Origin of the sequence: Dictyobacter arantiisoli, assembly GCF_008326305.1 — a bacterium.
Taxonomy (GTDB): domain Bacteria; phylum Chloroflexota; class Ktedonobacteria; order Ktedonobacterales; family Ktedonobacteraceae; genus Dictyobacter; species Dictyobacter arantiisoli.
The window spans coordinates 1-47698 of record NZ_BIXY01000055.1 but is presented as its reverse complement, the minus strand read 5'-3'; the positions used below and the strand labels follow the sequence as shown (position 1 = coordinate 47698).

The following is a 47698-nucleotide window of genomic DNA, read 5'->3' as shown; positions in this document are numbered from 1 at the left end:
CACCAAACGTCGAGCGCTTCGCCGTCTTGAGCAATTAGGGTACCAGGTCCAATTACAGCAGGCAGCAGAGACGGCATGATCTCTGCTGCCTGCTTTTGTGGAGCGGCTATTTTCAGGAGAATAAAAGGAATGATAAACAAAAAGGGAGGGGAATTCGTACCACAGGGGAGAGGACAGAGCGTCGGCACGCACCTACGTTTTTCATCATCATTCCAGGTAGTGAACCGTATTGGGGAGCACCCCTGTAACCCGCTTGTAGAGCGGATTGAAGTAGATCGAACCTCTGTTCGAAAAGTTCGGTGACTCATGAAGAAGGGTGTGGGTGCGTTCATGGCTGTAGTAGTGTTTCGAAAGCGGATCGCGCTCAGTCAGTCGCGAAGGTAATGAAGTATGACTGATAGCCGCCCAGGTTGGGATTGGGATTCCAACGCGGAACAGTTCCCGCTTTTTGTAGCGGTTTTGCTTGCAAGGTCGATAGCAACAATTCTAAGGTGATTTGAATCTCTACACGAGCAAGAGTCGCACCAGGACATTGATGCTCACCGTAACCAAAGGCAACCTGCTTATTAGGACGACGCAAAGCTTGAAACTGATCAGGTTCAGCGAAATACGCGGGATCATAATTGGCGGCATCCAAAAAAAGCAAGACACGCTCGTCTTTACGAATTACATGATCACCAGGAAACAGATCCGCGAGATCAACGTCCTCCTCAGCCTGCCTGATTAAACAACGTGTGGGAGTCACCATACGCAAGAGTTCTTCACCCAGAGATTTCACAACGGCTCTTGGATTTTCTTTATACTGCGCTTGCAGTTCATCCCAGTGCTCGATTAAAAAAGGAAACCCATTGGCTAACAATTTTTTTGTCGTCGTACGCCCTGCAGCAAACACCATCATACAATTCGCCACCAGATCTTCTTCCGTCGAGAAAATATCCCCGGCCTGCAAAAAGGCACAGAGCAGATCATCAGCAGGAGCTAATCGCTTCTCAGCAATGAGATGACGAAAATAGGCTTCAAGACGTTGAACGTCCTGCTTTTCGCCACTGAAATAGCCGCTGGTAATATCGCCAAAGGTATCTGACCAGCGCTCCAACTGCCAGAGCAGGTCTTGATCGTCAGTAGGTATCCCAAGTATATGAACAATAGCGAATAGTGAGATTGGTGCCGCAAAGTCCCTGACCACATCCATCTCTCCCTTTGCCAGCACCGTTGTCAGTATATCTTCAACGATAGCGCGAATAGTGTCTGACATTTGCTTGACCATACGAGACAGTTGCCTTAGCAGTACTTCCTGCGCCTTCCGATGAGTCTCTCCATTCATGAAGAGCATTTGCCGATGAACATAAGACATACCAGGCATCGTGTTAGCATCTAGCTTTGAGCAGAAACGTGGATCGTTTAATATACTCGTTACAGCTTTGTATCCTGTGGCTAACCAGCAGCGAATCGAAGGATCAAAATACAGACTATCATGCGCCCGCAGTTGTGCATAATACTCGTGCGGATGAGTATAATTACGCCGTAACGTAGAAAAGTTTACACGTCTATTCTGAACCATCTCTATCACACTCCTTATATCTTCTTCTTCTTCAAGCGACCAAGTTGTGATGCTCGTTTTGTTTTCTCTGCTTCCTCGCTATACATTTTTAAGGTATCCAGATGAGCAGTTGGTTGCGCACTGATATTTTGCAGAAGGGTCTTGAAATGCGTGATCATATCGTTAATTGTTTTGTGCTCAAATAGATCCGTACTGTAATTTATGGTGCCTTTTAATCCTTCCGGAGTCTCCCACATAAAGAATGCCAGCTCAAATCTCGTAATATCCTGCTCCACTGGTGCGGGAGTGATAGTTATTTCATCGAGACTCGGCATCGTCCAGGGAATGTTCTGGAAAACAAACAGTACACGCACCAGAGGAGTCTGACCACCCTCTCGCTCCAGATGAAGCACATTAATGAGTTTCTCAAAGGGAAGATCCTGATGAGCATAGGCATCCAGTACCATCTGGCGTATTTGCTGTAGCAGGTCGGAGAAACGGGGATTCCGACTGAGGTCGCCGCGCAACACCAGGAGATTGACGAAAAAGCCAATCAGTTGTTCGGTCTCAGTCCAGGTTCGGTTCGCAATATCGGTTCCGACAACAATATCAGTCTGGCCAGTATAGCGAAGGAGCAAGGTCATAAAGCCAGCCAGCAAGGTCATAAAGAGCGTTACCCCTTCCTGACGACTCAGGTTATTCAACACATTTGAAAGTTCCCCATCCAGAGTGAACTCTTTCATGGCTCCCTGATAACCTTGCCTCGCCTGCCGCGCTTTATCTGTCGGCAATGCCAGCACGCTGGCATTCTGCAATTGTCTTTGCCAGTAGGCAATCTGATCATTGAGCACATCTCCCTGTAACCATTGCCGCTGCCAGACAGCAAAATCAGCATACTGAATTGGAAGAGCGGTTAGAGGCGAGGATTGGCCGGCGGTAAAAGCCTGATATAAGGCCGCCAATTCATGAAGAAAGACGCCCTCCGACCATACATCAAAGACAATATGGTGAATGGTCACAACCAGAATGTGCTCTTCACGGTCAAGCTTCAAGAGCAGAGTACGTAGCAACGGCCCATTCGCCAGGTCCAGCGGCTTCCGAACTTCATCCTGTATCAGGGTTGAAACCCATACTTCACGTTTCTCTTCGGCACAAAAGGCAAGATCAATCTCAGACCATGCCAGATCCACACGAGGATGGATAATCTGGATGGCCTGTCCATCTCGCGCAGGAAATGTGGTACGTAATATTTCGTGACGCTGCATTATCTCTTCAATACTACGCATCAGAGCCGAAATATTGAGCGGCCCCCGTATATGCAAAGATCGGGTAATGTTATACACACTGCGCTCAGGAATCAATTGATCGAGGAACCAGAGCCGCTGCTGAGCCAGTGAGAGGGGCAATGGCTGATTACGTGGTACAGGAACAATTGGTGCCACAGCCGATGATGCCTGCGCGGTGAACTGCGTAAGCTGTTCTGCCAGTAGAGCAATCGTGGGATATTCAAAAAGTTGCCGTAAAGGAAAATCTAACTGAAATGTCGTCCGTATACGTGAGATCAATTGCGTTGCCAGCAGGGAATGTCCACCTAATTCTAAGAAATTAGCATGGATGCCAACCTGTTGCATACCCAATACCTGTTGCCAGATACCAACCAGCAGTCGCTCCACCGGCGTCCGTGGTGGATCATTCTCCATGGCTAGCGTTCTTGCCACTGGATACACAACTGGAATTTGCTCGTCGGTAATCAGATTCCGTAAAGTATCCAGAGATTGATCAATACCGCTGGCTAATTGCTCCAACAGCAAACAGAAGTGGCCCAGTATCCGTTCTACCATCGGCTGGCTGATACGTTGCTGATCGTAGATACATCCAACGCCAAGCTCCTCTTTTTCAACGGTCACCAGGAGAGTGAGTGCGTGCTGAGTCTGGGCCCCTTTCAATTCAGGCTTCGATATCGTCACGTTCCCAATTGTGGTATGAAGATTAAAAAAGCTTTCGGGGAAATTCTCTACTACCAGCAGACTTTCATATAATGGCTGCCCGCCGGGAACACTGCTCCAGGTATGAATGAGACCCGCAGGTGTGTATTCATATTGTCGCAAATCCAGATTATGATACTGAATCGTTTGCAACCAATCCCATAGTGCACCATCTGGCTTAAGTTGAATACGTAAGGGCAGGGTGTTGATACACAAACCAATCATGGTTTCAATACCCGGCAATTCAGGAGGACGGCCCGCAACGGTAATACCAAAAAGCACATCATCCGTACGACCATAACGACTCAGGAGCAAGGCCCAGGTCCCCTGGAACAGCGTATTGAGCGTAACACGATGCTGACGCGCTACCCGTTGCAAAGCGGCAGTCGTTGAAGCTGAAAGCATCAGCAGTTCGGAAGCATGATTTTTCTCAATTTCAGGGGCGCTCAATTCGGTGATGCGCCCTAAAACTGTTGGGGATGCAAAACCATGCAAACTGCTACGCCAGAAACGTTCCGCCTCCGCTACGTCCTGCTTCTTGAGCCAGGCAATATATTCTGTATATGGAAGACTCGGTTCAAGCTGTAAGCTTTGCTTGTTACAATATGCTTGATAGCAAGCAAATACTTCTTCAATTACAAGATGATGGCACCAGAGATCCATCAACATGTGATGATACGTCAGGATAAAACGATAGGTATCGTGCCCAAGCTGGAAAAGTGTGAGACGCATGAGTGGCGCATGAGAAAGCTTGAATCCCTGATTACGGTCCTGCTTCGCATACTGATCAAGGTATGTCACCTGCTCCTCTGATGAAAAGGCACGAAGGTCATGTTGGATGATCGGGAATGGAACATGACGGAGCGTAACCTGCATCAGTTCAACACCTGCATCCTCTATGAAGGAGGTACGGAAAATCGTATGGCGATCAATGACCCATTGCCAGGCTCGTCTGAATGCTTCTACATCCAGATTCCCGCTTAAAGTGGAGTTCCACTGCTCAACATGAATGCCTGTTCCTGGAGCACTCAGCGTTTCATAAAACATTCCCTGCTGGGCAGGGGAAAGCGTATCAATGGTCTCAATATCAGCAGCATCAACTTCTAACTCGGCCAACAGCTGCTCAAACTTCTCCTGCGTGAGCGGTACACGTGAGATATTTGAAACAAGAGGAGGAACATCCATTGTCCGATAGTGCTGCATAAGTGTACGCACAGCTTGCATAAAATCGCTGGCAAGCCGTTCGATAGTCGATTCGTGATGGGTGTCCGCGCTATATTTCCAGTCTATGTATAGCTTTCCGTCTCTGATGCCACTGATAATCTCAAAGAGGTAGGGCCTCTTATCGGAAGAGCTACGATCAAATTCACTGGATGGATAGATATCTTTGAATAAGGTAGCCGAGGAGATCATCTGATCAATCTGTCCAACATAGTTCAACAGGATATCGGCCTGTGGAAGCATGCGAAAACGCTGGCGCAGCTCAGGGTCCTCATTAAGATAGCGCAGGGCTCCATAACCAAACCCCTTATGCGGGAGATGGCTCAACCTGGCCTGCAAACGTTGCAAGGCCTCGCTTTCACTACTTGAAGCCGATAACTGCAAATAGATAGGATAGATTGAGGTAAACCAACCAACAGTACGCGAGACATCTATCTCATCGGATATTTCTTCTCGCCCATGCCCCTCTGTATCAATATGTATGCAGTCAGTCCCTATCCAACGCGCACATATCAGCGCGAGCATCGCCAGAACAATGTCATTCATCGGAACCTGATGAGCCCGCGAGACGTTTGCCAGAAGGTCACTTGTCTCTTCCTGACTCAAGCTCAAAGAATAGGTGCGACCAGAGGCCACAGTATTACTGATAGCCTCGACAGGAAAATCTAGCGGAGCATGCGGAACGACGCCATAATTCTCTTCTAGCCAGAAAGCCTGTTCCTGAATGACTTCTTCCGACTGCGCATAACGCAGAAGCTGTTGCGCCCAACTTTGATAAGAGGTGGTTTTGGGCGGAAATTGGGGTTGCTTATGCTGTATTAACGACTGATAGGCAATCTGGAGATCCGCCAGCAGTATTTGCCAGGATACATTATCAACAATCAGATGATGAATACAGATCAATAGCAGGCTAGCTTGTTGGGGACCCAGATCAAAGAATACGACGCTCAGGAGTGGACCCTGCGCAAGGTCGAAGTCCATCGAGGCTAGCGCATGTGTAGCCATGATCATTTTCTTCTGGTAATCACTCGATTCGCCTGCAAAATCCACATAAGTAAATTTGTAGGACGCTTCCGCCTGACCTCCATTTGTCTGCTGCCATGTTTCGTCAAGCTGTGTAAAACGCATACGTAAAGCATCATGATGCTCGACAAGCTCTCTCATAGCCTTTTCCAGGATGACGGGATCGCACGGTTCGGCCAGTTGTAACAATGCTGATTGGTTCCAGTGATATGGCTCATTTAACTTCTGTTCAAAGAACCAGTGTTGAATAGGAGTAAGTTGCACTGGTCCTTCAACGAGTCCCTGTTCAGCCTGGAAAGGTGAATAGGTATTGACAACGGCAGCAAGCGCCTCAATCGTCTGTTGCTGAAAAATCTGTCTGGGTGTAAGCCGTAAGTTGGCTTGCGCTGCACGAGCAATAATCTGCATACTCAGCAGCGAATCGCCACCGAGCGCAAAGAAATTGTCAGTAATACTTACCCGATCAATACCAAGAACTTCCGTCCAGATACGGGCCAGTATCTGTTCAGCCGGTGTGCGTGGCTCAACAAATGTAGTTCCTTCTTCATGTTTCATTTCGCCAGGAACAGGTAAAGCGTCGCGATCCAGTTTTCCGTTTGATGAGAGTGGCAGCCGTTCAAGTTGAACAAACAATGCTGGCGTCATATAATCCGGCAAATATTGCTGGATATAGTCCCGTAACCGGGTCTGCGAGAGTGCCATATCCATTTGTCTGGGCACGATATAGGCAACCAGGCGCTTCACTTCAGGCTTATCTTCTTGTACAAGCACAGCACATTCGCGAATGTCTGGATGCTGCGACAATACCGCCTCAATCTCTCCCAGTTCGATCCGAAAGCCACGAACCTTGACCTGATGATCGTTTCGACCCAGAAATTCAAGGTTGCCATCGGGACGATAACGGGCCAAATCGCCTGTTCTATAGAGCCTTGACCCGGCCTGCGCACTGAAAGGATTAGGAATGAAACGCTCTGCCGTCAACTCCGGTCGGTTGAGATATCCACGCGCCAGGCCAAATCCTCCAATATAGATCTCTCCCGGTATCCCTGGCGGGACAGGTTGGAGATACCGATTCAAGAGGTAGATTTGTGTATTCGCAATCGGACGGCCAATTGGTACTGGCCCTGATTCTCGTGGAGCGTTTGGAACCTGATAGATACAACAGCCTACAACTGTCTCAGTTGGGCCATATTCATTGATAAATTTTGTCTCTGGCGCAAGTTCCTGCCACACTGCGAGCTTATCAGCCAGGAGTTGCTCCCCTCCGATGACAAACAGCCTGGTACTGCTCGCATACTGACGCAGATCAGGTTGCTGGCTCAATAATGCCAGATGAGCCGGAGTGATCTTCACCAGACTGAAGTCGTGATATTTGTGGAAAGCGGCATTTAGTGACTCTACGCCACGTTCAAAGGGAAGGAGCACGGTGGTTCGTCCTGAAATTAGTGGCGAGAAAAGGCTCGTCACGGTAAGATCAAAGGTCAGCGATGAATGGACAGGTGCCCCAGATCCTTCTGCGACCGCATAACGTTGTCTGGCCCAATGCAGATAATTGACAAGTCCTTTGTGTGAAATCATCACTCCTTTGGGAATCCCGGTTGAGCCAGAGGTATAGAGAATGTAGGCCAGATTATCAGGACAAACACGACTTACAGGATTATCCACCGGCTGCTGATCAAGTACCGAGTATAGCGTGTCAAGAGGAATGATCCGCGTGCTCTGGTTCTCTGAAACGACAGTATCCGCATGCCGTTGCTGGACCAGTAGAAGCGCGATGCCAGCATCTTTCAGCAAGAATGCAATACGCTCACTCGGATAAGCCCGGTCAAGAGGAATATAGCCACCTCCGGCTTTAAGGACTGCCAGGACCGCAATCAACATCTCTAAGGATGGCTCCATGTAAATACCAACCCGGATTTCGGGCCCTACACCCACTGTTTGCAGATAGTGAGCGAGCTGATTGGCACGCTGATTGAGTTCATGATAGCTCAGCTGCTCTTCTTCAAAAATCGCCGCTGGCTGATGCGGTGTACGTTCCACCTGAGCCTCGACCAGCTGATGCAAGCATAGTTCAGCGGGATAGACGCTCTGCGTGGCATTCCACTCCTCGATGCAAAGCTGATATTCAGCCGCCGTCAACAGAGGGAGGGAGGCAATAGGTGCATTCGGATTGGCAACCACGCTTGCGAGTAGTGTTTGCCAGTGCCCAATCAAACGCTCCATAGTTTGAACATCAAAAAGGTCTGTCGCATACTCCAGACGACCATGCACAGTCTGTCCTACAACCGTAAGGTCAAGTGTGAGATCAAACTTGGACGTCTGGCTTCCAACCGGAAACAGGCTGAGTTGCAGGTCAGCAAGATCTGCGAATGAATCCATATCTGGCGCATGCTGCAACATAAACATGACCTGGAAGATCGGAGAACGGCTCAGATCACGTTCTGGCTGAATGGCATCCACAATCTGTTCAAAGGGAAGATCCTGATGCGTATATGCTTCCAGACATGTCTCACGCACCCTTGCCAGCAGTTCAATAAAGCCAGGATTATGAGAGAGATCTGTACGTAAGACAAGTGTGTTTACAAAAAAGCCAATTAACCCCTCTAGCTCTGTCCGGTTGCGATTAGTAACCGGCGTCCCAACCGTAATATCATCCTGACCCGTATAGGTGGCAAGCAACATCTGAAAAGTAGCCAGGAGCGTCATGAAGAGAGTGACGCCTTCGCTCCGGCTGAGTGCTTGTAAGGATGCGGTAAGAGAGGGAGGGAGTGTGAAGACTATATCCGCTCCATTGAACGTTTGAGTCGCCGGACGTGGATGATCAGTTGGCAATTCGAGCGCGACGCTTTTGGACAATTTTTGCTTCCAATAGGTTAATTGCACGTCGAGCCTCTCGTCGCTTAACCATTGATTCTGCCACGAGACAAAGTCAGCATATTGAAGCGGGAGCTGTACTATGCCGGGCACATCCCCCCGCGCGAAGGAGGCGTAGTAAAGCATAAGCTCATCAATAAATATGTTATATGACGGACCATCAGAAATAATATGGTGCATCGTCACCAGCAGCACATGCTCTTCTTCATGCACAGAAAAAAGGGTTGCTCTCAAGAGAGGAGGGTGCGTTAAATCAAAGAGCTTCAGGATCTCTGCGCTGATCAATGCTTGCAATTCTCGCTCACGCTCCCCTGCATTCTCTGTGCGCAGAGAAAGAACAGGCAGCGAGAAAGCTGTAAATGGATGGATGGATTGCTTGACCTGTCCATCCTGCATGGTAAACGCGGTACGCAGACTTTCATGGCGTCGTATCAGCTCTCCAATACTCTGTTCCAATGCAAGTATATTTAACGGTCCTCTCATCCTTACAGCGAGAGGAATATGGTAAGCCGCTGTATCTGGTACGAGTTGTTCAAGAAACCAGAGACGTTGTTGAGCGAAAGAGGCCGGGAGATAAGGCTCTCGTTTTACAGGAACAAGGGGCGATAGATGCTGATCTTGCCCCTGCCGAAGCAAACCATCCAGCAAAGCAGCAAAGGCCGCCACAGTAGGGGCCTCAAAGACACTCCGTAACGGCACCTCTAGAGAAAACAACTCACGAACCTGTGCCAGTAGTTGTGTTGCCAGCAGAGAATGACCACCGAGATCAAAGAAACTCGCATCCGTCCCTGGCACGGCTCTCTGTAAGACCTTTGCCCACACATCCAGCAGTATCTCTTCAATGATTGTGGTGGGAGTGCTAGAAAAATCTACACGGGCGTCAGAAAAATCCGGCGTAGGCAACGCCTTGCGGTCAATTTTTCCGTTTGGTGTTAACGGCCAGCGCTCCAACGGTACAAAGTAAGCCGGAATCATATACTCCGGTAGAGACTGCTGCATAAAGCTCCGCAGTTCACGTGCATCCACAATGGCATCCGTCTGCGGAATTATATAAGCAACAAGTCGGGCATCTCCTTCGCGTTCTTCCTTGACTACAACAACGCATTCGCTGAGCAAAGGATGCTGCACGAGCCTTGTTTCAATCTCACCCAATTCGATGCGATGTCCACGAACCTTCACCTGGAAGTCAAGCCGGTTCAAATAAATCAAAGCGCCATCGGCAGTACGACGCACCAGATCTCCTGTTCGATACAGGCGTGCACCAGGCTGATCCGTGAAAGGATCAGGAACAAAACGTTCGGCAGTCAAAACCGGGAGTTGCCAGTAGCCATGTGCTACGCCATCCCCTCCGATAAAGAGCTCACCCGCAACCCCAACGGGCACTTCGATGCCCTGAGGATCGAGCACGTATACCTGTGTATTCGCAATAGGATGACCAATGCTAATAGAGGCATTCTCTGCACATATCTGACTGATAGTGGACCAGATCGTCGTCTCAGTCGGGCCATACATATTCCAGACGCTATCACTGCGATGACCTAATTGCTGTGCCAGTTCCAGGGGAAGGGCTTCACCGCCACATAAAATTTTGAGCATTGAACGACTCTGCCAACCAGCATTCAAGAGTAGGCGCCAGGTTGCAGGAGTTGCCTGCATAAAACTTGTTTGAGTAGTCTCGATGAGATGGAGTAATGCGAAAGCATCCATCGCATCCTCTCGACTGGCGATAACGGTCGATGCACCAACCATTAAAGGCAGGAGTAACTCCAGGGCAGCAATGTCAAAAGAGAATGATGTTACAGCCAATACGCTGTCAGCTGCGGTCATGCCAGGTTGTTGAGCCATACTGAGAAAACAGTTGCGCATCGCTCGATGGGAGATCATCACGCCTTTAGGGGTACCAGTAGAACCGGAGGTATAGATCACATAGGCAAGGGCCTCCCCATCCATCTTAACTGACAGCTCTTCTTCCTCTGACTCTTCATCCGCAGGCAAGGGCAACTCGACACACGCAAGCGTATCGTTGAGGGCGAAGCGATCCACAAACTCTTCTCGTATAAGCAAAGCAGTTGCCTGGCTATTGCGTAGCATATATGTCAGTCGTTCCTGAGGATAGGCTGGATCGAGTGGAACATAGGCCCCCCCGGATTTCAAGACACCAAGTAGCGCCACAACCAGTTCTGCCGAACGCTCCAGGCAGATGCCAACCAGTTTACCAGGCCCCACTCCCAGGGCACGCAACCGAGATGCAACCCGGTTCGCGGCACGGTTTAGCGCGGCATAGGTCCATACGTTCCCTTCCCAGACAAGAGCAACGGCATCAGGTGTACGCGTAACCTGTGCAGCGAACATATCTTGTACACAGGCAGGCTCCTCCCACTCCACCCCGGTACTATTCCATGCTTGAAGATGCTGTTGCTCAGCCTGCGTTAGCAGCGGCACATCCTTGACATGTTGCGCACAATCCGTCACCACGCTGGTCAGCAGACCTTGCCAGTGGTCCACCATGCGCCTGATCGTTTCCACCTCAAACAGATCAGCATTATACTCAACAAGACCCGCTATGTGCTCGTCGATCTCGTTAACAATGAATGTCAGATCAAACTGTGTCGCGCCATTATCGATATCAATAAGATGCAGTTGCAAATCAGCAAATTCAGTTGGAGGGAAAGGTACATTCTGGAGCATGAACATGACCTGAAAAATGGGCGATCGACTCAAATCTCTGTCAGGTTGTAATGCCTCCACCACCTGCTCAAACGGGAGATCCTGGTGGGCATACGCTTCCAACGTCTTCTCCCGCACAGAGTGCAAAAGTTCCCTGAAGGACAAATTCCCCGCGAGATCAGTGCGTATGACCAGCGTATTGATAAAGCAACCGATCAGTTTCTCGATCTCAGTTCGCCTGCGATTAGCAATCGGCGTACCAATGAGAATATCCTCTTGTCCACTGTAACGCGAACATATAACCTGAAAGGCAGCCAGTAGCAGCATAAAGACGGTGGCACCTTCCTGCTGGCCCAGGGCTTTAATGTTCTCAGTTAACGTAGTTGGAAATTGAAAGGGGAAGTGTGCGCCACGATAACTCTGTATTGCTGGTCGTGGATGGTCCGTTGGCAGCTCCAAAGCCGGTAACGGACCTCCAAGTTGCTTTCGCCAATAAGCAAGCTGCTGTTCAACTTCATCCCCTTGTAGCCATTGTTGTTGCCAGGCCGCAAAATCAACATATTGGACCGCCAGCGGCTCCAGAGGAGATGGATGTCCATTGGAAAAAGCCGAATAGAGATCGATCAATTCATGGAGAAGGACGCTGAACGACCAGCCATCAGAGATACAATGATGCATCGCAATTAGCAGTACATGTTCCACCGGATCAAGCTTGAATACCGTTACACGGAACAATGGACCATGCTCTAGATCAAATGGCCTGCGAACCATCTGCGTCGCCAGCTGCTGTAGCGCCAGTTCTCGCTCGCTACCAGCCAGCCCTTGTAGATCCTCAACTTCCAGCACTACATCCAGTACAGAAGCAATCAACGGTTCAGGCATCCCATCATGCAGAGCAAACGTCGTTCGCAACGACTCATGGCGATGAGTAATCTCTTGCAGAGATTGTTGTAAGACGTCAAGATTGAGGGGGCCGCGCAACCGTATCCCAAGGGGTATATTAAGGAAACCAGCATCTTGTTCCATCTGCTGCATAAACCACAATCGCCGCTGTGCATACGAAAGTGGAAGCGTCCCTTCACGCTCCAGGGGATGTATGGGTTGAGCGAGTTCCTCCGCGCGCATACTGGTCAGAGGCTGTTCTGTAATGAGATGCCCCAGTTCGGCGACGGTTGTCGCTTCAAAAATAGTGCGCAAAGGCACACTCACCTGCAATTCAGCGCGTAGCCGCGACACCAATTGAGTCGCAAGCAGTGAGTGACCACCCAATTCAAAGAAAGAATCATAAATACCAACCTGCGCAATGCCTAATAGCTCTTGCCACATCTCTGCAAGCGTAGCTTCTAATTGATTGCGTGGTGCAACATACGGTGTGGGTAAGATCGGTCGAGGATAGAGGGTCGTGTCAGCACTATCAGCATGAATCTCCTGCGTATTCTCCTCATCGACAAAAGACAGCTGTGCATCCGGCTCCTGTACATTGTAATGAAGAGGATCAATCCAATAACGTTGACGCTCAAATGGATATGCCGGTAGAGGGACACGATAACAGAGTTCATCAGCATGGAATTCATCCCAGGCAATCGAAACGCCAGCTAACCATAAACGACCCAGGCTTGTCAGCATAAACTCATCATCAGACAACGTCTCCGTAGGCCGTCGCAATGACGGTACGATTGTATAGTCAGATCGCCCAGAAAAAGCCTGACTCTGGTGACGAGCAAAGGTACTTAACGTTCTACCAGGGCCAACTTCAAGCAAGACCGCCAGATCTGCTTGTAATATTTTTTCAATACCAGCGGCAAAAAGGACAGGCTGACGTATATGCAATCCCCAATAATCAGGATCTGTAGCCTCCTCGGCGCTAATCCATGTTCCGGTCACATTCGAGATATAGGGCCGTTGAGGTGAGTGCAACTGGATAGACCTGACCAGGGCAACATACTCATCGACAATCGGCTCAACCAGTATCGAATGGAAAGCATGCGATGTATGTAAAAGCCGGCAGTTGATCTCACGGGATTGCAGCTGCCGCATCAGCCCCTCAATCTCAACGGTTGGTCCAGCTACGACACATTGGGTATGCGTATTGATAGCCGCAATACTCAATCGTCCAGTCAGCAGGGCCTGTAGTTCTTGCGCAGGCAATGTTATAGCGAGCATTGACGCTTCAGGCAACTGCTGCATCAAACGTCCTCTGGCCGTAACCAGTTGTAAAGCATCCTCCAGAGAAAAAACTCCGGCAAGACAGGCGGCAACATACTCACCAATGCTATGCCCGATCATAGCCGCAGGATGCACACCCCAGGATTCCCACTGTTTCGCCAGAGCATATTCTACAGCAAAGAGCGCTGGCTGCGTCAGCCAGGTCTGCGTTAAACGTTGAGAGAACTCTTCCCGTTTGCTCTCATCCGATAGATACAAGGCTTCACGCAGATCTACCCCTAAATAGGATCGCAATAACTCCGCGCAACGGTCCAATTCCGCTCGAAACACAGCCTCCGTTCGATAGAGATCACGGCCCATATCAATATATTGTGTACCCTGACCCGGAAACATAAATACTACAGATGTCTCCGTAGCTGCGATGGAAGCGCGCATCAGGTGGAGAGCATTCTCGGATTCCAGTTCACGAGCAACGTCCTCTACTGTATGGCACACCAGAGCCTGACGGTAGTGGAACAGTGGTCTACCCACCTGCAATGTGTAAGCGATATCAGCAAGTTCGAGCTCTGGCTGTTGATGGATATGCGCGGCCAGATTTATGCTGGCCTGCTTCAAGGCATTCTCTGTTCTAGCGGATAACACAATCAGCTGATGCGGTCTTACAGAACGCGTATCATCCTCTGTCACAGGAGCTTCTTCGAGAAGCACATGCGCGTTGGTACCACCAATACCAAAAGAGCTTACACCCGCACGTCTGGGTACATTTTCTTCTGTCGTCCACGCACGCAGATCTTTATTCACATAGAATGGGCTGCTCTCCAGTTGCAGCGCTGGATTAGGGGAGTGAAAATGCAAGGAAGGTAGTAGGATACCTTGCTGCAACGAGTAGATAGTTTTAATCAGACCAGCAATACCAGATGCGGCATCAAGGTGCCCGATATTTGTTTTTACGGACCCAATGGCGCAAAAATTTTTCTTGCTGGTCTGGCTACGGAAAGCCTCAGTGAGGGCAGCAATTTCAATCGGGTCACCATTGGCGGTCCCAGTTCCATGTGTCTCAATATAGCCAATACTTTCAGCATCGATATCAGCCACAAGTTGCGCATCTTGAATAACGCGAATCTGCCCCTGGATACCAGGAGCTGTATAACCTACCTTGCTCGATCCATCATTATTGATTGCAGAGCCTTTAATCACCGCGTAGATATGATCATGATCTGCCAATGCGTCTTCTAGTCGCTTTAAAACAACAATGCCAACTCCATTACTGCTTACAGTCCCTTGCGCTTGCGCATCAAAAGCCCGACAATACCCATCAGCCGATAGAATACCACCTTCTTGATAATGATAGCCTGCTTTCTGAGGGACACGAATTGTAACGCCTCCGGCCAGAGCCATGCTACACTCGCCTCCAACCAGCGCGCGAACCGCCATATGCACCGCAACGAGAGACGTGGAACACGCGGTCTGTACCACCAGTGCTGGTCCTCTGAGATTCAGCTTATACGCGACCCGACTGGCAAGAAAATCCTTGTCGTTCGCCGTAATCATCTGAAAAATATCATTGCTATTCGACCAATTTTGCAGATGATGTAAATTACGCAGAAAATAGGTATTTAATCCAATTCCTGCGTACACTCCGATCGCTTCACGATAGCTTCGCGCATCATAGCCCGCGTTCTCCAGAGCCTCTTCCGCACACTCTAAAAAGAGGCGCTGCTGCGGATCAAGAAAGGCAGCTTCTCGTGGACTATATCCGAAAAAAGCGGCATCGAATAAGTCGATATCATCGATGACGCCACCTCTCCTGACATAAGCAGGATCATTGGCTTGCTTGAGATCGATACCTGCGGACAAAAGCTCGTCAGTTGAGAAGGAAGAGATGGTGTCAATTCCTTCCCGTAAATTCTGCCAATATTCAGCAACATTTTTGGCCCCAGGAAAGCGTCCAGCGAGACCGACAATAGCAACCTCTAGCCCGTTCAATTCTCCCTGTGTCATCGTTTTACTCTTTCACTTGTTGATAGTCTCATCTTTTTCAACCGACTTTTGCCAGCTAGTAACGCTTCTTCCTGGTGCTCTTGTTGCGCGCTGGCCTGTTTCTGGTTGAGCAACGTTTGCTGTTCGGTCTGCTCAAGATATTGGGCCAGAGAACTTATCGTGGGATACTTGAACATATCCGTTAATACAATGCTTCGTTGGAATTGGCTCTGGAGCCTCTGAAGAACCTGAACAATCAGTAAGGAATGACCACCCAGATCAAAGAAGTTCTCACTACGCCCGATGTTTTCTTGATGCAGATATTCCTGCCAGATAGCGGAAATAACTCGTTCCGTCCCATTCGATGGAAGAACACGTGTTGCCTCTTTCTCACGTACAATCTCTGCCTCTGGCAAGTGCCTGCGATCAATCTTGCCATTAGGGGACAATGGCATGTGCTCTAAGAGCGACACAATAGCGGGAACCATATACTCAGGTAGTCGTTGTCTGAGATATCCTCGTATCTCCTCACTGACCAATGCATTCCTCTCGTGCGAAACGACATAGGCAACAATCTGCTTATCCCCTGTGGGAGAATCCTGTACAGCAGCCACACATTCACGTACCAGAGGATGCTGGAAAAGCACAGCTTCGATCTCGCCCAGTTCGATCCGATGTCCACGCACCTTCACCTGATTATCCACGCGCCCCAGAAACTCAATTGTTCCATCGGAATGATAGCGACCCCGGTCTCCTGTCCTGTAGAGGCGTGTGCCCCTCTGTTTGCTGAATGGATGGGGGACAAAACGTTCGGCAACCAGCTCTGGTCGATTCAAATACCCATACGCTAAACTGACCCCTGCAATGTAAAGCTCGCCTGGTACTCCGATAGGAACAGGTTGCATGGCCGCGTCAAGGAGATATACCTGTGTGTTGGCAATGGGACGACCAATAGAAGGATTCTGAGCACCATCGGTACACAGTTCCATCGTGGCACATACTGTTGTTTCAGTGGGACCATACGCATTGAAGAAGCGACGCCCTCCCGCCCAATGCGCGACCAGTTCGGAAGGACAAGCCTCTCCCGCCACGATAATTGTACGCAGTTGTGGTATTTCTTCTGGAGAAAGTGAAGCTAATACAGAGGGTGGAAGTGTAACAGCGGTAATTCCCAGCTTCTCTATCGCATCCTTAAGCGTCGGCCCGGCTAACACCTTCTGTTCAACAGCCAGACACAACGTCGCGCCCGTGCCCAACGACATACATATCTCCCAGATTGATGCGTCAAAGCTCAGGGAGGAAAATTGCAGGATGTGATCTTCTGGCTGTAAGGCAAAGTTTTGCGTCTGGACTTCTACCAGATTCTGGATACCTTGATGCGATACCATTACTCCTTTGGGAAGACCCGTCGAACCGGAGGTATAGATGATGTACGCAAGCCTATCTGGCGTCATCTCACTGTTGAGAGGATCTGTTGACTCATCACACGCCTGGAACCAGTCCGACTCCAGATAAAGCGTTGGGAGATCCCAATGTGGTAAATACTCCTGGACACTTTTCTGCGTTACGAGAAGGGCAATCTGTGCATCTTCACACATAAATGTCAGTCGATCCTGGGGATAATGAGGGTCCAGTGGCACATAAACACCTCCGGCTTTAAGAATACCAAGCAAGGCAATAATCGCTTCTGGTACCCTTTCCATACACACCCCGATGCGAGCTTCAACACCAATTCCCTGACGGACAAGCGCCCGAGCCATTTGATTTGATCGCTGTTCCACATCCTGATAGGTCAGATGGGACGCGAGCAGCTTGATCGCAATGGCACCAGGAGTCCGATGTGCATGCTCTTCAAAAAGTTGATGCAGACAGAGAGAGCGCTTGTATGTTTGCTGTGTATCATTCCATTGCACCAGGATCTGCTTCTGCTCAGCATCTGTGAGCAGTGAGAACTCTGTCAAACGTTGCGAGGGGCTAGCAACAATCGCGTGTAACAGTTCATACCAATGCGCCAGCAAACGTGTGATCGTATCGTCATCGAACAGATCGGTATTGTACTCAACCGTCCCAAATCCTTTATTTGTCACCGACCAGGTCAAATCAAAAGCGGCAATGCCACTCTCCAAATCTACCTGCTGCAACTGTACCCCGGCGGCCTCACCGCTCAGCCACCAGGAGGCTTCATTCAGAACAAAAACCACCTGAAAAACAGGCGAGCGACTCAGGTCACGCGACGGAGCCACGGCTTCGACTACCTGCTCAAAAGGGACATCTTGATGCGCGTATGCCTGGAGGCAGACGTTTCGTACTCGCCGAAGCACTTCCTGAAACGAAGGATTCCCCGCCACATCCGTACGCAATGCGAGCATGTTCACAAAAAAGCCAATTAACGCTTCTGTCTCCGCTCGCGTACGACCAGCGATCGGACTACCAACCAGAATATCTTCCTGTCCACTATAGCGAGCCAGCAAGATCTGGAAGGATGCGAGCAAGGTCATAAAGAGAGTCGTTCCTTCATGCTCACTCAGGTCTCTGAGATCATCCATCAATTGAGCAGGTATAGAAATAGACTGATGTGCACCATGAAACGTTTGTAAGGGGGGACGAGGATGATCCAGTGGAAGCTCTAATACGGGAAGTGGTCCCGCCAGTTGCTTTTTCCAGTATGCCAGTTGGTTTATCAACAGAGTTTGTTCACCCTCTCCATGCTCCACTGGCTTCCTCTGTGGATCAAGCGAATGTTGTCCATTGCTGCTAACCGGGCGTTGTAACCATTCTCGCTGCCATACTGTAAAATCCGCATACTGAACAGGCAATGCTTGCAGGGGGGAGGACTGACCGGAGGCAGAGGCAATATATAAAGTTCGCACCTCACGTATCAAGATGCCTCGTGACCAGCCGTCTGCAACGATATGATGGTAGGTAAGCAACAATATCGACTCATTCGCATCCAGCAAAAGCAGAGTGCCGCGTATCAGAGGACCATGAAGCAGGTCAAAAGGATGTTGTGCCTCTGCCAGTGCCTGTTGCTGGATTTCACTCACACGCATCCGAGGATCAAGCGAACTCAGGTCTACTACAGGTAAAGGAAAGATGGCCGCCGTACTGATAATTTGAACAGGTTGCTCCTGGTACAGATCAAAGGTAGTACGCAGGGTCTCATGCCGCCGTACAATCTCTTCCAGACTCCATTGCAAGGCTGCAACATTGAGAGCTCCCTGGATGCGAATAGCGGTTGGCACATTATAGGCAACAGTATCGGGCCGTAACTGATTGAGAAACCACATACGTTGCTGAGCAAAGGATTGTGGAAAGTATGCCTGCCGCGCCTGACGCGACACCACGAACTGCGTATCATCAACAATAGTTCCACCTGCACTCTTCGCATGGACCCGATCATATTCTCTGGCAACATACGCCGTTAAACTACCAAAGGTTGTCAGTTCGTAAAATTGTCCTGCATCCAGTGTAATCCCGAGATCGCGCTGGCAATTATTCACAACGTTCATAACCTTCAGCGAGTCCAGCCCCAGGCTACGAATGTTTGTGACATCTGCAAGCTCTGCGGCACTCCGTTCCAATACCAGAGCAATTTGTTGGCGAAGGTACGCTTGCAGTTGGAGTGGGCCCTCGTCTTTCTCAACGTCGGACTGTCTCTCCTCCGGCGGGCTGGATTGAACACTGTACGCCGATCCTGTTGTGGCTACATATTCAGGTATATGTCTCTTCTGAGAACGTTTACGTAATGCATTCAGCCAGCTCAGTCCGTCCATGACGGTATCAACGTCCAGACCAAAGTCAATCAGCGATGCGATCTCGTTAACGCCTGCTTCACCGAGGCGCTCAACCATCTTTTCGCAACTCTGGGGCGTCCCAAACAGAGCATGGGTATGAAAGTAGCGTTCAAAAGCGTATGAGAGGACCTGATCTCGCTCCTCTGGTGACAGATTGTCAAGTTTCTCACGTCCATGCCGCCAGAGATCGACCGAGGATTCCAGATAGGCAATAAAAGGCGCTCGAACCTTTTGACGTACCTCTTCCATATCTTCATCGACAAAGGTATGAAGCATCAGTGTGACATGCCCACTTGCAGGATCATACCCGTTGCGCGCACGCGCGTCGCGATACAGCTTGATCTTCTCTGCTAACTCCTCCACACTTTGGAACAGAAGACCTGTCAGTATATTTGCCCCCATCATGCCAGCTTCAACAAAACGCTCAGGATTGCCGGTACAGGTAATCCAGGGAGTTATTTTCTGTTGCCGGGGTTTTGGATAGATTTTCGTGGATGTTTGCTGACCAAGGCCATTCGGCAAGCTTATCGACTCACCCTGCCAGAGCTTATGGAAGGTTTCGATACCAGAGAAAAGAAGCTCTTTACGATCAGCATAGTTTTCGGGGGCGAGGATAAAATCGTTTGGATTCCAGCCGGTCGCGAAAGCGATGTCTACTCTACCGTTGGAAAGGTTGTCGATAACCGACCACTCCTCAGCAACGCGTGCAGGATGATGCATCGGTAAGACGACACTGCCCGCTCGCAAACGGATTTGATTAGTGATAACAGCCAGTGCAGAGGCCAGTACAGAAGGATTTGGATACAATCCTCCAAAGGGATGGAAGTGCCGTTCTGGTATCCAGACTGCGGTGAAGTCATGCCGATCCGCAAATCTGGTCCCTTCTAGCAGCAACTGATATTTGTTCTCGCTCAACGCCGCCTCATCGCTAGCAAAATACAGCAAACTAAACTGCATAGGTTTGCGACTGGTCATATGTTCAGCGGGGCCGCTTATGACTGGTCTTTGAGCAGGCACTGTGTGCGCCTTCTCGGTGTACGTTGGTAATGTTGCAGCCTGTAACTGTACCGTATGCTCTGAGTCAGGTTGTTCAATCAGAGCAAGCACCGATGCTGGTAAGTCGGCAAATGCAATCGACAACTTCCGGGTAAGCAATGCCTCGCGGCAAGCGCGACGCTGTATCTTCCCACTACTCGTTTTGAGAACACTTCCCGGTTTGATAAGCACAATGCCATCAATGTGCAACTCGTGTGCCTCAAATACAGCCTGGCGAATGGCTGCAAACACCTCCTTTGGCTCTTGCAATCTATGCTGACGATCAATCTCCTGCACCAGAATGATACGTTCCTCACCGCCCGCGGAGAGAGAGAACGCAGCATTGCAATGTGGTCGCAACGCTGGATGGCTCTGTTCCGCGACAGCCTCAATATCTTGAGGGTAGAAATTCTGACCACGGATAATGATAAGATCCTTCAGACGACCCGTCACAAACAACTCACCGTGATCAAGAAATCCCATATCCCCCGTACGCATGAATGGACCGTCCCCACTCCCCGCCAGGCGCGCCTGAAAGGTTTCCCTGGTCGCCTCCTGCTGCTTCCAATATCCTTGCGCAACATTCAAACCAGATATCCAGATTTCACCAATATGATCAGGAGGACACTCCTGGCGAGTCTCGGGATCAACAACAGCAATTTTCTGCTCCAACCAGGTATGACCACAACTGACAAGGGTTTTGGTCCGTTTATCTTCGCTGGTTGCCGCCACAACTCTATGCTGCTCAAGTGCATCCACCTGGACCGTCTGGATGATATGCTGTTTGTGCTCCTCTAACCGAGCATTAGAGACAAATAAAGTCGCTTCAGCTAACCCATACCCTAAAAAAAAGGTCTCGCGATGGAAGCCATACGGCGAAAAAACCTGCACAAAACGTTCTAACGTCTCGCTACGTATTGGCTCGGCGCCATTAACAGCATTATGCCATTGACTGAGATCCAGAGTAACACGCTGCTCAAGTGTGATTTTCTGCACACAAAGATCATAGGCAAAGTTAGGGGCAAAGGAAGTATAGGCTTTGTAATCTGATATCGCACGTAGCCAACGGAACGGCTGCTGCAAAAAAGCATAAGGTGACATAAAAACGCATGGAGATCCAAGATAAATAGCCTGTAGCGCATTACCAATCAGACCCATGTCATGAAAGAGTGGTAGCCAGCAGACGATAGGAGCGGCTTCTGGATGTTGAAGTGCCGCCTGAAGCATACGATGATTATACAGAAGATTCTGATGGCTCACCATCACACCCTTTGGCTTGCCAGTTGAACCAGAGGTGTATTGCAGAAACGCCAGCGATTCTCCGCTCAATGCCACTTCCTGCCATTGATCAGCTAAACCCTCGGACAATACATCGGTAAACTCAATATGAAGATTGCTCATCAGAGGAAAATCGGAAAACTGCCTCCGCATGGCTGAGGTGGTAACGAGTTTTGATGAGAGGGCCAGCACAGGCTGCGCATCTGATACAATAGCTTCAAGGCGCTCCAAATTATGATTCAGCCTTGGGGGATACGCAGGCACAGCAATAGCACCGGCATACAAACATCCAAAGAATGCTGCCAGATAATCCAGACCAGGTTGATAGAGCAAAAGCACAGGTTGTCCATTCACCTGTTGTGCCTGTAAAAGAGCCGCGATGGCTCGTGCTCGATGATCTAGCTCGGCAAAAGTCAGGCGCGTTCCTTCTTTTTCTCCATCATCTAAAAATATATAGGCCGGTCTTTCAGAATGTTCTTGCGCTCTTCTTCGCAAAAGGTCAACATGTGTCGCACAACCTAGAACCCAATCGCTATTTATCTCTTCTTTCACTTTTACGCTCTTTCCCGACTGATGCTCCTATCAAATGAAAAGGGTTTTTTTTGCTATACAGACAATCATAACAGGCTCCTTAATCTCAGAGCTATCCTCCTCAAAGAGGATTTTTCTGGCAGAAAGAAGGGAGGAGAACAACACAGGAATACCCTTTTGCGCGAAAAGATATAGCCTCTTCTTTACCCTCTCTCATCAGAACAGTTCCATAGCGAAACAGGCGCTGCATCCATTAGTGTGCTTTTGCCAATCCATTCGCAATGATAGTAAGAGGATCGATACAGCGATATGCTGGCCGTTGATCAGTAATCGTGGCTGAACATTGAGAAAGGAGATGAAATTCGGTACAGCCAGCAATAAAAGAGCCAGTATGATATTTATCCAATAATTCCTGTATCGCTTCAGTGGCGATACGTATATCGCCGCCCGACTTCAGATGATAAATCAAGGCATGAATCGTTTGCTGATCGCTCTCACGTGGCAGAAGGATATAGTCTGAGTAACGCTCCCATAGTTGATGATTCTGGAATATACGCAATTGAAGCGTTGCATTGGTACAGAGTAACAGATGGTGCTCGCGCGTCTCCTCCAGAGCAGCAAAAATAACATCAATCAGTGAGATGACGAGCTCCCGCAGATCCGTTGATAGGCATGGAAACAAATAGTGAAGCGTGATGCAGCACACCACAATTTTCGTGACATGTAAACATTTAAGTGCGTGTAATATCTCAACAAACGGCGCCAGGACAATCTCGTCACGATGACCCAGGAATGCCTCGCTACGATCAGGAATAGACGGATCAGAATAAAGAATATATCGTCCTGCATCTTGCTCCACATCCCACTGCGTGCCATCATACAGCGTCGAGAGAAATGCGCTCGATGCCAGAGGGCCCATGCCACCAACAATGCCAATCAGATCGCGTGGATAATGTTGACTATTCATACGTAATCTACCTCAGATTGGATGCTCTTTTCGATGCTATCGCTCAAGGATTTGTAGAGGCTTCATCTGTTATACATAGCGCAAGCGTAGCTCATTGAGATACGTCAGATGCTTTAATACATCCTCATCTGGAAGGCCAAAATCAATTAAACAGGCAACCTCATCAACGCCAATCGCTTGCAATTGCTGTACCAGAGGCTGACATGTCTCTACCGTACCCAGCAAAGCAGCACTCGTATAATACTTTTGAAAAGTAATCTCTAAAAGCTCCTCCATCATCACATCCGACATTTCCTCATAAGGAACCTGATGTCCTCCACTAATAGCTCCACCACCAGCCGCCGCTCTATTCTCTAAAAGAACTGCAGATCGTAAATATTCTTTAAAAGGAGCTTTCACCTTGTCTTTCACCGCTTGTGGGTCATCGCCAACAAAAGTATGGATCATTAAAGACACAATTCCTTTTTCTGCCTCAAATCCATTCTCCCTCAACGACGCCCGATAAAATCGAATATTCTTCGCCAGAGTCTTTATATCCTGGCCGATCATATGTGTCAGCAGGTTCGCGCCAATGCTACCAGCCTGAGTAAATGTTGCAGTATTACCTGATGAAGTAACCCAGATAGGTAAATGCTTCTGTATCGGCCTTGGATAGATAGAAAGTTCTATCTCTTTACCAAAGGTATTCTTACGTAGAAAGCTCTTCCCTTCCCAGAGATCTTGTAAAGTATCAATTTGCTGGAACATCACAGCACGGCGATTATCATAGTGATCCGGATAGAATATAAAATCATTTACATTCCAACCTGATCCAAAGGAAATCGCGACCCTGCCATTAGAGAGGTTGTCAGCGACCGACCACTCTTCAGCAATACGCACAACATCATGAAGAGGAGATACAAGGCTACCAGCTCTCATTTGTATCTTCTGGGTAATCATCGCAAGGGCAGAACTTATCACAGATGGATTGGGAAAGATGCCACCGAAAGCGTCAAAGTGGCGTTCGGGTGTCCAGATGCAACAGAAATCATGAGTATCTGCAAATTTTGCTGCTTCAATTACTAAATGATACTTATTCGAAGTATCGCCATACGGTTGGCTAGAAAAAAACATGATGCCAAATTTCATATCGCCAATTCCCTTCTTCCTCAGACAGGAAAATCTCCTATTAAGAGAAGTATAATATTTTCCTTCTCCCAGGGTGAATCCCTTCCCCAGGGGATTTTTGCCATACAAAATGGGTAAGAAGAAAAGAGGCAATACACTCTTCTCTAATGAGAATAGCGCTCCATTTCTGTCTTCATTCTCACCAGCAACGAGCGTGATCCTGCCTCGGATATGCGGAGGAATGCCACAAAGAGAGAAGAAGGATGAACGTTAACTCAGGAAAAGAAATAATATACCCTCACACAGGCGGACCAGTTCAGTTGCAAGTGGGTGCCATTCCCTTTTTTATCAAGGCCAAACTATGGCCAGGGCCAGGGCCAGGTATTATCTCTGCAGCGCGGCATCACACATCGCGGTTAAAATATTCTGATAGTGTGCCAGAAATTGCTGCATTGTCGCAGAATCAAATAAATCCAAATTATAATCGGCTGTAGCCAATAATGATTTGTTGATCTCTATAATATTAAGATGAATATCGACCCCGGAATACAGTATTAATGGTTGTAGAAATTTAACTTCTAAGTTGTTCATGAGTGGAGTCGTAATTGGTACTTCTAAATCAAAAGTCACGGCAACAAGAGGTGGACGGGCTGGATCATATGGCAAGTTGAGTTTGTTGAGCAAACGCGCATAAGGATAATCCTGGTGCTCATATGCGCTGAGCAAATTTTGCTTCATGTATTTGAGGTAATCAATCCAGGTTGGTTTCTCAGCTAACTGGCTACGGCATGGAATGAGATGAGAACAATATCCAATCATACTCTCACTACCACAGATGGAACGGCCAGAGGTCGGGAAACCGATAAAAATATCATCTTGCTGACTAAGGCGATGGAGCAAGGCTGCATAGCCAGTCAGCAACGTCATGAAGAGAGTAGAGTTGTAAGCGCGACTCAAGTGTTTGATTTTTCGATAAAGGCTGGTCGTGATGATCAAACTCTGCTGCGCCCGATGGTATGTTTTGATCAGCAGCCGCGAGTGATCAATTGGCAGTTCTAAAATGGGCAGCGGATGAGTACACGCTTGCAACCAGTGCTGCTCATGCCTGGACATTTCAATACTCTGATCCATTTGCGCTTGTAACTGAATGAATTCTCTGAATTGCATCGGCTGTTCCAATTTACAGGCAATACCTTTAGATGCATCTGTATATAATGCTCCAAGGTCCTGGAAAAAGATATTTATAGACCAGCTATCAACTACTATACGATGGACGGTAACTACCAGCAGATGCCATTGCTCGCTCCAGCGGAAAAGGGAAAAGCGGAAAAGAGGCCCTTGTATCAGATTAAAAGGGCGAGCATTCTCATCTTTGAGCCATTGTTTGATCTTCTCATCCCGTTCATCAGCAGTAAAATGAGAAAAAGATATGAGCGGGAAATCAATTGCTAACGCCGAAGAGATATGCTGCGCTGTACCATCCCTGTCAATCGTGGTTCTTAATGCTTCATGCCGATCAACGACCTGCTGTAACGAGCGGTGCAATATATCAATAGAAAGAGGTCCTTGCAATTCTAAAGCTACCGTTTTGGAAGTAGGTTTCCCCATTTGACTCTCTATCCAGCGGTGTTGTTGCGCTTCAGTCAATGCAATAGTATTTCTACTAGAAAATGGTTCCCCCAGGCTTACAATATCCGTCATAAGTCAGTATCTTTCTCTATAGCTGTGTTTTGATTTATTAGATGCAATAAACAACATTCGATCTGAATGTATGTGCCCTCTACTAAATTAAGTGCTTTACTCTATTCATTATAAACGTATATTGGTAGTATATAAATGACGATTCCATATCATTCACAATACAAGTACGAGCAAAAAAATTTTTTTCTACTCTATTCTTTTCTAGCAGGATGAACTATTGCTCTGCATGATCACATGTACCTGTGTTCTCTGCTTCTTATTTGATCCTTTCGAGAATGATCATAAGGAAAAGATACTTGTTGTAGTGGCTTTTTTTGCTTAAACTGAGGTATAAATTAACTCTGCATGAGTATCAATCTCACTGGTGGATGATAAATGCTCAAGCTCCATTACTTGCTTATAGAATCGTTCAGCATTACCGGGCATTCCCCAGAGCTGATAGAGAGCTGCAAGGTCACTCAGGCTAGCAGCAACACGTGGATGCCTGATACAAAATGCTTGTTCGCAAATAGAGAGGGCTCTTAAAAGGAGAGGCTCAGCTTGTTTATACAGTTTCTGGTCTTGATAGACATGTGCAAGATCAGTAAGTGCCAGTGCAACAGAGGGATGCTTCTCACCTAAGCTCCTCTCCCATAATTGCAACGTTCGTTTTAAGAAAGACTCCGCCTGCGAATATCTTTGTTGGACGCGATAAATCTTGGCAAGTGTATTCAGTCCTGCAGCTACCATAGAATCAGCAGGCAACGGCGTTTTCTCCCAGATTGATAAGGCTTGTTGACAAAATTCTTGTGCTTGTTCGTAGTTTTTTTGTCGGAAAAAGAGGAAGCCGATCTCGCTTAAGCATTCGGCAGTAGCGGGGTGCTCAACATCGAAGAGATGCTCACGAATAAGAAGAGCTTTTCGCAGGTAATCTATGGCTTGTTCATCTCTATCTGTATATTGAAAGAGGATAGATAGACGATAGAAGCAATCAGAGATATATATCTCGTCCTCCGGGTATATTCGTTGCGCAATGCATAGAGCTTGCTGTAAGTATTCTTCAGCCACTTGATATTGAGCCTGCTCTAACAAATAAAAACCTGCCTGATAAAGGACGCGCACGATCTCTGTATTCTGGATCTGGTATTGTTCAGCTAATATAGAACACACATGCACATAGGGAAGATATTCTTGACACATCGACCAATACATAAAAGAGTGGTCGGGAAAAACCTGGCTGACATGATAAATGACTTTCTGTGCCCAATACTGCTTCTGCTTATTAGTAAGCATGTCTCGCAATAAACTCTGGACCAGGCGGTGCATTTTAAATGTTTTATTGAGTGGATTGCGACTTAACAATGAATAAGTCAACACATCACTGATAATTTCGTTTAATTGAAATGTGTCTGAGGCACATCCACTTAAAAGCGTTTCTGGAATAGAGTCAGCATAGACAAAGGCGCAAAAATATAATAAATCAGCGGCAGCTGAATTGGATTGCTGGATTTTTTCAAAACACAGTAAGAGGGTGGTCGCCACGGATTCAGGATGATCAATCGCACATTTACCTCTGCGCCTTAGAAATTGGACATGCGATTTTCGATAAAGATCCAGAAATCCAAGCACGCCACATAGTGTCTCTTCAATATAGGCGCCCGCCTGATCAAGCGCGAGCGGCAATCCATCCATTAACTGTGCTACCTTCAAGGCCGCCTGCTGCTCCACAAGCGCTGCTGAATCAAAATTTTCTTCAATCGATAAAATTTTCGCTCGATGTAACAGGAATAGGGCGGCTTCATCTATCTGCATGCGCTCTAATTCGAAGCTATCCGCCAGGGTCCCGGTAGCCAGGGTACGCGTAGTGAACAAAATATTACCATTGCCTACTTGTGGCAAGAACTCTCGTAGTAGTTCGAGATCTTCAACATTATCAAGAATAAGCAACCATTCTGTGTTCTGTTCAAGCCACATTTTCACGGCATCAACCATATTACCCTGGTTTTGTTCGCCTGCATCAATATCTTTATCAAACAGATGTAATGTATGGGCCATACTGGCAAAATCAGCCATTAAAACTTGAAATGAGGAGGTGTTGGCCCATAATACTGCTTGATACTTCTGCGCATAACGATAAGCATATTCAACTGCCAATTGCGTCTTTCCTACGCCTGCTAATCCACAGATGGCAAAGAGATAGGGGGTATTCTGGCGCTTTGTTCGATCAAGGCACTCACATAAACGAGCCAGGGCGTCTTCTCTGCCCATGAAAAACAAATTACGTCGATATGGCATTGACATGATCTCAGATAAACAGCAGCTATTAATGGTGTCCTCATCAGCAGGAATAGGTGCAGTTTCGTCCTCAATAGCATTCTGTGGAAGTAAGCCTAATTCATAGGCATTCTTATTAAAGAGCAGGCAGAGTTTCTCACGGTAAAAAGGACTTGGTGTAGCAATTCCCCGCTCCCAACGGCTTACATACGATGATGCAGGTGCGTTGATTTGCTCAGTAACATAGCTTTGTGACCATCCATGTAGATCGCGAGCATGACGCAAGTAATGATTGGGCTTTACCATCCTTAAAAAAAATCCTTCCATGCTCCTTGATTATAGTAAAGAAATCCTTGCTACCCCAAACAATGGGTTCATTCTCTAGTGTTACCCAGGCAACAATTCGAAAGGATTGTAGAGGAAAGGGGTAAGAGGATTCCTATAGGTGAGTATATGTCGAATAAGCTCTTCGAAAAACGTCTTCCCCGGGGCTAATCGAGCCCCCGGGGCTACTTGATATATTCTCAGGTCCGGAACATACTGAGACAATAGCTGCCAGAAACGACTAACACTGTTTGCTTGAGCATCTAAAATGCGATAAATGCGATCATTCAGATCTTCTACAGAAAATGTAAAATACGTATTGATCATCGTAACGAGGTAAAAGAAGAAGGTGCAAGCGTGCTATCATATGAGCATTCTATTACCTTCCTCTTCCCTGGATAAAATGTTAGTTGCTCTGTTTCAAGAGCCTCGACTTTGATTGATATGGAAGGATATTCGGTGCTTGCTGTATCTCTCCCTGCTTACGAACCATGTTCTTAATGTGCGTTTTTAAGGTTGCCTCGGAAATATGAAGTTGTTGAGCAATAGTTCGACGATCAATACCATTTTTCATCAATTGAGCCACCTCCCGTTCACGAGGTGAAAGTGAATTAACCTCATGAGCATCCTGCATATAAGTAAACATATGCTCCATCATCCAGGGCAGGAATACCGGATCAAGGAGACAGCTCCCTTTTGTAGTATGGATAGCAGCAAAGAGTAATTCAGAGGAGAGACTGGTTGAAAGGTAACCACGAACCTTCTGCTTATATGCATTCAGGAAGAGATCCATATCTGGCTCATCAACCAGGAGAATAAATTTATTCATGGGAAGAACAGCACAATCGCTCGCAAACGATTGGTGAATAATAATCAAGTCGCAACTATAGCTATGTAGCATTTTCCGTAGATCTTCACTGGTAAGTGCTTCATAGATATCCTTAATTTGCTCATCCTGTTCAAGAATAACTCGAAGACCAGTACGTATTACTTCGCGTGGCTCAGCAATCAGAATTCTCTGTTCCATTACAGTATATGCTCCTCTATGAAAGCGCTGTAAATATAATCACAGTTATTTTTTAAGCGTGAGGAAGACCCATCATTCACTTCAGGAAACGGTATGATCGAGCACAAGTTCTTGCCAAATCGGTGGAATCAATAGAAGAAGATAGATCAGGAATAGGAAATGAAATTCGATATGAAATTCCCACCCTAGAGCCATCCAATATCTCAAACGATGCGGATGTGAAGCAGCTTGTATTCTCACAACACACTCAGGATTGGTCCTCTTCGGCGCCTCCATCCCATATAGTGCGCAATGTTGCATGAAGGTATACAACCATCGACATCTGTATTCTTCTAATAAAGAAGAATACAGGAAAATGGATGACATAACAATGACATTAAGAGATCAAGTATTATACAAACATGTATCATCTTAATGACATCTTCCTATGCACAACGCCGTTCCTCTTTCGCAGGCGCAAACATGCAAGAAAGCAGGGCGTGTGACAGAACTTCATAATAAAGAATGAGAGCTATTTTAATGAGGCACGCCAGTAGGGAGAGTTTGAGCGCAGCATAAAACCGGATCAGATCTGATAATAGCTATTGGTTGAGTGTTCACGGGCGCGGCAGAGCGGTTGAGTCTCCGATGCGGAGCTGTAGAGGCATCAGGGCGGATGCTACTGGTTGGGTAGTATTAAGGATGGTGTAGAGTATCTCTAGCGCCTGTTCGCCTAAGCGGCCAGCTGGTATGGCGACAGTGGTAAGATCAGGGGCCAGCGTCTGGGCAATGAGTCCACCGCCAAAGCCAACCACTGAGAGCTGCCCAGGAATCGCCAGCTCCATTTCTCGCGCAGCCTTGTAGACGCCAATTGCCAGCAAATCATCATCGCAGAAAATCGCCGTTGGGATATCTGTGGCCTGGAGAAGCTGGCGTGCAGCCTGTAAGGCATCCTCTGGCTCAAGTGCGGCCTGAGCGGTATATTCAGCGCGAATAGGCTCGCCAAGCTGGCTTAAAGTCTGCTCATAGATCATGCCCCGCAGGCGAAAGGTTGCGGTATCCCGTCGGGAAGCCAGATGAGCGATCTTGCGGTGTCCGAGTTCAATAAGATGTTGCATGGCCGCTTGCGTTCCCCCGGCAATATCGAGCTGAAGCGCAGTCAGATCAGGATAGGTGTCATCTACGATCAGGGCTCGCCCACGTAACAACGAAAGGTCGAGATTATCAGGTGGACGTACAGCACACAACACAAAGCCTTCGATAGAATGGGTCGTCAGAGCATCCATCACCACGCCTTGCCAGGCCTGATCGTTATCCGTACTTACCAGGATGACCGCGTAATCATGCGCTCTGGCTGCTTGCTCCGCACCTTTCAGGACCGCCGCGAAAAATGGATTAGTAACATCAGGAATGACAAATGCAATAATGTTGGTATGACCAAGGCGCAACGTGCGAGCAGCGATATTGGGGCGATACCCTAATTCCTCCGCAATGCGTAAGACTTTTTGCTGAGTCAAAGGAGAGACGCGCCCCTCCGCCTTGCCAGCAAACACCAGCGATACCGTTGACTGTGATACGCCCGCATGTCTCGCAACGTCAATACTGGTAACGCTCCAGCGATCATTTCCTCGTACCATTATGCCCCTTCAATTAAACAGAATACACTTCTTATTGTATCTCAAAGTGCAGCCTTTGACGATCCCTCATAAGCCATGCTCCTAAGGGAGCACCCCAATACGGTTCAAACATCATTCCAGGCATTCTCCTGAATTTGCTCCCAATTTCAGAGGAATTGCGTTAGCTTGACAACATCATACGTATGACATATGCTTTTAGCATAGAGTCATACGTATGATGTGAAAGGAACGATTGTGAAAACAAGAGGGATAGCGCTGACGCTGGCGACGGCTTGTATGTTTGGGCTGGGAACCGTACTGGGCAAACTGGCAACCGCAAGCCTGCATCCTCTTCTGGTGACATTCTTAAATTTCTTGCTCGGCGGTATACTCTTGCTTCTATTTCTGAGCATGCGCAGAATTTCGCTACGCACGAATTTGAAGCGGGACGATTGGATGAATGTCCTGTTAGTGTCAGTGCTGGGGACCGCGCTACCAGCTTGCTGCGTAATTATCGGTCTGGGTTTGACCAGTGCGATTAAAGCTGGCTTCCTGCTTCAGTTTCAGGGCATCTCGTCGATCTTATTTGCGGTTATTTTCTTACACGAAAAGTTGAATCGAAAACAGATCGCTGGCATTCTCTTGCTCCTGCTGGGCAGCGCGCTGGTTGTGATCAAGAATATGCAGACCTCTGTCTGGGGCAGCTTAAATATTGGGGATGGATTGGTGCTGCTGGGTGCACTCGGCTTTGGTTACGCGATCCTTCCCTCCAAGCAACTGGCACCTAAAATCGACTCATTACCGCTGATTGTCTGGAAATTATTGATCAGCGCACTGGTGGTCTTACCCATCCTGGCGACCCGGCAAGCTGTGATCCCGCCGCATATCTCTAGCGCGCTCTATTGGATTATGCCGATCTATATCATTTCAAACTTCTGTATCGCCTACGTTACGCAGCAAGAAAGCCTGAAGTATTTACAGGGCTGGGAAGCAGCGACGGTAATGCAGAGTATGCCGATCTTCTCAACTATCTTTGCAATCCTGTTACTGGGTGATTCTCTTTCGCTACTCCAGATAAGCGGGGGCATGATCGCACTCGCGGGCGGATGTGTTGTAGCTCTCACCGCTACACAGCGGGCAGCGACGAAAAAGCGGGTCGTCATCCCTCAGGAAGCTCCACAAGAAGGCATTCTTCATTGACATCCGTACCATATAAGGCTTGAAAAGAAGGCCCGATCCCTCGCGGACGAGCCTTCTTTGGGGCAGCTGGAATCCATGTAGCTACGTAAAGAGTGGCTATTACATGGGATTTATTGTTGCGCTTTTAGGGCACCATTGACCTTCCCATTGTGTCCATAGATAATTTTGGCTCCGCCGAAGGTGACAAGTTCGACTTCTTTCTCTTCTCCCGGCTCAAAACGGACTGCTGTTCCGGCTGCGATATTCAGGCGCATGCCGTAGGCCTGTTGTCGCTCAAAGTAGAGGCCTGAATTGACTTCGTAGAAGTGAAAATGACTGCCTACCTGTATCGGTCTATCACCTGAATTGCTGACCAGCAATCTGGTAGTGGATCGTCCGGTATTGAGCTCGATATCACCGGCAGCTTCGTTGAGTAGATATTCTCCTGGTTTCAAGCGTGTGCTCCCTTCTGTTCTGTTCTGTTCTGTTCTATTCTGTTCCCCTAAATAAGCCATGCTCCTAACGGAGCGCCCTGAACCATGAAATTGCTGCCAATTTCAGGAAAATAAAGATTATTTAATTGGATCGTGTACGGTTACCAGTTTGGTGCCATCGGGAAAGGTGGCTTCGACCTGCACATCATGGATCATTTCAGGAATGCCTTCCATGACGTCTGCACGCGTGAGGATAGTGGTGCCGAAGGTCATGATCTCGGCGACGCTTTTACCATCCCGCGCGGCTTCCATGATTTCAGCGCTGATAATGGCGATGGCTTCTGGATAATTAAGCTTGAGTCCGCGGGTCTGACGTTTCCGTGCCAATTCTGCGGCAACAAAGATCAGGAGTTTCTCTTGTTCGCGTTGAGTGAGTAACATGGCTGTCTCCTCTTCTGGCCTGCCTTTGCGGCAAGCTCTCTACGTTACATCCAGGCTTAATAAATTTTCCTGGGAGGAATAGATTTTCGTCCATAGAGCGCCTGTGTGACCATATCCCAGAATGCATGTAATCCCCCTGCCAGCGCTGTGCCGCGTTTGCTGAGGGCGCGCACCACAATCCCATGGGCCGCCAGGGTGCTGACACCCCAGCGTATCTCGTCGGCACACGTGAGCTGTTGTGCCAGCAAACTGCATTCCTTTTCTAAACTCAGCCAGTATGCCGCGTCCAGTCCAACTTTACAGATATAGAAACTCGTAAAATAGTGATAAGGGCCCAGCCGAGCCAGTGAGGATAGGGATCGTTGCCGTGGCTCCAACTTGATCTTTTCCAGCGCGATAGGTCTGCCCTCTACGCTGATCTCATACTCTAATTGGAGTAGATCATAAGCAAATAATTCGCCGCGTGCAACGCGTCCTGGCGCAACAGTTTCCCACCACAACAAACCAGCTCCCCTTGCCAGTTCAATACGCGTCTGCTGTTGATAACGTGCGCCCGCAAAGGGAATCAACGGATCAGGTACATATTCAAGCAAGCCATGCTCTGCAACGTGGATATGAGTTGTTTGGCGCGCTGGTATGACACCATTTCGACTACGATACAGGCGCGTCGCGCTGGTCGTGGTAAGTTGAGCATAGGCCCCTGCCTGGACATCAACTGCGATGTTTAATTGATCACCTCCCAGCACGCCACCAGAAATATTATGCAGATGGACCAGAGCACCACCAGCAGGCAAAGGAAAGGCGCGAATCACCTTGAGCGGTGGCTGTTGTTCATACACATATAATTGCGTTTGCTGTGTCTCTTCAGAACATTTGAAACCGAGACTCAAGCTCCCCATGACAGATGATGTTGATGGATGTATCGTTTGAATGGAAAACTACTCGACTTTCTAGCTTGCACGCTACTATTTATAATTCAATTGTATCATCTGAGAATTGCAAAGCCTTAGCTGATAAAGAGTCGTGTGTCCAGTAAGGGATGGCTCATACTGCCAATATCGAGTAAAGGGGTAAAAAGCATCAGTTCATCGGGATGCTCGCTGGCTCGCTCGCTCTGTTCCGCGATCTCAATCAGGCTACTTTTCAAGTGCCAGAGCATGCCGCTGGCTTGATTTTGTCCCAATGGGAGCAGGCGCTGGCAGGCAGAAATGAGGCCGGTCAGAGATTGTTGAAGATAGGCGAGGACGACAACATCTTCGTCGACCCTCAAGATGGCTCCGACCAGACCAAAGGCGATACTGTAGTGATTATCTGTATGCTCACGTTTCGCACTGGCAAGCGCCTGATAGAGCTGCGCTGCATCTTCCAGGGATGCGACAAGTTGTAACAGGCGTCGTCCAAGCGTAGCGCTGGCTGTGCGACTTTCGCGAGCTGTTTTGTAGGCACTCAAACGAGTATTGAGCTGGACCCATTGCTCCATGTACTGCGTGGAATCTGTCAGCTCCGCCAGCCGATAACCCAGGCGACAAAAGGTGCTTTCTAGCACACCATTTTCGGCCAGATAGATGCGCAAGAAATCCTCTAATTGTGCAACTGTGAGATGCTCTTCGACCGTCATACTTTCCAGGCCATAGGAATGGGCCGCAGAGCCAATGGGTAATGCACTATCGGCTAATTGGAGCAGGCGTAGAAATGGCAGGGTAGCGATCTCCATAACGTCCCCGTCTTCCTGATCAAAGCTATTTTTGTGTAGTTTACCTCAGGGACTGAAAAATTACAATTTAGCAGGTGTTTCTGCCAAATTGTAATTTTTGTCGCTTGCTCTGAGGCTCTCCGTCCTTCCGGGTGGTGGTGGAAGAGGGAAGTAAAGTATGATTGCGCCCCATACTCATGCCAATCTGATCAATCAATCAATCACACAGGGGGTATTTATTTGATTATTCATTAACATCTTGCTGCAATGGATTGCTTTTTTGCTTGATATATATAATGAGTGTATGAAAACAGTTTAATCGCTTGTCATTATTACAGAGAAATCGCTGGAACAACGAAATCTGCCTTTAAAGCAAGCCAAATGATGTGGAGGAGGAATGTGATGAAAGAACGTGCTGGTAGGAGTGATGATAACTCTCAATCATCGCAAATGGAGCAACTTGTAGTGCGATCTCAGGGCCATTGGCGACAACGTGTCCTTCTCTATGTTGTGGTAAGTATTGCAGCATTAGGTGGCTTGCTTTTTGGCTATGATACAGCGGTCATTTCAGGAGCGATGCTCTTCTTACGGGTCCAATTTATGTTGAATGCATGGATGCAAGAGGTGACGGTCAGTATCGCTTTACTTGGGGCTGCTATCGGGGCGCTGGGCGGGGGTAAGCTGAGTGATCGCCTGGGTCGCCGTCGTACCCTACTAATTACCGCCAGTATGTTTACTGTGGGCGCTTTATGCACATCACAGGTAACAAGCTGGCCGATGTTTCTTACGCTGCGTCTCCTGGTAGGTATGAGCATTGGCGCCACAGCCAGCGTTGTGCCAGTCTACATTTCAGAGATCGCTCCATCACGTCTACGCGGTATGCTGGTCAATTTTAATCAACTGGCAATTACAATCGGAATTGCCAGCGCGTACTGGGTGGATCTGGCTTTCGCCAGTGCGCATATGAGCTGGGCTCCTATGTATGCGGTCACCTCTATTGCCGGACTATTATTGCTTCTGGGTATGTTCTTTGCCCTTGAGTCTCCACGCTGGCTGGCAAGCAAAGGGCGCTGGTCGGATACAGCGTTGGTCCTGGAACGTTTATTTCATCCTGAAGAGGCGGCTCAGGAGTGGAAGGCGATTCGCAGGTCATTTAATCAGCAACCAGCGCAAGCATCCTGGCGAGCCCTGTTCCAACCCGGCTTACGCATGGCACTACTGGTCGCAGTAGGTCTGGCTATCTTTCAGCAAGTGATTGGGATTAATACGGTCATTTATTACTCGCCTACTATTTTTGAATATGCTGGTTTTGCCTCAGCTTCAAGTGCAATTCTAGCCGCCAGTATTGTCGGGGTCGTCAATGTCCTGACGACGATTATTGCTGGCATGCTGATCGACCGTATCGGGCGTCGTCCTCTCTTAATCGGGGGCACTGCCTGTATGGTACTGGCTTTATCCGCACTGGGCATCATTTTCAAACTGGGAGCACAGCATGCAGGCTATCTCATTCTCATTGTGCTACTCATCTATATTATCGCCTTTGCACTCAGCCTGGGGCCTGTCTTCTGGCTTATGTGCGCCGAATTGTTTCCCACCCATCTACGCTCGACAGGAGCCAGCATCGCAACGTTCGCCAACTGGAGCGCGAATCTATTGATCAGTATTACGTTTTTAACGCTTATCAATCTCATTGGCAAAAGTTTTACCTTCTGGCTCTATGGCCTCATGGGAGTGATAGCGATTATCTTTTGCTTCACACTGGTCCCGGAAACGCGCCGCAAAAGCCTGGAACAGATTGAACTCTACTGGCAAAATGGTCGCCATTGGGAAGAGATTGAGGAAACTGAGCCGGTCACCTCAATGGCCCATCTCACCCCCTTCTCTGACGCCTGAAATAAGAGAGGATATCAGACGCTGCGACGCTGCATGTACAGGTAGATAACAGTGTCCACCTGTACGCTTATACATCTCTACCATCAGCGCTGCATTAATCCCATTGCAAGGCTGAACCCGATTGATACTCCGTGACCCGAGTTTCAAAAAAATTCTTTTCTTTGCGCAGATCAATCGTCTCACTCAACCAGGGAAAAGGCTGGACAAAAAAAGATGATATCCCTTGCATCCCAGGTATACACTCATATTCCAGGGAGAGGCCTTGCAAGAGATATCACTTTATTGTTTACCCTATTTTTTGTCAATCCTCAACTTTTTGTTGAGATATGAAATAGAGTGGTTATGCACCCTGGAAGAAATCTGCGTTGATTTTGATGTACTGCTTCCATTCAGCAGGTACCGCAGATTCTTCGAAGATGGCAGTAACAGGGCAGGCAGGCTCACATGCTCCGCAATCGATGCATTCGTCAGGGTTGATGTAGAGTTGCTGATTATCATCAAACCCATCTTCGCCGGGTCCTGGATGAATGCAGTCAACTGGACAGACATCTACGCACGAAGCGTCTTTGGTGCCAATACAAGGCTGAGTGATTACATAAGCCATAGTAAAAAAATCCTTTCAAGATTATCAAGCAGGGAAGAATGACCCTTCTCCCTATTATTGTACAATTCATGCCTGATGTAAATGTTCTTCGGCAGGTTTTTCTGCTCTTTGCTTCTACTATTATACATCATCATAATAGGAAATGCTAAAGGGCTTTTAAACTGGTAAATTTTAATTGCATAATGTATAACTGCTTTTCTCTTTTTATACTACTGCCATTCCATGGCATTTATCTCTAACACAAGCTCTACAATTACAGGTATGAATATACTTGCAGTAAGAGTACAGGCTACTTAATATCATACTAAAATCATTTAAGATATTTATGAATACTTCCTGCTTTTCAAGAAATTTACTTATGCTCGCTTGTATAATATGCAAAGGATTTTTGGCGCGCTGGAGAGAGAAAAATAGATATTTTGTCCTGATATAATGGTCATGGACTTGATTTATCTGTTGCATTGGTGTTAGTGTTAGCTTAATGAAAATAAAAGATAAATAAATTGACATATATTAAACGGATGGTGAACATGTTCTGTACACATTGTAAGATGGTACGTGAAGAGAATAAAGCTCCATGTCATAACTGTGGCGCACCTTCACCCTTACTAAAAAGCAAACGTATACCTGATGGGGGCTCTGGCGCTTCATGGACACAATCTCCTGCCACATCCTCTACACAATGGGATGATGCTGTCCCTCAGCTTTCTTTTGATAATATTAAACCTGCCTGGCAAACACCATCTACTGGTAATCCCGCCGCGACCTGGCAAGCTCCTGAAATGGAACAGGGGCCAGATGTTACAGTTGAACAGGAGGATTTTCCGCTTCCCTGGTGGCAAACAAGTACGTCAGTACCTCCCCAGCAATCCTTTACTTCGTCCATGGAAATGGAAGCGCCTGCGGCGGTACACGAACCCCTACAACCAGGCAAGGGAGCACCTTACACCCCGCTGCCCGCTACTCCACAGCAGGAGGCATTACCTCCCCAGCAGAGTTTTCCTGACACGGGTGATTTTGTTCAGCTCCCTGCCCTCTATCAGTCTCCTGCTCAATTTCAAGCGGATGGGCGGCAACCAACAGTAGCACTACAATTAGTATCAGAGCAAGCCATCCAGCAAGTCCTTCCTGAAATGGTACAGCAGGATGTGGTGCATATCGCACCCACGTACACTACCCCACGACCGCTGATTCCACGTAAGCGTATCATCAGCGGCCTGCTGAGCGTATTAATAGTCATGGCATTGCTGTGTACAGGCAGTGTCTATGTTGTGCGTGCTACAGGCATCCTGAGTGTCTTTGGTATCGGGCATACCTTAAGTAATGTCAATGCCAACCCAGAACCCGGTCTACCAGAGCCATCCAAAACACAGATCAATGGGCCTGCCGCTGCTTTCATTCCAGCCGCGACAACCTCGTCACGCTATGATCCAAAAACCCTGGAACCTCCACTCACACAACAGGACTTCACAACCAACCAATCTGTTTATTTAACGTATACAGCAGAACCAACCAAACAAGATGGACGGGTTATTGTTAAGTGGTATACCAATAAGCAATTCTTTCTGCAACAGAGCGGTCCCCTGATCCAGGTGAAACATTTGAAATCGAATGAGAATCGCAACGGTCTATTCGAGATGCGCTTCCCCCGACCAGCCGAGTGCCGGGCCGAACTATGGTGGAACAACCAGTTAGCAAAAACGCTCTATTTTGTCGTCCGTTAAGCACACGAACAGCATATCGACATGCACATCAATGATGAGACGAGACCTGAAGCTATGATCAAAGATCAGCAAGTTCTGTCGCATCATCGTTATCAAATAGCCCATAGGACGGTTTTGATTTAAAGTGGTTGGATTTTCATGCACTGAGAAGATTCATGATCCGTTAACACTATAATGATTCCTTTCAGATAGTTGTGCAGAATGATCTTTATAGTATATCTGACTTAAATTGCTCTTTTACATAATCTCTTCATGTGCCCTTACAATCATCTATTTATAGATGTTGATAAAGTGGCAGCAAGATTTTAATTTATGGCTTTTTAGACGTCTATCTATACTGGCTAAGCTTTTTCTAGTAGTATCACAATAGAAAATACAATAGTTAGCATAACTTACGCTGATATTCCGCTTTAAATTTGAGTTTTATACATCATTAAGGATTACTATATGGGACTGCTTGTAGAGCATATATACAAATCTTTCGGGCAATTTCAAGCGGTGAAGGATTTGTCGATGGAGGTGAAGGAGGGGGCGCTGTTCGGATTGCTTGGCTCAAATGGAGCGGGCAAGACAACGACCATGCGTATGGTTCTAGATATTTTTCGTCCTGATAGCGGACAAATTACCTGGAATGGAAAAGCTATACATGACCTCGAGCGCCGTGAACTGGGCTATCTGCCAGAAGAACGTGGCCTCTATCCTAAGATGACGGTTGAAGAACAATTGATGTTCCTGGCACAATTAAATGGCCTTTCAAAAAGCGCGGCAAAAAAAGAGCTGAATGAATGGCTTGACCGCTTCCAGATCAATGCCAATCGTAAAAAGAAGATTGAGGACTTGTCCAAGGGTAATCAGCAAAAAGTGCAATTTCTGGCAACGATTCTCCATAATCCCTCAATTCTTATTATGGATGAGCCGTTTAGTGGACTTGATCCAGTGAATGCAATTGTCCTTAAAGATGCTTTTCTAGAGATGCATCGACGTGGGAAAACGATCATTTTTTCAACCCATCAGTTGGATCAGGTTGAGGAAATGTGTGAGGACATTACAATTATTAATAAGGGTGAAGTGATTGTGCAAGGAAATGTCCAGGAGGTGCGGCGACAGCATGGGCGCAATACGGTACGCTTAAAACTCGATAACGATGCCGAGGCAAGTTGGCTGGATGCGCTGGAGGGTGTACAGGTAACCAAGCGACGGCAAGACTATATAGAGATGCAGATACGGAACGATTTTAATCCTGATGTGATTCTTGAGGAGGCTCTGCGCCATGCCGGCCATGTCAGTCGCTTTGAGCTGGTAGAACCATCTTTAACGGACATTTTCATTGAGCGCGTAGGAAAAATCGCCCTGCCGGATGCTCCTGCTACTATTGCCTGATAAGGAAAGAGATAATGTCAAATACAACTGAAGTGCCTCCCTCGTCAACCGGATCTTCACTATCCGACCAAAGTGTGCTGGCGGTCCGCTCAGGTGGTGATACACGTAGTAATACGCTCCACAATGTCGGTTTGATCTTACGACGCGAATATAAAAATCGCGTCACGCAACGTAGTTATATCATTTCCACAATTGTGATGATGATTTCTATCTTCCTGGGAAGCTGCGTACCCACGGCCATTGAATTTTTCACTACCCACACCAACACACCATCTCAAGTGGCAGTGGTTAATAATGCAGGTTCAGTTGCAGGATTGGATGGTGATCCACTACTGCACTATATCAGCAATTCGCTAAATGGAACAACCACCCCGCCGGATCAAACAAAAAGTCAGAAAAACTCGACTTCTCATTTTACACTGCAAGCAAGCGCCCCCGATGATCAGGCCAAACTCCAGAATGAGGTTAAAACTGGCAAAATAAGCGTGCTGCTTGTACTCACGCGTACAAACACACAGGATGTAAAATTTACCTACTATACTGCCTTGACCTCCAGTAGCTATGATGATAGCGATTTAACCCAGATTCAAACGATGGCGGGACAATTGAGTGTACTGGATCGCTCCTCCCGTCTGGGATTATCAGCCGTACAGACACAACAACTCTTTGCGGCAACGAATTTTCAGGTGGTACATACACAGGCAGATCAAGGTCCTTCTTCGCTAGCCGCGTATCTCTCAGGCTATTTTATTGGTGTTGTTGGTATCGTTTTAATCTTTACGGCGGTCTATCTCTATGGTATCTGGATAGCGACGGGGGTAGCGGAGGAGAAAGGCACGCGTGTAATGGAAATTCTGGTCAACGCGGCGACACCCTTTCAATTGCTCTGGGGTAAAATTCTAGGTATCGGTGCGGCTGGCCTGACTCAAATGATCTGTTTGACGGTGGTAGGCTATATCGGCTTATTGCTACAGAAACCACTGGAAGCTTTATTATCCCTTGGAAATGGCTCCAGCTCAATACTGAACAGCATTGATTTTCTGCATACCTCAACCACGCTGTTAGCTTTTTTAATGATCTACTTCATACTGGGATTTCTCCTCTATGCCACCTTGTTTGCAGCACTGGGATCACTGGTGAAACGTCAGGATGAGGTACAGAACGCGATTGGACCGGTGTCGGGGCTATTTATGATTGGCTACATGGCAAGCTTTATCGGCGGCTCTACCTCGACCACCGCAACCTGGTTCCAGGTCATGTCCTTGATCCCTTTCTGGACACCAACGATGATGCTCATGCGGATCGCGACTAGCAATGTCCCTGCCTGGCAACTCTGGCTCAGTATCGGACTGCTACTGATCTTCATCGTGATATGTGGCTGGATTTCCTCACGGATCTATCGCTTCTCAATCCTGCTCTATGGTCAGAAGCCAGGATTACGACAATTAATAAAACTAATGCGCGCATAATCTCTATGGGTTCATTATCCAACAGCGGTTGTTTGTATACCTCTTTCGGTTAAGAGGTATACTTATTTTTGTAGCAATTATTTATCACCAGGAATCCAAGCTAAGGAGCAGGTTATGACAAATTCTGATGTTGAATCATCCTTCCCACTACGTACATTGGGGAGAACTGGCTTACAGGTATCGGCTCTCTGTGTGGGCTGTGCTCCGCTAGGAGATATGCCTGAGACATTTGCTTATTCGGTGGGCGAAGAGCAAGCATTGGAGACGGTAAGAGCTATCTTTCGTAGTCCAATTACCTTCGTTGATACCGCAGCATCCTATGGCGATGGTGAGAGCGAGCGCCGTATCGGTATCGTGCTCAAAGAACTGGGAGGAGTGCCAGGAGGTTATGTACTGGCAACCAAAGCGGATCGGGATTTACATACCAGTGATTTTTCGGGTGCTCAGATGCGCCGCAGTGTAGAGCGCAGCCTGAAGTTGCTTGGTCTGGATGTCTTGCCGCTGGTCTATTTGCATGATCCAGAACATATCACCTTTGAAGCAGCCATGGCTCCCGGTGGACCAGTTGAGGTCCTACAGAGCTTAAAAGAAGAGGGATTAATCAAACATCTCGGTGTGGCCGGTGGTCCAATTGATCTGATGTCGCGTTTTGTTGAAACCAATATCTTCGAAGCCGCTATTTCACATAACCGCTATACGTTGCTGGATACGGAGGCTGATGCGTTCTGGGATCTCTGTCGGCAACATGGAGTAGGAACAGTCAATGCCGCTCCCTATGGTAGTGGTATCCTGGCGAAAGGTCCAAAAAACTATCCACGCTATCAGTATGAGCAGGCTTCCGAGGCATATCTGGCGCGAGCATTCAAATTTGAGGAAGCTTGTGAACGCTATGGTGTTCCATTGGCTGCGGTTGCACTGCAATTCTCACTGCGTGACCCTCGTATTGATTCAACGGTGATCGGTATGTCACGTGCTGAGCGTGTGAATGAGACGGTACGCCTATCACAAGTCTCAATCCCCTCTGAACTCTGGAACGAGATTGAAGCCATACGCCAGGCATAGCAACTCTACATCTATCTCCCGAAACCCATAGACACAGGTTATGTATTTCATATCTACATATCTATGGGCTTCTTCATCCCCCTACATTCCTGTATCTATCGATGTTCGATCTCTGAGCGGTTCTTTCACTGGAAGCCAGTGAGACCCTATCAATAAAGAGTAGCAAGAGCAAGAGAACTACAGTCATCACTGAATATGATCGATGTGATAGACAGGGATGTGGAGCATGTTTCCCAGCTTCTTAACCATAAAGATTTGCCATCATCAGCATTTCCAATGACAGCGATACGTTCAGGCATAGGCGCTCCACCCTGTTTCATGCATTGCTCCTAACGATGATGGACAATTCCCGCCCTTTCTAATTCATTTAACAATTCTACAATTTTATCCAGATTCTTCCCCATTAAACCTACCAACTCATGCGTCGTGCGTTGCCCATCAATGAGCATAAATAAACGACGATGCTCGCGTGTTAATCCAACTTGTTCAATATAGGCAAGTACACTATTATCTGTGCGGATACGGTAAGGGATCTGGGTTACAAATTGATTGGGCATGCTCGGGGTACTTGCGGTACGTGGTGTGTTTTGCCCATACATAGAAGCTGTGGTAATGGGCCGAAAGTTCCCGCTGCTATTAGTGTTGGTACGTGCAGGAGACGATCCTGGCCGAGTGCTCAACGGTGAATGCCCCGATGGTTGAAAAGGCGGACGCGGAGTCGTTGTTGATGACTCCACATTGAACGCAAAGCGGCAATTAGTCCAGGTAGTCAGCCAGCCAAGTGCGACTGGCCCGCTTTGCGTGCCCGTCTGTGCATTCACAATTTGACCATTGGCGAACACTATTTCCCCCTCTTCATACGCATTTCCCTCACCACGTTCTACCGTTAGAGTACCGCTTCGATGTCCAATCTGAATGACCTGGATCACATCAGCCAGATTATTGGTTGTTGTTTCTCTTGGTTGAGACATAGATACACCACTCTACTCGTCAATGAGTTTTTATATTTTCAGAGCGCCACTCGATTGTGCCTGGACCAATTGTCCATCCTGTTCAGGCGATCTGAATAAGATAGCGAAAAATAACAGTGTGACTATTATAACTACCTTTTTCTGTTTTTACAATACATTTATGGCTTGCACATTTTGATACAGTGAATCAAGCATAATTTTCAAGTATCGGTATAATTCATTCCAGTAAAGCTTTTCTCCTTTGACATCTGGCGTCTCAATCAATGTAGTGCGTTTAATGCTGATGCATCAAGACAACGCTTATCACATTAGAGATAGGAATGGTCCTGACCGGCGTATACATCAAATTGGGATCAAGCGGCCCGGATGCATAACAAATTATTTGAAAAGGAAAATACAAATCAAAATCCTGCCTCAAATGATGTTCTAGGAGAACAGGTGCTTTTGAAAGAAGCCCAGGGTTGCAGATCTGATTATTTGCATACTTTCATCTGGATGCGTAGCAGGTTCTATAATATCTGCATATAAAGCAACATCTTCCACCGTCTTAAAGAGTACATCAAAAGTCTCTTTAAGAGGTATTGCTGAAGTACCTTGCATATACTCTTTCCTTTTTCTTTGGGGCTATCAAACCAGCGTTCCTTCAAAAAAGAAGCTTTGCGAAAAAACTCTTTTGCCAGGGAAACCATTGATACGCGATATTTGAGCATAATTTTTCATATGCAACTACGCATATTAGATTTTAAGAGCATAAAATATCATTGTCAATAGATAAGATATTAAATTTTTAATAAAATATACTGGAATGCTCCAGAAACCAGCGCTATTTCGTTCTTAAAAGATCATCAATAGGTACTATTTGTTAGCAACTTCCACAATATGATCAGCAAAAGAAGCTGAACAAGCAAGCTATAGAATGTTATAATGAAAGAGCAAGAGCAGAAGAAAGAGAACTTTTTTGCATGTTTTTGATGTTCTAAAATTGAGAGGGTAACGGTATGAGCTTACATATTCCCCGTCGAACCTACGCTGACCTGTATGGTCCCACAACTGGTGATCGCGTGCGGCTAGGAGACACAGAACTGCTCGTTGAAGTTGAACGTGATTATACCGTTTATGGCGATGAGATCACATTTGGAGGAGGAAAAGTGATCCGGGATGGCATGGGACAAAGCAGCCGTGCGACCCGTGAAGGATCACAAGGCGCACTTGATCTGGTCATTACAAATGCATTAATCATCGACCATTGGGGAATCGTCAAGGGCGATATCGGTATCAAAAATGGACGTATCGTCAAAGTGGGAAAGGCGGGCAATCCTGATACGATGGATGGCGTTGATCCTGAACTGGTGGTTGGTTCCTCAACCGAGGTAATGGCTGGCGAAAATATGATCGTCACCGCGGGTGGCATTGACTCGCACATCCACTTTATTTCGCCACAACAGGTCTATGAAGCGATGTCTAACGGCATCACTACGATGATTGGTGGCGGAACAGGACCAGCGACAGGCACAAATGCGACGACCTGTACACCTGGCGCATGGAACCTGGCGCGTATGTTACAAGCCACTGAAACATGGCCGGTAAACTTTGGTTTCCTGGGCAAAGGAAATACCTCAACGGAAGCGCCACTGATCGAACAGATTCGAGCCGGAGCATGCGGTTTAAAACTACACGAAGACTGGGGAACCACGCCCGCAGCCATAGACACCTGCCTCAAGGTCGCAGATGCTTATGATGTGCAGGTTGCCATTCATACCGACACAATCAATGAGGCAGGATTTGTGGAAGATACAATCGCAGCCATTGCAGGGCGCGCCATTCATACCTATCATACGGAGGGTGCTGGTGGCGGCCATGCGCCGGATATCATCCGCATTGCTTCTCACAAGAATGTATTACCCTCATCTACCAATCCCACCATGCCCTTTACTACCAATACCCTTTCGGAACATCTGGACATGTTGATGGTCTGCCATCACCTCAATCCACAGGTACCTGAAGATGTAGCCTTTGCGGAAAGTCGCATTCGTCCTGAGACAATTGCCGCTGAGGATATATTGCATGATCTGGGCGTCTTTAGCATGATTTCCAGTGATTCTCAAGCGATGGGTCGCGTTGGCGAGGTAGTAACCAGGATCTGGCAGACGGCACACAAAATGAAGGTGCAACGTGGCGCGCTTCCTCAAGACACAGACCGTAACGACAACTTCCGTGTGAAACGCTACGTAGCCAAATATACGATTAATCCCGCAATCACTCATGGTATTGCCCAACATGTCGGCTCAATCGAGCCCGGCAAGCTGGCCGATTTAGTGTTATGGCGTCCCGCCTTCTTTGGCGTCAAGCCGGAAATGATCATTAAAGGTGGCTTTATCTCATGGAGCGCAATGGGCGATGCCAATGCCTCCATCCCAACACCACAGCCCGTTCTCTATCGTCCTATGTTTGGTTCATTTGGTGGCGCAACAGCCGCAACCAGTCTGACGTTTGTCTCCAAAGCAGCCCTGGAAGGCGGTTTGCCGACAAGTATCGGCTTACATAAACTAGCTGTGGCCGTTGAGAATTGTCGCACTATTGGGAAAGCTAACATGATCCATAACTCAGCAACACCTGAGATTGAGGTCGATCCCGAAACATACGAGGTACGAGCAGATGGCGAGCTGCTTACCTGTGAACCAGCCACAATTCTGCCATTAGCCCAACGCTATTTCTTATTTTAAGATACAGGCAAGAGGATAATTTTCTTTGCTCTGCCTGAGCACCTGAAAGGATTAAAATATGTCAGATAATGAGTTTGTACGCGCTTTCCGTGTGGGCATCGCTGGACCAGTGGGAAGTGGGAAAACAGCTCTGGTGGATCGCTTAAGCAAGCATTTATGGCCACGCTATAATCTAGCGGTAGTTACTAACGACATTTATACGAAAGAGGACGCTGAATTTCTATTGAGGCAGGGAACTTTGCCTCTGGAACGTGTACGCGGTGTCGAAACAGGTGGCTGTCCTCATGCAGCGATACGCGAAGATGCCTCGATGAATCTGGAAGCGATTGCAGACCTGGAAGAAAGTTTGCCGGGATTAGAGCTGATCTTTGTCGAAAGCGGCGGTGATAATCTGGCGGCAGCCTTCAGCCCCGAACTGGTCGATGTAGCAATTTATGTCATTGATGTTTCTGGTGGCGACAAAATACCCCGTAAGGGAGGACCGGGCATCATGCGCTCGGATCTATTGATTATCAATAAGATTGACCTCGCACCATACGTGGGAGCTTCGCTGGAAGTTATGGAGCGCGATGCCCGCTTAAAACGCGGTGAACGTCCTTTTGTTTTTACAAATCTTAAAGATGAAACCGGGCTGAATACTGTGATTAATTGGCTTGAGCAACATCTTAACGTGCCCAGCCAGCAACGACGGAGCATTATCGACGCCCATGCCCCCTATGTCGGTCAACCGCATAGCCATGAACACGATCACAGTCATGAGCATATACATGAACACGCGCATAACCATTGATGTTTAACCAATAAAGTGAGAAGCACAGGCTTACATATGATTGGGATAGAATCTTTACCTTTCCCAATCATATGTACTTTCGAATAGAAGGTACCAGGCTGCCATGTTTCCACAATCTTCGCGCATGATTTTTCGCACCCGAGGTGATACTGTTGCTAAATTACCAAGGGTGCAAATCAGGCGGAAATTTGCTACGATAGAGATCACAAGAGAATGAGTCCAGTCTAAAGAAAGGAGAGCCTCCATGTCGATGTCCCCTCACGCCAT

24 protein-coding genes are annotated in these 47698 nt (G+C 47.7%); 8 read left to right on the top strand and 16 right to left on the bottom strand.

Annotated features, from left to right (window positions below):
* Positions 1-364: 364 nt before the first annotated feature.
* The 9 genes from F1593_RS17545 to F1593_RS17505 all read right to left on the bottom strand — a co-directional run bounded on the left by F1593_RS17545 (position 365) and on the right by F1593_RS17505 (position 31089).
* Entirely contained in the window at positions 365-1561 is a 1197-nt protein-coding gene (locus F1593_RS17545; protein ID WP_149402865.1) for a cytochrome P450, read from the bottom strand.
* A gap of 14 nt (positions 1562-1575) precedes the next feature.
* Positions 1576-15477 (bottom strand): non-ribosomal peptide synthetase/type I polyketide synthase, encoded by a 13902-nt coding sequence (locus tag F1593_RS17540; RefSeq protein ID WP_149402864.1) that lies wholly within the window; start codon positions 15475-15477, stop codon positions 1576-1578.
* Positions 15474-22115 carry a non-ribosomal peptide synthetase gene (locus tag F1593_RS29005; protein ID WP_149402863.1) on the bottom strand — a complete coding sequence of 2214 codons (6642 nt, stop codon included), beginning with the start codon at positions 22113-22115 and terminating at the stop codon, positions 15474-15476. Before F1593_RS29005 ends, F1593_RS17540 begins: the two co-directional genes overlap by 4 nt.
* A gap of 232 nt (positions 22116-22347) precedes the next feature.
* A complete protein-coding gene (locus F1593_RS17530) occupies positions 22348-23061 on the bottom strand; it encodes an aspartate/glutamate racemase family protein (RefSeq protein WP_149402862.1) in 714 nt (237 codons plus the stop codon).
* 69 nt (positions 23062-23130) lie between these two features.
* Positions 23131-24189, bottom strand: coding sequence for a MupA/Atu3671 family FMN-dependent luciferase-like monooxygenase (locus tag F1593_RS17525; RefSeq protein WP_149402861.1), 1059 nt, complete (start codon positions 24187-24189; stop codon positions 23131-23133).
* A gap of 363 nt (positions 24190-24552) precedes the next feature.
* Complete coding sequence (locus F1593_RS17520) at positions 24553-25869, bottom strand: condensation domain-containing protein (RefSeq protein ID WP_149402860.1); 1317 nt, start codon at positions 25867-25869, stop codon at positions 24553-24555.
* Between the two features lie 318 nt (positions 25870-26187).
* Positions 26188-28428 (bottom strand): helix-turn-helix domain-containing protein, encoded by a 2241-nt coding sequence (locus F1593_RS17515; RefSeq protein ID WP_172632209.1) that lies wholly within the window; start codon positions 28426-28428, stop codon positions 26188-26190.
* 424 nt (positions 28429-28852) lie between these two features.
* Positions 28853-29473: a response regulator transcription factor gene (locus F1593_RS17510; protein WP_149402858.1), complete on the bottom strand. Its 621-nt coding sequence runs from the start codon at positions 29471-29473 to the stop codon at positions 28853-28855.
* Positions 29474-30069: 596 nt separating this feature from the next.
* On the bottom strand, positions 30070-31089 hold the full coding sequence (locus tag F1593_RS17505) for a LacI family DNA-binding transcriptional regulator (RefSeq protein ID WP_149402857.1): 1020 nt from the start codon (positions 31087-31089) through the stop codon (positions 30070-30072).
* Positions 31090-31323: 234 nt separating this feature from the next.
* On the opposite strand from F1593_RS17505, the gene F1593_RS17500 reads away from it, so the two are divergent.
* Positions 31324-32268, top strand: coding sequence for a DMT family transporter (locus F1593_RS17500; RefSeq protein ID WP_149402856.1), 945 nt, complete (start codon positions 31324-31326; stop codon positions 32266-32268).
* A 110-nt stretch (positions 32269-32378) separates the two neighbouring features.
* On the opposite strand, the gene F1593_RS17495 is transcribed toward F1593_RS17500, so the two are convergent.
* The 4 genes from F1593_RS17495 to F1593_RS17480 all read right to left on the bottom strand — a co-directional run bounded on the left by F1593_RS17495 (position 32379) and on the right by F1593_RS17480 (position 34836).
* Positions 32379-32702 (bottom strand): urease subunit beta, encoded by a 324-nt coding sequence (locus F1593_RS17495; protein WP_149402855.1) that lies wholly within the window; start codon positions 32700-32702, stop codon positions 32379-32381.
* 117 nt (positions 32703-32819) lie between these two features.
* Positions 32820-33122, bottom strand: coding sequence for an urease subunit gamma (locus F1593_RS17490; RefSeq protein ID WP_149402854.1), 303 nt, complete (start codon positions 33120-33122; stop codon positions 32820-32822).
* Between the two features lie 56 nt (positions 33123-33178).
* The gene (locus F1593_RS17485; protein WP_172632207.1) at positions 33179-34012 is read right to left on the bottom strand and encodes an urease accessory protein UreD; all 834 of its coding nucleotides are present in this window, start codon (positions 34010-34012) and stop codon (positions 33179-33181) included.
* Positions 34013-34128: 116 nt separating this feature from the next.
* Positions 34129-34836: an urease accessory protein UreF gene (locus F1593_RS17480; protein WP_149402852.1), complete on the bottom strand. Its 708-nt coding sequence runs from the start codon at positions 34834-34836 to the stop codon at positions 34129-34131.
* A gap of 381 nt (positions 34837-35217) precedes the next feature.
* Here F1593_RS17480 and F1593_RS17475 point away from each other — a divergent pair, with 381 nt between their 5' ends.
* Positions 35218-36708 (top strand): sugar porter family MFS transporter, encoded by a 1491-nt coding sequence (locus F1593_RS17475; RefSeq protein WP_172632206.1) that lies wholly within the window; start codon positions 35218-35220, stop codon positions 36706-36708.
* A gap of 340 nt (positions 36709-37048) precedes the next feature.
* Here the strand turns inward: F1593_RS17475 and F1593_RS17470 are convergent, their stop codons facing one another.
* Positions 37049-37312 carry a 4Fe-4S dicluster domain-containing protein gene (locus F1593_RS17470; RefSeq protein ID WP_149402850.1) on the bottom strand — a complete coding sequence of 88 codons (264 nt, stop codon included), beginning with the start codon at positions 37310-37312 and terminating at the stop codon, positions 37049-37051.
* A 530-nt stretch (positions 37313-37842) separates the two neighbouring features.
* Between F1593_RS17470 and F1593_RS17465 the strand changes: the two genes are divergently transcribed.
* The 4 genes from F1593_RS17465 to F1593_RS17450 all read left to right on the top strand — a co-directional run bounded on the left by F1593_RS17465 (position 37843) and on the right by F1593_RS17450 (position 42947).
* Positions 37843-39036 carry a hypothetical protein gene (locus F1593_RS17465; RefSeq protein ID WP_149402849.1) on the top strand — a complete coding sequence of 398 codons (1194 nt, stop codon included), beginning with the start codon at positions 37843-37845 and terminating at the stop codon, positions 39034-39036.
* Positions 39037-39483: 447 nt separating this feature from the next.
* The gene (locus F1593_RS17460; RefSeq protein WP_149402848.1) at positions 39484-40416 is read left to right on the top strand and encodes an ABC transporter ATP-binding protein; all 933 of its coding nucleotides are present in this window, start codon (positions 39484-39486) and stop codon (positions 40414-40416) included.
* 14 nt (positions 40417-40430) lie between these two features.
* Positions 40431-41885, top strand: coding sequence for an ABC transporter permease (locus F1593_RS17455; protein WP_149402847.1), 1455 nt, complete (start codon positions 40431-40433; stop codon positions 41883-41885).
* A gap of 114 nt (positions 41886-41999) precedes the next feature.
* Entirely contained in the window at positions 42000-42947 is a 948-nt protein-coding gene (locus F1593_RS17450; protein ID WP_149402846.1) for an aldo/keto reductase, read from the top strand.
* A gap of 329 nt (positions 42948-43276) precedes the next feature.
* On the opposite strand, the gene F1593_RS17445 is transcribed toward F1593_RS17450, so the two are convergent.
* Complete coding sequence (locus tag F1593_RS17445; RefSeq protein ID WP_149402845.1) at positions 43277-43918, bottom strand: DUF4388 domain-containing protein; 642 nt, start codon at positions 43916-43918, stop codon at positions 43277-43279.
* Between the two features lie 426 nt (positions 43919-44344).
* Complete coding sequence (locus F1593_RS28420; RefSeq protein WP_172632205.1) at positions 44345-44518, bottom strand: hypothetical protein; 174 nt, start codon at positions 44516-44518, stop codon at positions 44345-44347.
* Positions 44519-44916: 398 nt separating this feature from the next.
* On the opposite strand from F1593_RS28420, the gene ureC reads away from it, so the two are divergent.
* Positions 44917-46641, top strand: coding sequence for an urease subunit alpha (ureC, locus tag F1593_RS17440; protein ID WP_149402844.1), 1725 nt, complete (start codon positions 44917-44919; stop codon positions 46639-46641).
* Positions 46642-46699: 58 nt separating this feature from the next.
* Positions 46700-47431 carry an urease accessory protein UreG gene (gene ureG, locus F1593_RS17435; protein ID WP_149402843.1) on the top strand — a complete coding sequence of 244 codons (732 nt, stop codon included), beginning with the start codon at positions 46700-46702 and terminating at the stop codon, positions 47429-47431.
* The last annotated feature ends 267 nt before the right edge of the window (positions 47432-47698 follow it).

Coding starts and splice junctions, on each gene's coding strand:
- F1593_RS17505 (WP_149402857.1), bottom strand. CDS start 31,089: ATGGTACGAGGAAATGATCGCTGGAGCGTTACCAGTATTGACGTTGCG.
- F1593_RS28420 (WP_172632205.1), bottom strand. CDS start 44,518: ATGCAAGGTACTTCAGCAATACCTCTTAAAGAGACTTTTGATGTACTC.
- F1593_RS17450 (WP_149402846.1), top strand. CDS start 42,000: ATGACAAATTCTGATGTTGAATCATCCTTCCCACTACGTACATTGGGG.
- F1593_RS17470 (WP_149402850.1), bottom strand. CDS start 37,312: ATGGCTTATGTAATCACTCAGCCTTGTATTGGCACCAAAGACGCTTCG.
- F1593_RS17510 (WP_149402858.1), bottom strand. CDS start 29,473: ATGGAACAGAGAATTCTGATTGCTGAGCCACGCGAAGTAATACGTACT.
- F1593_RS17525 (WP_149402861.1), bottom strand. CDS start 24,189: ATGAAATTTGGCATCATGTTTTTTTCTAGCCAACCGTATGGCGATACT.
- F1593_RS17455 (WP_149402847.1), top strand. CDS start 40,431: ATGTCAAATACAACTGAAGTGCCTCCCTCGTCAACCGGATCTTCACTA.
- ureG (WP_149402843.1), top strand. CDS start 46,700: ATGTCAGATAATGAGTTTGTACGCGCTTTCCGTGTGGGCATCGCTGGA.
- F1593_RS17515 (WP_172632209.1), bottom strand. CDS start 28,428: ATGGTAAAGCCCAATCATTACTTGCGTCATGCTCGCGATCTACATGGA.
- F1593_RS17460 (WP_149402848.1), top strand. CDS start 39,484: ATGGGACTGCTTGTAGAGCATATATACAAATCTTTCGGGCAATTTCAA.
- ureC (WP_149402844.1), top strand. CDS start 44,917: ATGAGCTTACATATTCCCCGTCGAACCTACGCTGACCTGTATGGTCCC.
- F1593_RS17465 (WP_149402849.1), top strand. CDS start 37,843: ATGTTCTGTACACATTGTAAGATGGTACGTGAAGAGAATAAAGCTCCA.
- F1593_RS17545 (WP_149402865.1), bottom strand. CDS start 1,561: ATGGTTCAGAATAGACGTGTAAACTTTTCTACGTTACGGCGTAATTAT.
- F1593_RS17445 (WP_149402845.1), bottom strand. CDS start 43,918: ATGTCTCAACCAAGAGAAACAACAACCAATAATCTGGCTGATGTGATC.
- F1593_RS17490 (WP_149402854.1), bottom strand. CDS start 33,122: ATGTTACTCACTCAACGCGAACAAGAGAAACTCCTGATCTTTGTTGCC.
- F1593_RS17530 (WP_149402862.1), bottom strand. CDS start 23,061: ATGAATAGTCAACATTATCCACGCGATCTGATTGGCATTGTTGGTGGC.
- F1593_RS17540 (WP_149402864.1), bottom strand. CDS start 15,477: ATGACACAGGGAGAATTGAACGGGCTAGAGGTTGCTATTGTCGGTCTC.
- F1593_RS17480 (WP_149402852.1), bottom strand. CDS start 34,836: ATGGAGATCGCTACCCTGCCATTTCTACGCCTGCTCCAATTAGCCGAT.
- F1593_RS17520 (WP_149402860.1), bottom strand. CDS start 25,869: ATGACGGATATTGTAAGCCTGGGGGAACCATTTTCTAGTAGAAATACT.
- F1593_RS17475 (WP_172632206.1), top strand. CDS start 35,218: ATGAAAGAACGTGCTGGTAGGAGTGATGATAACTCTCAATCATCGCAA.